We start from the raw sequence: 56,180 nt of genomic DNA on the forward strand, positions 1-56,180 counted from the left end.
AACTCGTGTGGTTTAATCGATGTTCTAAAGCGAGTGTCCACACGCCTGTTTTGATCTTAACCTGCGTGTGTTCGCATGTTAGGTTTGCTTCGATGTGAAGATCTTAACGACGATACTGATGTGCCGATCGAACACACGTCGGATCGCTAGGGGGCGGGGGAACCATTAGTCTTGAGAGGATCGTGCAATGGCAATTTGCATATCGCTGGTAAGCGGTAAGGGTGGAGCGGGCAAGACAACCGCCGTAATCCTGGTCGCTGGAGAATATGCGCTTCATGGTAAGCAAGTGCTCCTGGTCGATGCGGATGGCCGGCAAAACCTGAATGAGTGGTGGTCGCGTTCCGAGGCTAAAGACAACAGGCCAGACGGCATTGAGCTTCGCACGGCGGTAACCAACGCATCACTTCAGCATATTCTGGAGAACGAAACCGCCGGGTTTGACGTCGTGCTGATCGACTCGCCCGGTCAAGACACTGTGCTACGGGACACGATCATCGCCGGCTCGCAGATCGTTATGACGCCGATCCAGCCAAACCAAGACGAGATCCTTGCTGCTGGCCAGGCAGCAATGGACGTGGCTGACACCTGCGATCGTACCGGGCGAAACATTCCACATCTCAACTTCAGAACCCGGATTACTCTCCCGGGACGTTCACTGGAAGCCTACCGCCTGATACGCCCCTTCATCGCAAACTTGCAGGAACAGGGATATGATTCATACCTCTTGGACACTGAGCTTTATGAGCGAAACCCATACCGCGACATCAGACTTGGATATGGGACGCTGCAAATGCTGGACCTAAGCGACTCAGTCAAAAAGGCCCGCAGCGAGGTCATGGCCTTGATGCAAGAAATTGAACGTTTCCTGCCGAACGAGCAGAAGAGGTCGTAAGATGGCTAAAGGGACTTCCAGCATATCTGATTTTCCCGTTGCACCGCGACGGTCCCGGGGGGATGTACCCAATCCAATGTCGCAGCCGGCTATAGTCAACGAAGCAGAAAACGCGTTCGCCAGCCATCAACCGGACGAGGTCGCTGTCGAAGAAGCTCCCGCTCAGGTACCAGCCGTTCAGGTGCCCCCAAGATCAAGTTTGATTTTGCCCTCACCGGAGGCTCGCCGGGAGAGAGCGACGAACAAGTCGTTGGAGCGTGAGGCGTCCAGAATACGACTGCAGGAGCTCAAGCAGAACAAGGCGCGCGAGAGCAAGCACTTCGTCAATTGCCCTCTTGATTACGACACCAAGAAACGCTTGGAGCGCGCTGCCTCTGAAAACGACTTAAAAATGACGGTAATCGTCAAGGCCGCAATCGACCAGTTCCTGAAGGATAATGGTTATTGATCCTCGACCTTCGATTTCTGGCCGGGGTGGCCGTCGGCACCACCCTTGGCTTCTTGATCAACCCTGAAGCAGCGGAGAAGGCAGGGATCGACATTCAGTCCATAAAGAGGACTATGCCTGTTATTGGTTCTTCTCCAGCCGAGCCGGTCAAACAAGCTGATTGGCCAACCAACGAACACGCGAAACGGGAGCTGTTCCGGTTTGCGATGTGGGACTTTGAGACATTTGGGCCGAAGTCTGAGATTTTGATCACAAGGTGCATCAGCATCGACCAGCTTTCATTGGCATGCGAAATGCGCGTGAAGCTGAGCTGGATCTCCGAAGAAAGAACGGTCGAAGGCGATTTTCAATCCAGCGCCCGCAGCTGGAACCTGATCGCTGCGAAAGCCGTGAACAGGAATGCTCCCACTGGATCTTGAGGTGATGGACAACGCGCCCTGAGTTGCGGATTTTATATCGAGGAGATCAGCATCCTGGCATTCATTCCCCCCACTTTTGTTAGGGCTTTGTAACTGGCGCGCAGGATGACAGTGCCTTAATGGCACGTTATGGTGCGTGATATCTGCCACAGGCGGATTTGGGGACTGAGGGAATACCGACTGTGCGGAATCTATCCGACTATATCAAATCAAGGGAACTGGTTGAGACTACAGATCCAGATTTCCAGAGACCCTTGTACCGCAAGGAGGGATTCGACGGCATAGTCAGCTTCGGCGAGATCGACGCAAAACTTTCCGCATTCCTACTCGACGAACGCGCGAAAACTGGTCTGACCCAGAGTGATTTCGCGACCCTGGCTGGTCTCGCTCGAGTGGTCTACAGCCGCTACGAACTGAACATTTCGCGACTGACTGTCTCTCGAATGATTCACCTTTCCGAGCTCCTTGGGTTCCTGCCGATGCAGATGATTCATGCCGCAGCACCTCATCTCTACGGTAAAAATCCTGAAGAGGCCGATGATCGTGTTGAACTCTTCAGACTCATTCACGACCTCCCGCATGACACCATACGCAGTTTGATCGGTATAGTTGGCCAACTGACGCCTAAGGATGTTCTTGAAGCTCGGCAAAAAGCGGAAGCGGAGGCCGAAGCAAAAGCTGAGGCCGAACGCCAACGACTGACTAGAAAAGCGGCGAGAGTCAGCAGGAAAGGCCGTCCCCCTGGCCGGCCACCAGGTCGAAAATCATCCAAGGTCGATACCCCGACAGACGATTGAAGAACGAAAAGGGCCGTCAAGTGATGGCCATTTAGGAACGCGTCGTCCCTCACCCCGTTTTCCGATCGCTGTTCGCATTTGCACGCATCAGCGACATCAGCATCGGTCCCAGTCCGAACTCCCCTCCCCTCGCCCGGCGCGTGAGATCGCGGAGATATCCACCTGCCGAGTTTATATGCCCTGCCCTCTCCAAGATTGCAGCCATCGCAACTGCGGCGTTCTCCGGCCCCATCACCTCGCAAGCCTCCTGGTAAGCCGACGGGCTAACACCAAGCATTGATCGTACCACCACCGCGGCGCCCATCAGCTCGCGCCAATGGGAGATCGTGCCGCCGGGCCCGTAGTCCGAAATCTGCGGGCAGGCTTTCAGGACCATCGACAGCGGGAACGCCTTCATCTGTTCCGGCTTTGCCAACGGCTGAGCAACCGCTTTGGGTGCTACTTCCAGCTCGACGGCTCCGCCCTGCTCTTTTCCAGAGCTAGGTTCAAGTTCATAGATGGATTCGGGTTTTGAATTCTGTATGTGGCAGCCATTTTGAACAGCATTGCCGTCCATATTTTGAGAATCTAACTGATTTTCCAGAAGGTTGAGGATTTCGGTGCGCAAAAGCTGCATCTCGTCGAGGATTGCCTCCACCTGGCGACGGTCAGGATTGCGGGGAAGTCGGCTGATAATGCCGACATACATGTCTTCGATGGCTTCCCAGTCGCCGTCAGCCCCCTCCTCCATCGCGGCGGAAATTAGCTTGCGTACATCACGCCGGCAGATAGTCAGCGCCTCTTTAGTTCGTCTGAACTGCAGGCGCTCAGCAGCGACTTCCTGTGCCAGTGCTGCAAGTTCCGCAGCGCGAGCCAAAAGTGGAGAAAGATCGAATCCAAAGGCCTGCTCGATATCGCCACCCTTGTCACGGTGAGCGTAGCGCTTGCCGTTCGGACTATCCTTGCGCTGGATGAGCCCGGCTTCGACCAAGGCAGCCAAATGCCGCCGCAAGGTCGTTCCGGTAATGCCGTGCGCTCTGACAGACAGCTGGGCATTGGATGGAAAGACCACCAATCCACTATCGCAGTTGAGCTCGCTCTCTGGATAAAACGTCAGCAATGCGTCCAGCACAGTCAGCGCCCTGTCCTGGAGGCCAAGGCGTTCACGGGCCTCACAGGCGTCGCGAAACACTTTCCATTTTTCGACCGGGCGGTTTGGTTTCGTCTCGGACGTCTGGAGCTGCCTCTTTACAAGAGCAAGCACAGCCGGCCGCCGCCCAAAGGGCGTCGTCACATTTCCCGTCTGCATATTCCTTCACCTTTCTTCAGGCAAAAGAAATCCGCTCACCAAAACGATGCCAAAGACTCTTGACTGGGATTCATGGAAATGCGATTCTCGATCTTGCTAGGAATTGAGAGAGGCTTCCATGACGGAAACGTTTTGGGGGCCTTTTTCTTTTGTCGCGGTCTCTCCTCTTGACCAATTAACGAGTGTCTCGATCACACCTCTTGGTGAGTTGGATCGGAATGATTGTTGTATTCGTTTAGAAGATCAGGCATTCGGTCCGCCAGCCAGCGCGCGAAAGCGCGTTCCTGCTTCGGGATTGAGACCGTAGTTCCAGCCGAATTACTCTTCATGCGGCCAAAAACTCGGTCACCCACGGCGAAGTCAACAATCTCTTGAGTTGGTTCCGCAGTCACTTTGTCGGCTGCAGCACTTGCAGCTCGTATCGCTTGAGCAATACGGCTGGAGCTGTCAGCGCCTCGAAACTCGACCGTGTTGATTATCTTGCGAACACGTGCTGCGCTGCTCGGATCTTTCAGCAACTCGGCAAATGCGGTCCATTTCGGTCGACCAACTCCTTTTGCTCTACCGATCGCAAGAATGATGTCTTCGGGAACCGCCTCCGTCACTCGAAACAGATGCGATATTGCCGCTTCTGAAGTTCCCAAGATTGGGCACATGGCGCGATGGGAAAGGCCAGCACTTTTGAGCTGTACTGCCCACATTGCCTGCTCGATCCAGGTCAGGTTTTCCCGAACACCATTCTCAAGCGATTGCTCTTCAATCAATTGCCGATCGGAAAGCTCTCGAACATACGCTCGAATCTTTATGGTCTCCGGTCGATCCGCTTCTGTCATTATGGCCTTGATCGCCGCCCATCGACGGTACCCGTAGGCAAGCTGATAGTGATCCGGTTTCGCCGGATGCGGCCGAACGAGAACCGGAATTTTTTGGCCTTCGCTTGCGATAGAAACCTTAAGCGCCTCGAGCTCTTTGGCCGCATCTTCGTCGTTGCCAAAGCGATCTCTATAGGGGGAGCGGTCGATACGGTCAGGATCGAGTGAAATGACACTATCTTCGGTGAGCTGTGTCAGTGCTCGACCCACATTGGAAATGACAGGTGAAGAGTGCCGCCGCGCCAGCGAGTGCTTGTCAGACGCGTCCGACACCACAGTAGATTCTGTCCGGTTTTCGGCGGCCGCCATTCGCTGAAGGATGCTTTTCTTCATGTGCTACGCCCCCAAACTTTGTGAACGAGGTCGAGGATTTCGGAGTTAACTCGATCAGCGCTCTCAATTGCACGCTTCAACGCTTCACGACCGACCTCGCCCGACTCAAGCTCGTATAGGGTCTTCTTCGCTACCGCTGCACCGGCGATTGCCGTCGATTCGAGCGCCTCCGCAACGAGTACATCATCACCAAACAACCGGCGCATGACTCCAGACATGTACTTCTGGGGCCCGTCATTCGGGTTCACGCGAGTGAGCAGGAAACGGAAAAAGTCATGCTCAAATTTAGCTCCAAACTGCCCCAGAACTTCCGATAGATCGGAGATCATGATCAGGAACTGATTGCACGATGCAACGTCGAGCATCGCCGGATGAACGGTAATGATTAAGGACGTGGCTGCGTAAAGAGCGGCGAGCGTCGAGTATCCAAGGGACGGTGGGGTGTCGATGATCACGATATCGTATCGATCATCGACACGGGCCAGGGCGCTGCTTAACCGCTCGAAAAACAAACCCAAGTCATCTCTGGTTTTCGAGGTCAGATAGGATGGGGTATCAAACTCAAAATCCATTAGCTCCAGATTTCCAGGAACTAGATCGACACCCGGGAAATAGGTTGGCCGGATCACTTCAGCGAGCGGCCGCCTCTCATTGTCATATCGAATGGCTGCATAGGCTGTCTGGTTCTCGCCGAGATCGAACTCGGGCTGAATACCAAATAGCGCAGTCATCGATGCTTGCGGATCAAGATCCAGACACAGGACCCGATAACCCTGAAGCCCTAGAAAATGTGCGAGATGGATAGAAGTGGTTGTCTTGGAACTACCACCTTTAAAATTGGCCGTAGCAATTACCTGAAGCTTTTCCCCTTTGCGACGATGCGGGAGCAGCTCGCCAGCTTCGTCCGGACGAAGTTCGGCCAAGAATGCCCTCAGTTCCTTGACCTGTTCTATCGTGTAGGTTCGCCTATTGTTTTCTGCACGCTCGGGCAAAGGCCCCTTCCCTTCCAGCGTCAACTGGCGAAGAGTACTTTCCGGAACCTTGAGTAACCGCACCAGGTCCAGGGTTGAGAATGTCCGGCCAAATGTTTTCTGCGCAGAGGGTGGATAGACAGCCTCACGCATATCGTTCAGCTCCGCAGAGAGTTTCGAGGTGTAGACCCCGATCTTCGACGCAGTGTCTCTGACGCTCTGAGAAGCTGGCTGCAACATTCAATCCTCTTGACGGTTCTGACCACTTTACGAGATCATTTCCGTCAGAGATGCCAGACTGACTCCGATTCTTCAAGGCGTTTTTCGTTAACAAGAAGTTAACGCATCGAGGTGCCCGACTTTACAGTTGTAAAGTTTTTGGTCGATACGCATCAAGGATGCCCGAGTTTACAATTGTAAAGTTTTGGGTCGATGCGCATGAGGCCCGACAGTTATGCCAGGGGCCCTACCCTGTAGAAGAGCTGAACTGTCGCAGATAGTCAGCGACTGCCTGAGCCTTTGCGGCGGCAGTGATTACTGCACGTGAATCCTGCTTGAGCACCTTGAGCCAGTTTTCAACGTAAGTCGCGGTGTTGTCTCGCGGATCATGCTCGATACCAAGATCGGCGCAGACGAACGCGGCTGAGATCTCGGCAACAAGCTCCTCCATGGCGTAGGCCTCACTGCCGAACCGCCCACTCAGGTCACGGCCCAAACGTGCCTTTGCACCACTCCAATGAGAAATTTCATGAAGAACAGTGCTGTAAAGGTGAATCTCGCTGAGGAACCGCCCCCGATCCGGAATCAGAATGTCATCGAGACCAGGGCGATAACAAGCCTGCTTGCCGCCGTAGGTGATCTTCGCGCCAGTGCGATCTATGAAGGATTCGACGTTTTCGAGGACTGGAACGGCATCCATTGGCACATCATCGGCCGGGCTCTTGAAGCGGTCAGGCAGGTTATCGATCTGCTCGACGTTGAAGACAGCGTAGCCCTTGAGATAGGGGACTGCGCGATCGTCCGCCTCCTGATCCTTCGGCGTGAAGGTGCCGTACTTGACGACGAGGGTTCCTTGTTCGCCCTTGCGGACCTGAGCGCCAAGCTCCTGAGCCTGCCGGTAAGTCATCCATGTGTTTTCGTCGTAGCCGGCGAGTTGCCCGGAGAGCCAAAGCATGACCACGTTGATGCCGCGATAGGCTTCGCCGGAGGCACGCAGCGGCGTAGCCGACCTGCGAACATTTCCGCGCCATGGCCGGATCCAAGGCTTGGTGCCGGCCTCGAGCTGCTGGATGATGGTGTCGGTGATCCGCTGGTAGGTGTCCTTTACGCTCTGCATTGCCGTCTCCTGTTCTTTGGTTGACGGCAAAGATCCGAAGATAGCGAAACGAGCCCATGCACCCGTAGGGCCGCAACGGAGTGTAGGACCGCGCAAGCGGTTGAATGGGTGAGGGGCTATCGTAGTTTGTCCGTCAAACCATCCAACGGACAGGAGAGGGCGCTGAGCGTAGGCACCCCGGCCGACGATACGGGCCCTCACTGCAGCGACAGGGCCGCAGATCAGCGCTCTCGGTCGTCTTGGTCGCGGTTTCGCTGGCGATCGGCAAGCTGCTGCGCTTCGATAGCCTTAAGCTCGGCATTGATGTGCTGCGACTGAGGCTCTTGGGCCTTTTGCTGACCTGGCTGCGAATGGGCATCTTGGACCTGTTCCGGCCGACCCAGAGTCTTGAAATCAGATCGAGCGGTGAACTTAACTTCCTCGTCGTCAGGAGGCATCCGCTCGGGGAGATCAGCACGGTCTACGACCACAATCCCCTTTTCGGTCACGAGGCTCGCTACTCGATTGTCATGGCCGAGAACCTGCCCTTCGATCACTTCGCCCGGGCGGGCCGTGCGGATATTGAGCTCGAACGGTTTCTCGCCAGCCTGCTCAAGATCGGACATGGCACTGCGGATCGCCTCGCGGCGGTTAGGATCCATTGCATCCTGGATGAGGTGCTTCATCGCAGGACTGGACGGATCATTCGTGGTCTCAATGGATGCCTCGACCATGCGAGGTTTGGTGATGACGGTCAGATCGATGTCATGCCCATAGGTGCGGCCCAATGAGACCACCAGAGCTTCGTTTGCTCTTCCATTGCCTTCGCGAAAGGCATGAACATAGTTCAACTCAGATAGGACGTGAGCGGCCTTCTCGGCGAACTGCTCAGGTGTGGCGGCTCGCAAGCCCTGAACGTCTCTAGCAGGCCTCAGCGCCTCGTTGAGACCCATTTCGATGCGCGAGCCGGGGAGGAAAGTCGTATCGCCCTTCGAAAGCCCGCCTACCGGCTCTACCCGATGCCCATCGACGACAGGACTTTCATTGCGCGTGTGTCCTGCCCATTCATAGATATCTTGAAAGATGTAGCCGTGCAGAGCCTTCAGATGCGCTGCGTCGTGATTACCGGTAGGGCCTTTTCCCTCGGCCAGCTCCGTGATCCTTGAGTCCGTAATCGCGTACTCGGCTTCGCGCAATTCTGAATAGCTCCTGATATTGAGCTTGTTCTTCAGAACATCCTTGTAATCCTCATCCTCTGACGTGTTGGGATAGGTGTAGGAGCCTTTGGCTTCATCATCGCGGGCCAAGCGAAACCTCATGCAAAAAGGCCGCCTGAGTTCACAGGCGGCCGCTATAAATGTCTAGGTGATGATCAAGGCCGCTTGAATCGGGCCAGCATCTCTTGGCGCATTTCCTCGGAAGTGATGTCCCCAGCGACGTAGCGGGCCTTCGCTTCTTCCAATACCGGGTCACCGGTGTAACCCTGCCGCATATTCGCAGCGCGTGCCTGATCTGAAGCCTTCTTCCGTGCTGCAACAGCTTCCGGAGAGCGATCGGGGCGAGGGGCATGAACGTTCATTGGCAGAGCCTCCAGTTACTGTTCAACTTAGCACAAAAAGAGCCGAATATCCAGCGAATGCGGGGTAATCGGCTCTTTTATCGTGGGAGCCCGATCAGAGATCGGGCCTCCCAGAGCGATCAATCGCGGGGTTCCCATTCGATAATAGCCTGCAGCGCCAGGTCATCTTGGCCGGGGTAGCGGCCCAAGTTGGCGTTGAAGCCGAGGCGCTTGATGGAGAGGGTGTAGTACGGCTTCCCTTCTCCGCTGGTCTTCTTCCAGATGCCGCCAACTTCGATGTCGTGGCCGCGAGGTGACTTGGCATAGACGCGATGCGTCGGAGCCTTTTCGTTGGTGGAGTCGAAAGGTGTAACCTTGATGTCCAGGTCCCGGTCGATGGTGGAGATGAGGCCGGTTCCTTTGGCATTGTCGATGTCGTTTTTGTCGAACTGGATGAAGTTGGTCATGCTCATGTTAATCACTCCTCTATGGTGGTTGCGATGATCGTTCATAAGGCACGGCGAAAAGCGGTGCGCACTGTAGGCCGGAGCGCAGCGAAGGAGGCTGGACGGGGACAAATTTTGTTTCGCGAGGAAGCCGAAGGCGGGGAAAACTTGGAGACGAACGGCTTTGCGCCAACCGCGTCGCCGTGCGAACGGGCATCAAGAGCAACCACTTTGGAGGTGTGGGGCCTGAGCGCTTGCAGCAATACGTCACCTCGACAAATGGGACATCGGCACAGGTCAAGGGCGGGATTGTGCTGAATGCAGCCGAACCAGCAGCCTGAAACAAGAGGCTGGGGTAACCAAGAGTTCCACCAAAACATGAGATCTCGCCATCTGTTGCCCATATGAGCGCCGCCAGTCGTTCAGTTGCCGGAATGGCTGCGGCGATAGGAGGAGGGTGATTCAACCTGAGCGCCCCACAAGCCCTGGCCTCGCTGTCGGGCACTTGCCTCGGCGCGGCGATACTGGTCCAGATCGATCGGGTGGGATCTTGGCAGATACCGCAACAGGAGGCTGGCTTGGCCCGCCTTCACCATTTCAAGGCCAATATCCGAGTTGTCGATGAAGCACTGGCCGACAAGGCGTTTGTACTGGTCTCGATCGACTTCAATGCAGCGGACATGCTTGCCATCGATCATGCGGGCGAGGAAGCGACGTGCCTCAATCCCGCAATTCCATATCACACCGTTTTTGGTGCCGGTCTGATCCCGCTCACAGGCGTCAATGGCCGCGATACGGATCCTCTGTTGGCGAACGCTGAAGGTGTCACCGTCGATCACTCGCGCTCGGCCTGAATAGTCGGCCGCTGCAGAAGACGCGGTGAACAGAAGCACGGCCAGCGCGGCTCCAACCAAGCGAGTTTCTATCACGAGTGTGCCTCCATTGAGTTGCGGGCTGCCAGCCCAAATACGGAGCGGTTCAGATGAAGGTCTCCGCTCGCGGCGCGGTCGGTCATGGCCCGCAAATACCCGCCCGGCGAGCTGATCTCGGCCCGCGTGTATTTCTCAAACGTCAGAGCGATCGCAACAGCTGCCGCCTGCTGCCCCATTCGCTCCACGGCCCGCTGGCGCGCATCCTCGGACACTCCAGCGATGCGGCAAAGTTTGGGAGCGATCCGGTCCAGGTCCGCCCAACTACGCGGGGGCTGGTAGCCATATTCGGCAAGGCTTGGCGTAGCCCGCCACACATCCTTCAGCGCCACAAGTGAAGGCCGCACTTGCAGTTGCCTATTGCTTTGGCGCGAACGGCTCCCCAGGCTTTCTTCAAAAGCCCTCTTGCTGGCGGAGCCAGCCCCTAGCGAACTGAATTGTTCGGCGGTAGCCGAACGCCGTTCATCATTACGAGCTTCAAAAGGTTTCGGGCTTGTAATCTGTATGTGCATGTCGTTTTCGACATCCGTGCATGTTATATTTGCATCTATGTCGGAAGCTTGCGGGGTCCGATTCACGTTGCGCAGTCGGTCGGCAAGCCACTCCAAAAGCATTGTGGCCTTCCGAAGGGCGTGAGCCGGCGCGTGCCTGACTGATCCGATGAAGGCCGCGATCTTCTCAACACGGGACCCGATCCGCCCGAGAATGACTTCGCTTCGTCCGGTTGAGGACACGAGAGCATACCTCGCGGCACGCAGAGCGTCCCGGAAGCGACGCGCTGCGTTGTCGCGAACTCGAATCTCTTCCCGCTTCTGGCGCACCAGCTGATCAAGTTCATGGTACCGAGCGATCAGGACGCGCAGATCAATGCCGCAGGCGTCGGCAATATCTCCTTCGCCGTCCCGGATCGGGTAGCGCTTGAAATTCGCGCTGTCCTGCATGGTGACGAGGCCGAGGTCGTACAAGCGCGAGAGAATACGGCTTATGCGTCCCGGTGACTTGTTGATGTCATAGCCAAGCTGCCTGTTCGACTTGTAGACGATCGGGCGCCCTCCTTTATCGAAGGCGTCAGCCTTGGCGGTCGTTATGATGGCTTCCAGCAACGCGTATTCTGCAGTCGTGATCATCCCGATTGTCATCAGGTTCTTGGCAAGCACCGCCAGCTGCCCACGCGTCACCGTTCCGACTTCCGTTGACTGCGCCAGTCGCCGGAAGTCGGCTCGCTCCTTCGTCATTCTGCGACCTGTCGGCCGCTTTTGTTGTGTGGGTTCCCCCATCGTCCGTCTCCTGTCAGAGGCCAGACAAAGCTCCGCCGTTCACCGAAAAGGTGTTTTGATTATTGACATAGGAGGGGAGGTCTGCGAGAACGATCTTGCTTATATTTTCGAACTGCAGACCGCTTCCGGATCTTTCGGGAGCGGTTTTTCTTTTCTGGGCCGGGTGCGATCTCCAAAAAACTGTTAAAATGCGCGAGTCGGAATCGGTTTAGGTTCCGCCCGATTGCGATTAGTAACCTGAGATACCGAATTGATGCAAGTTGTCACATTTCCGCGTTGCTTTGCCGATTCAGCTGACATCTGAAATAGCGCTTAAATTTCAATTTTTTAGCGCACTTATCCGCGCCTTCCCTCTCTTCGCGCCTAAAACTGGAACGTTTTCAGAGTATGAATTATCCCCCTTTATTGTTGGGGAAATTCAACAGGGTGGGGAGGAGAGTTTGAGAGGAGGGGGCGAGGGCCTCCTCTCAACAAGCGGCCTGATCTGCCACCCCCGGATACGTTTCTGCCTCCCAGGCACCTGCGAAAGCGCCCGCATTGGCTCGATGCCAAGGCGAGCGCTAAAGTGCGATCTTGAAGCAGGCTCAGCCGCGCTGAGCAGCATCCTCAAGATAGGTGGGCGGTAGATCGAAGGCCTTTAGCGCTGCATCGAGTGCTTTTTGCACATCATCCCAATCAACATGCTCCGGCTCGCTCAGGTAGGCGTTGATTAGCTGACAGCAGCTTTCGGCGGCAAGGGTCGGATCAGGTTCGGAATCGAGCATGGCTTATCCTCTGGAATAGGGGAGCCGGTCACGCTGGAGGACGTGACCGGGGACAAGCAGCGGCGGGATTATTCCGCTGCCATCGGGAACGAGTGTTCGTTCTTTTCCTCAGAGGTTTCAGCCTCACCCTCTGCGTTGGGGTCTGACCCGATCCGAACGTGAGGCGGAAGCCAACCGCTGTCCTTGATGGACTTGGCGGCATACTCCGCAGCCTCGCCCTTCTTCATGTTGCAGACACCGGCGGCGAAATCCGCGCCACGCACCTCGGCAACAACGGCTTGAATGGTCGGTCTGTTGACATGGCTGAAATAGCTTTCCGCCGTAGTCTCAAACCAGTCACGCATGTCCACGTTCAATGCGCGGCCCATCTGGTCGGCATGTGCCAGCGCTTGGCTGCGACTGCTGAACTTCTTCTCGACCGCATTGACGGAATGGGCGGCGGCATAGGCCAGAAGCTGCAACAATTCGCTTTGCGATTGATCCATCAGCCATTCCCAAAGGTCAGCAGGATCGCCGGGAAGCCGGTGCCCATAGTTTTCCTCAAGGCTTCCCCACGCCTCAAGGGCCTTGTTTTCGGCGGGACGCTTCATCGAACCGTCCAGCACTTCACGAGTGACAGAGATTTCAAGCGCGCTCTGGTGGCCGGGAATGCCCCATGCCGTGCGATACTGCACTTTGAGCAACATCGCGTGGACGACCGCCACAAGCGCAACATCGGGATTGTTCGCCAGCTCGACACGAAGCGCCACCGTCTTCTGAGCGGTCAGGTCTTCAATCAAAGCCGCTGAATGGGTCAGCCCCGTAGATTTCGAAGCGCCGTCAGCTTCCTCGTTCGCCCCGCCTTGCTTCCCTTCCGTGGCCTCGGCCTTCTTCTTGTCCTCGTCGCGGACAAGACCTCTCAGCACCGACAACTTGCCCCAATGGTCGATTGTGACGATTGCCCCTGCCATTGCGAGGTCTTCGCTGCGATAGGCTTCTTCGCGCTTCTGCAGGACGGCGATTTCCTGCTCGACGGCGGACAAGGCGGCCTCTGCACCTTCATCCTCCTGATCCGCATCGATCTGCTCCGCCAGTTCGTCATAACGCTCGGTCAGTGCGTCAATCTTGGCTTGATCATCGTCGTTGAGGTCTATGCGCTGCGGGTAAACCCGGGCCATCTGGTAGATGTTATCCGGCTGCTGAGGGCACCACTCCACCCATTTCCAGCCTTCGGCCTTCACGGTTTCTGCCTCGGCCTCCAACTTCTCGGCAACCAGCTTTTCCAGCAAGCCGCTATCGCACGCAAACCCGCCTCCCTGCTCGGCGAACAGATCGCGGCGCACAAGACCGCCGGCCGCCTCATAGGCTTCTAGACCTCCGATCAGCGCCAACCGTTTGTCGCTTGCGGGGACTTCATCTGCTGCTAGACGGCGCCTGATCGTGTGGGCGCTACGATCCCATGAGGGGAGGGCATTCCAAACCTCTTCCTGTCGAGCGTGATCGTCGGTGATGGTGAAGGCGGCAAGCTGCTCAAAGGTCATGTCCTCGGCGCGGAACGCGGCGAACAGGACCGGGGAAACCTTCGCCAGCGCGAGGCGGCGGTTGACGATGATTTCGGTTGTCCCAAAACGGGCGGCGATGTCCTTGATGGACTTGCCCTCATCGAACAACGCTTTGAAGGCCTCGAACTGGTCGGCAGGGTGCATGGCCTCCCGCATGACGTTCTCGGTCAGGCTCAATTCCGTTGCCTCACCCGCCTCCCGGACAATGACATTCACAGCGTAGTCAGCCGTGATCTCGCCCCGTTCGGCCAGAAGATTGAGAGCAGCTAGGCGGCGACCGCCAGCCGTCACAAGGTATCTCCCCTTGGATGCCTTGCGCACCACAAGGTTTTGAATGACGCCATTGGCGAGGATCGACGCCGACAGGCTCTCGATGCTCTCCTTGGTGTAAGTCTTGCGGACGTTCTTCGGGTCTGCGTCCAGCTTGTTCAGTGCTATCGAGATGATGTCGCTCATGGTTCCTTGCTCCAGTTTTTCCCGTTTCCCTTGGGAGCAAGCCCCGCTAGTGGGCGAAGCCTCTGCCTTCGTTCTCGAAGGATGTGCCCCCACATCCGGCGGAACGAAGGGAGAGGGCATGAGCCCGCTCCCGTTAGGACGCCGATCGGGTCATGGGGCGGGAGGAAGGAAAAAAGGAAGGTTTGCCGGCCTGACGGCGAAAGCCGTTTTTCCTGACGAGCGACAGCGCTTGCGCGCTTGCCCATTGGCGCGATCGGCGACCTATCGTAAGAGCGGTACAGGGCAGGGTAGATGGGCGGCCGATCCCGGCCGTTCCTTACGGATGCGAACCGGCGACGTCGGTTCTCCGTCTTCTGATCCAGGTTATAACACGATGGATCTGCCCGCTGCGCTCCGAGTGATGGGCGCTCCGCTCCTCGGGCAGCTCTCCATTTCAACTAGATTCAACGTGTCGATAGCGACGGCTGGCCGCTCGGCTCGGATCGATCGGCGCCAGTCCGAGATCCGAGGCACACAATGAAGAACATCGGAGCTTTCAGCATAGCGCCGCCCCTCCTTCAGGGGCGGGAAAGCGGGAATTTTCGACACGGTTTTGACGGAAATACGGAAGCCGCAGGAGGCTTAGCATAGCGCCGCGAAGCGGAAGCCGGGACCGACTTCCCCCGCCAAAACCGTTCCTTGCCTCTACAGCCTGGGCGTTGCATCCATGATGTAGTGGGCAATCTGAAACAGCTGCTCAACAGTCGCAGCCAGGTCAGCAGAGGCTTGCTGAATCTCTGGCGGTTGGGACGGATCGCCGGCGAGAGCGCCAGCCTTGGCGATTATATCCTCGCAAGGATCTGCGATCCTGTGAATGAGCTTCAACAGCTCCTGGGCGGTTGCCTGAGCCACCAGTGCCTGTCCTACGTCGTTTCCGTGCATCTAAACCCTATGGAGCAAGCTGACTGAGGTCCAGAGGCTTCCTAAGCGGGTTCGGGATCACGACGGAGAGGCTGCACCCTGCATGGCAGGATGCAGCCGTACCTCACTGAGGCTTGTTGTCGTTTCCGGCCTTACCATTGAGCTCGAATTGATAGCTGAATTCTACCTTGGCAATGAGCGGAAGCATCACGGCGATGGAGAACCGAAGTTGACCCTTGTGGGACAACTTCGCGATTTGCCTGTTGATGAACTGGCGAAGGCGACGCCCGGTTTTCTGGCAGAAGGTTACGAGCGTTTTCATCAGAGGTTCCTCCTTAGTGGTTGTGCGTAATCGCGAAGCTCGAATACGGCTGGAACCGCCGAGTGCATCGCACAGCGATCGCAACGGAGCGAAGCGGAGAGGAGAACCCTTTAGGGTTGCACGCCAAGGCGGGGCCTGACGTATCGTGCGCAGCATTAGTTTACGTACGGCCACTAAGGAGCGGCCTGAAAACGCGGCCTTCGTAGCCCCGGCCGGCGCCTTTGCCTTCAACCGGCAAATCGTTATCCGGCCGCCAGGTCGGATCTCCATCGCCGTGATGCTGCAGCGGTGGTTGAGCTCGCGTCGACGCTACGACCACAGGCCTCAGTGAGCCGTCCCGCTTGCGGGGCGCGCCCGTCGTGAGGGGGAAGGGGAGTTTGAGGGGAGGGGCCGAAGGGGGTTCCCTCATTGCGGTTGGGTGCCGCTCGATGCGGCGCTCAAGCGCTCCTAAGCCTGGGCGGCCTCGCGCTTGCGCAACAGAAACCGCATCAGGCTCCATCCGGCTCTCAAGATGTAGGGTGGCCGCCCAAGAGAGTAGTGCCCGCAATTCAGCCGCAGCACGCTCAATCTGACACCGACACTTTCCAGCCGTTGTAGCAAGCGCTTTGACAGGTCCGGCAAAACAACCGTGTCCCTCGATGCCAGTATGACATGAAGCTCGAGGCCTGGCCGCGCCAGCCTGTCTGCATGGTTTTCGAGATTAAGTGGTGCCCAAGCTCTTTGCAGCTGGGCAAGCGTAAGATGCGGCTCCAGGCTCTTCCGGATCGATCGGGTTGCGCGCCCGGTCCATACCATTTCAGCAAGGCTTCCTGCCGTGAGGAAGAGAGACGCCCGCACAACAGCGGGCTCATGCGCCGCTACCAGTCCGGCAACCCACGATCCAAGGCTCATGCCGAGAACGGAAACATCCTGATAGCCCTCACACTTCAGCCAGCGGATAAGCTTCCGCCCATCCCATACCGCCTGCCTGAGAGCCTGGACTGTTCGGCCGAGATTGGCGCTGATCATGTAGTCGGCGTAGAGCGAGCCGGGCCGGCTCCGCTCGAAGTGATAGGGCATCGCTATCTCGATGACCGTAATCCCTCTGCTCGAAAGAAAACCAGCGATTTGGCGGTTCCGTCTTGTGGCGTTCCAGTGATGGAAGATCACCAATGCCCGATCGCGTTTTCCGCTCGCGGTGATCTTGGCCCACACGATGTTGTTTTCAGCAACATCGGTTGCAACGTCTGAAGGGAATGTCAGCCAGCCATCCCGCAGCTCGAAGCTATGATCGCTCGCATCAGGCGGCTCAAAAAAGCTCGGATCAACGGCGGACTTTTCCGCGAGAACGCAAAACCCCTCTAGCGTTTCAGCCGCCTCCACGCCGGGAAATACACGGTCGGCGTCCAGAATGAGGTCCGTGGTCTTCTTGGCCTCTTCGCCGCGTTGGGCTCGGCCCTCGTCCCAACGATCCAGCCAATTATGAAACATGGCTGTCGCCTCTTATCTCACGGGCACGCCAAGCAGACTCAAACGCCGGATCGAATAGACCATAGGTCGAAATGAGCGCGGTAACGATCAGCAAAACAGAGAAACCATCGAACGCGTCGATCAACATGTATGAGACGAAAAGCAAACCGATCACCGCAGACATCTTCCACAGGGGGGAACGAAGCCGCCGATCATCCCCCAAGCGGATTACTCCATACACAAAGACGCTGCAGGTCGAAAGCACGACGAGCAAGCTGCTGTAGTGTGTGGGCATGATGTAATCGAAGGTCCTATCACCATCGTCGTAATCTGCCAGCGCAGCCCAGACATCGCGGACCAGCCATGTCACGAAATCCGGGCCCTGTGATGCAAGATAGGCACTTTGTACCTTCATGCAGATGGCGGCAAGGACGACGAGCACGGAACATCTGAAGACCCCGCGCATGATCCGAAGACCTATTTCACTAGTGTCCGGCCAGGCTCTCTGCTCGCCAAGGAGTTCAGTTCCGCGTTTAAGCTTCCATAGATCATGAATGATCGTATGCAGCAGGATCAGGCCAGCGAACAGCAGGTAGAAGCTTGTGGACATGTAGAGATAGGCAAGGGCGGTAAATACGATTGCCGCCGGCGTCGATAGGATATCCGGCCTGATGATACCGATCGTCCCCCAGCTTGGGGCAAAATCCTGCGCTTGCTCAAGCAGAGGGATAAGCTGCACGCCGATCCATTGCACCACGCCCGCGAATAATATGCAGATCAGGAAAACTGCCCAATAGGTCTGTGAGTTGGCCTGCAAATGAAGCGTCCAGGCGTCGCCGCTTCTTACACGATCAGCCTCCGCCAGTAGCCTGAGCCGGCCATCATGCTTCCAGAAACCCAGAAGCTCGATGACGACGGCGAAAAACAGTGGCAACAGCACCATGAACAGGAAGGTCCAGTTCGGTGCCCAAAGGAAGCCAACCTGCTGCTCGATACCATCCGCGCGCACATAGGTGATGCTGTGGATCCCCAAAATGTAAGAGAGGAATCCGAGGGCGGACGAACCGGCGAAGATCCAGGCCGGCAAGTTCAGATGTGATCCGTGCGAGAAAATCGCCTCGGTCTTGATTGCCAAACCCCTTGGCCGCTTCGCTGGCATGGTTCGAAGGTCCACCGAGACGACGGGCGTTAGCGGAACCTGGGTTTTTTCTGGCGCTGACGTGTCCGGCACACGCAGGACAGTCGCAGTCGAGCTACCGGTCTTCTTTTGATCCCGCCGCCTGGCGGTCAGGCGCGCTTGGGCCGAGCTGAGCTCATTCAGCCAATCATTCGTCGCCTCGCGATCGTCGCAACCGAAGATGCGTGCCAGCCAGCGAATGTTGGCCGGGCTGATGCCTTTATCATTCTCCTGAAACCAAAGCTGGACGGTGCGAAGATCCACGCCGACACGGTTGGCGTCGATCTTTGAGATCGCATCCGCCAGCAGCTCCGGCGTCCACGGGCCTTGGGGAAAACCGTCTTCACCTAACAGGCGTCCGGCACCCGCAGCAGCCATTTTCTTGAACAGTTCCTTGAAATCGCTTCCATCCGCCGGCGGTGGAACAAAAATCTTACCGTTTTTTTCCAATGACTTACAGCCCAAGATTTCGTCTTGTTTCGTATCCTATCGTGCGTTGTGGACGATTTGATGGTCTGAGACGATCCCCAATGCAACTAGATCGTTGAGGCATCCGCCATGCTACTGTCGTCATCCAGTTCGCGTTCGTCCCGTGAAGCGATTGCCGCTCGATGCACCAAAACGGCTCCGGCATTGTCCACGTCTAGGAAAGTGGGCACGGAGATCGCAGCCAGTGCGACAGGAGAAGAACCCTCGCTTCGTGAGCTGATCGATCAGCATTCAGCGGCAGTTCAAGGGGGGAAAAAGGCGAAGGCGAGCCGCCAGGCAATCATCAATTATGAGCCAAAAGGCGACGGAGAAGCATATCTGAAGCTTACCTATCTGGCCGGCTATCTGATCGCGACCAGGAGCGCTTTGTCTATCCAAGAGCTGAAGTCGATTTCTGAGAACTCTGGCGCTCGCAGACGCCCCTGATGTTCCGATCCCGGCCCCTCTTTTGCGGCAGCAATCGGGCGGGAGGGGAGCCGAGGGGAGGGGCATGAGCTCCCTTCGGGCGAACCGCAGCTCGCTCGATGCGGCCAGGTTCGCAACGGCCAAAACGGTGAGGGGGCCGGCTCTTCCGAACCAACCCCGCAACAAACCGTCAGACCATTGTCAGCGCAATAGGCCCCATCGCTCGCCAAGGCTAGGCGGCGTTGGCGTGCCCGCCTCCTTCGTCATGGCGATGATAGCATTCTGTGAGAGCCCCTCGATCTCATAGCCAAAACCCTTGCGATGGATGGCTGCCTCTCCGACCTCACTCGCCTCCTTCTGGTTCGAGAAATAGGCTTTCACCAGCTGGCGGCGCTGCGCGTCGGCGGCACTCATGAAAGCGTTTGAGCCGTCTTCTTGGGTGTATAGATCCAGTCGGCGGCACTGCCGCCGAACATGGCGTCGCCTCGGCCGGAAAACTCCATGGCTGTAAAAATCTGCTCACTCATGTGGGGATCCTCTTTTCCCGGGCTGATCAAGCGGCGCTGTCGCCGCTGATCGATTTCAAGACACACTTGGCCGCATAGCGCCCAGCCTCGTTCAAGTTGCGCTGCCACGCCCCTTGCGACGGAGACCAGCGGAACCCGTGAGATTTCAGGGTGCGTCGCGTCTGCTCGTCCGGCTTGCCGGGAAAGAGCAACTGAATGCGGGCCATGTCAGTGTTTTCCTTGACCATGACGGCTCCTGCCTCCGTCTCGACGTCCTCCGCGCGGTCGCCGCGCTTCTTCATCGCAGCAAGCGAAGCGAGGCGGGATTGCATACGGCGCAGCTCGGCGCGGGTGTTGGTGGTGGAAAAGCCCCGTCGGTTCTGCCAAGGGGCAAGGGTAACGCCACGCGATGCCCTCTCCTCGTCCATTCCGGTTTCTGCTACCACGCGGGCGAGAATGTCGGCTTCGCTCGCCTGATCCTTCTCCATCCGGCGAATGATGACATTCGCCCGTTTCATCCGGTCAATGGACAGGGCCAGGTCTTCAATCCGCGAGGTAATGCGCTGCATGGCGGTCGGATCACTGGCTCGGATCGGCTCGTCATCGGCCCCATTGGGAAACGCCTTGCGCTTCACTGCCTTTTTCGCAGTCGCGATATGGGCCGAGACGTCAGCACGGCGGGCGTCTGAAACTCGCATCCGCTTTTCATTGCGGGCGACGGGAAAGCGGGCAGGTCCGGTGATAAACCAGTTCATGCAACGGCCTTCCGCTGCCCAATACTTGGCGGTGATCTCGACATGACGACGGGCAAACGCCTCTAGTTCAGCGTCCGGCAGGGGCAGTTTTGCTTGCTCCCACAGTTCCACCATGAAGGCGGCAAAACCGTTCAGGCGCTCTGCCAGCCCCTCCAGTTCGGACAGGGTGCGCCGCTCCGGAAAATGCGTGAGAGCATGGAAGCTATGTTCGATGTCCTTCGCCGCGATGGTCGCGGCATAGGTTCCGGCGAGAATGGACAGGGTGCGGTCCTCGACAACAGCGATGATCATCGGACTACCCCCGCCATGACGGTTGGGTGAGTGCGGGTGATGCGGGTCTGGAACCCGATCAAAGCGCCGCCCAGAATGACCCCATTGGGGGAATGCTCGTCTGCCTTGGCAAAGACCGGATCAAGAACCGGCTTGCAGACGTTCAGGCGGGCCGCTGCTTCTTCAATGCTGATCTGCGGCGGCAGGACATGCGAGCCGTCCAGACTGGCAAGAACAATTTTTCCGGTCAACGGCTGCGGGTAGCCGTCAAAGACGGTGAAGGCGGTCAAGCCGTCCCGCAAACCCTCCTCATCGACGATCAGAACGTGGTTCGTGTCGAATGGCACCACCTCGACAAGCTGGCATCCAATCAGCCCGTAGGTCTGAGAGAACGCGCTAGGTGCTGCGACCTCGGCGGCTTGAATGGTCCCGACTTCCGGGTCCAGCAGGTAAACGGTTGCGGTTGTGGTCATAGTTCTCACCCTTTCTCCAACTCCGCGAAGCGGTCTTCTCGTGCCCCTCGTGGGCAGGAGCCCCGCTCCTGTTCCCGAGTTCGCGCGGAGCAGCGGGGGAGAGGGTGGCAAGGGGATAAAAACGGAGGGGGTTCGCCCGCCCGAGGCAAAGCCGAAGGGGCGGCGCGTCAGCGGCGATCCTGCACGAAAGCGCGGCCTTAAGGCTGCGCGAAGGAAGGACGGGGAGACCGTTTTTTCCCCTTGTGAGGGAGAGGGGGCGGCGCTCCTCTTTCCCTCATCGAGAAGACAGACAGGACGCCTCCGGCGTCACTGCTTCATCGTGACGTAAACCGGACAAATCATCCTGATGCTGATGACTGTGAAGAGCTTTGGGAGAGTGGAGAGGCCGCCCCGATCAGGCGGGACGGCCTCCGCAGGCATGACAGATAAGGGCTAGAGATCTGCCATGACCTGACCTGATCAGCCGGCAATATGGGTCGATCGCGCGAGGCTGTAAATGTTCCGAACCAATTTATGCCCAAGATGCATGTGATGGAAGGCAAAGCCGCAGCGCAACCGATCGTCACCCGAATGGGCGGAGACAGTGCCTGCTGGCTCCGTGCCGAAGGCATAGAGCGGGGTCGCAAAGCGATGCGCCAAAGCAGCGATCCAGGGTAGACTTTCGAGGCACCATCTTTAATTGTCCCAGAGGAATAACGATTATTTTCCAGTGTGGTTGGTGGCAATGGCAGGTTTCGGACTCGAGCAGTGGGTAGACTATCTCGGACTTGAACGCGTTGACGATCCAAACAAAGATCATCCGGTTTATCGCAAACGGCTCGACGGAAAGATCATCGATCTCAGGCAACTGGATCGGCTTGTCGCGCAAAGGCTGCGTGACCTGCGAACCGATCGACAACTTGCGCAAGCCAAAGTCGCTATGCTGCTAGGGGTGAAGGAGGCTACCTACGCCCGCTACGAAAACGCCTCCTCCTTGATGACAGTCGGACGCCTGCTCCACGTTTTCGAAGTCCTGAATATCACCCCGGAAGAGTTCTTCGATCCTCTCGTCAACGAACAGCCCTCTCACTCCAAAGCCGAGTCACGCGAAGCCCTGAGAGACCAGCTGATGGAGGAAACGGTCGACCACCTGAAAAAGCTCGACGATACGACCTTGAAGATGGTGCATGACCTGGTGATCGCCATGGAGCCCCGGACGATCGGAAGGCAGTAAACGAATGGCGCGGCGAAAGCCGCGCCACAATACTAAGCGGGTTGGCTTTGGTTTCCGCCGCGCGCCGGCCGCCTTTGGCGAACAGCTGGCGCTTATGCGGCGTCCTTCTCCGGCCCTTCTGGCGAAGACACCGCTCGGATCGATCGGCGCCAGTCCGAGATCCGAGGAAGACAATGAAGAACATCGGAGCTTTCAGCATAGCGCCGACCCTCCTTAAGGGGCGGGAAAGCGGGAATTCTCGACACGGTTTTGATGGAAATAGGGAAGCCGCAGGAGGCTTAGCATAGCGCCGCGAAGCGGAAGCCGGGACCGACTTCCCCCGCCAAAACCGTTCCGTTAGATTCGACAGTGAGAGGAAAGGTGATCACATGACCAATGCTTTTGACCAGGCGCTGCAAAAGGCAACCGGCGGCTACCCAGTCGATACGCTGATCATAACCAGAAACGAGGATGTCGAACCCGAAGTGTCGATGTTCGTCCTCGATGCCGACAATCAGCTGCTTCAGGTCGCATATGACCCGGAGGGCGGTATCATATTCAAAACCGCTCAACAGGACGACTTGCTTTTCTCACGCCATCTCCTTGAGCGGATCGCGAAGATGCAGGTTTCGGCGGACCGAAGATGGAAAGAGCTTCAGCGTCATTGGGTGGACGACAAGGCGACCTGGGAGGGCTTTGAACATCTTCTCGATACACCAAATATTCAGTGAAGCGAGCGCGTCGGCTCCGGCAGCAGCTTTACCATCTGCTTCACGACCGTTCGCAATTTTCTCCAGTCTCGTAGGTCGCCTTCGTTTACGCGCTCCTGGATAGCCGTTAGGACCCATCCCACGCAGGCGATATCGTCTGCAGCGCGGTACTCGTCCGAGCGATGGAAGCAAGCGACGATGCCAGGCCGCGCGCCTTCCTCGGTCTTCGGAATCTGCGAAACGAGATCCTGCGCTTCTCGATAGGCATTTGCCACACGTTTGAGGTCGTCTGGCCCGGCTTGAGTAATCATGCCGACGGTCCACATCAGCGTATTTGACAGGTGTTCCACTTCGTCGGTCATGGCGATCCTTATTCCTCTCCATTGTGACAACGCATCAAAAAGCTAACACCCCGCAGACACTCGCGTCAGGTGCAAATCTGCAGATTAGGCTCGCGTCATGTTCCATCTTGACTTTCAGCGGTCCATGCGTTCCCTGTTTGTTCATTTCATTCCGTATCACGAAAGGAACAGTTTGAAATGCTTGCCGGCCTGAAAATCGAGGCAGAAGTCTATGTGCCTCTCATGCTCCACGGGTTATGCGCCGGCTTTCCGTCACCCGCAGATGACTACATCGAAGAATCGATTGACCTCACAAAGCTCCTGATTCGGAACCCGCCGGCGACGTTCTTGTGGAAGGTCGACGGCAACTCGATGCGCGACGCGGGAATCTTCCACGGGGATTTGATCGTGGTCGACCGCAGCCTGAGCCCGGTCGACGGCGATATTGTCGTAGCGACCGTACATGGCGAGCGGTCGTTGAAGCGGCTGCGCATGACGGGTGGTCGCCCGCGGCTGATGTTCGAGAATTCGGACATGCCGCTGTTCGACCTTCCGGAGATCGCAGAAGTCGAGATCTGGGGCGTGGCACTCTGCAACGTTCATTGGCTGCGACCGAGGAGAAAGGGATGACCTCCTTCGCGCTGATTGACGGCAACTCATTCTATTGCTCCTGCGAGCGCGTCTTCGACCCGTCGATAGCCAAGCGCCCTGTGATTGTCCTATCCAACAATGACGGTTGTGCAGTTGCCAGGACGGCGGAGGCCAAGGCGCTCGGCATTGGCATGGGAGAACCCTATTTCAAGATCCGTGACCTCTGTCGCGACAACGGCGTGGCGGTCTACTCCAGCAATTACACACTGTATGGCGACATGAGCGCCAGGCTGAACGCGATCTATCGGCAATGGTCTCCGGATGTTGAGGTCTACTCGATTGACGAGAGCTTCCTGAATATGACCGATATCCGGCCAGCCGATCGAGGAACCTTTGGCCGCGATCTGCGCTCCACAGTCCAACAATGGACGGGGATCCCGACTTGTGTCGGAATCGGCCCGACTAAGACGCTGGCGAAGTTCGCAAACCACATTGCCAAGAAGAACCCTGAACTTGGAGGCGTCTGCGATCTGACGGACGCAGCCATTCGGCATAGCTGGCTCGATCGCATCGAAGTTGGAGAGGTGTGGGGTGTTGGTGCCGCATCACAACGCAAGCTGTTCGGCCTCGGCATCGAGACGGCCGGCGATTTGTGTCGCATAGATGCACGCCTTGCACGCAGCCTCTTGAGCGTTGTTGGTGAGAGGACGGTCCTGGAGCTGCAGGGCATTTCGTGCCTGCCGCTTGAAGACGTGCCGCCACAACGGAAGGGCTGCGCCGTAACCCGATCCTTTGGAGCGCCAGTCACGGATCTTGCCGGAATGCTCGAGGCAGTCGCGGCCTATGCGATGAGGGCAGGGGAGAAGCTGCGCCGGCATGGCCTCGAGGCGACACATATGGCGGTCTTCATGCACACGTCGCGCTTCAACAGACAAGACAAACCGCACTCGGCACAGACTACAGTCCACTTCCCCGACGCTTCCAACGACACTTTCGACCTCATCCGGGCCGCTCAGAGCGGGGCGCGCAAGATATTTAGGGACGGCCATCGCTACGCGAAGGCCGGTATCATCATGAATGATCTGGTGCGGGCGGCGTCACAGCCACGGCCCCTGTTCGGCGCACGGGACCGTGACCAATCGGAACGGCTGATGACGGCGCTGGATTTGGTCAATGGGAAATTTGGACGCGGATCGCTGATCCCGGCCTCGGCCGGGATTAAGCGTGACTGGCAAGCAAAGTTTGACCGCCGATCGCCGCGATACACGACCAACATCAAAGAGTTGCCAGTCGCACTGGCAAGATGAGGTCTAGGCTGTAAGTGAGAAGCCGCCCTAGTGGGGCGGCTCGTTGCTGATCAACGCTTCGAAAGCGGCTTCTTCTCCGGCAAGCTTCGCTTCGGCCGTCGCCAGCTCGGCTGCGATCTGCTGGCGCTCTGCCGGGTCGATGGATGCTGCAAGTTCGGCACGCAGCTCGTTGATGTGGTCATAAGTGGTCATCATCAGCTCCTTTGATTGAAAACAAAGGCGGCGGACCGATAAGGGAGGGCTTGGGTCAACGACCGCCGAAGGCGGCCTTCGGGGCGTGGGGGAGCCGATTTCGTTGCGCAGCCGCGAAATTGGGGGCACCGCGCATCGTTGACGCAAGCGCTGCCTTATCGGTGGAATTGGCTGATGTTGAGAGAGAATATACCTCTCCGTATCGCACTTTTTTATGTACCTTCGGAACAGACACTGCAAGCGGGCGTTGTGGCCTGGGAGGGGCTAGGGAATGACTGACAATACAGCGATATTCAGAAAGCTTGCCTGCAGCGACATGGTTCGAAACGCGCTGCAGAATAATGCGTACCATCACCCAGTTGCCAATGATGATCTCTTTGGAACCCTACTAGAGCGCTTATCTGACGCGGAAAGCACGTCGGAGGTGAGGAGTTATTCGCCTGCTCGAAACGCGGGACTTGCGGATGGCGGTGCGACAACCCATATCGAGATTGTCTGACGCGGGCGCAAGCCTCCCCAGCTTCTGCGTCAGTCGTTCCCCCTCTGGAGGTCTAACCTTCACACCCTAAGGGCCGCGACTTTCGCTGGCCCTTTTTTCTTGCGCCAATTCCAGTCGGTCAACCGCACCTCGTCTCGACAACCAGCCCAATGCGGTACCTCTCCTGATCGTCAGGCGGTCCTCACGGAAGTCCCACGCCACCATATCGCTGGCCCCGCTTCAACGCACCGTTTTGTCGCTGGTCAGCCGCATGGCCTCTTCGTCTGTGCGCTCAATCGTCCCGCCAGGCCATCGAGTGACAGCAACGTTCCAAGGAACGTCTGCGCGTGAAGTCGACGCGCGATCCGCGAAGTACCCGGCTACAGCGAACGCCAAGCCGGCGACGATCGACGAAGAAGGAATAGTACGGACTTGTGATCTTGGCTCTCCTTGAACTGAAGCATTTACAGAGAGTTCCGGATTGGCTTTCCGGGTCTCTCCCAGCCCATCCAATCTTGTCGCACTAGTCGAGTGCGGTGACACCATGACACCGCCGGGAATGAACACTCCTGTTGCTCGCGCGGCAGGTCTTAGGTTAGGCTGGTCGCTGATCTTGGATCGTGGTTGAAACCCTTGTCCCAATACAGTGCCTGCCAGCATGACGAGACTTAAATGCCAAGGGACGCGGCCGCTCGTCTGGAGGCGCAAGGGGTGGAACTCAGCGGCATGGAAGAGATCCAATGATCATCGAGCTTGGCCACTATGCCTTGGTGCTGGCACTCGCCACCTGTCTTGTCGTCTCCATTCTGCCCGTAATCGGCGCGCGACGCGGTGACGCAGCAATGATGGCGGTGGCTACCACTGGCACCTACGCAATGTTCCTCCTCGTCGCCTCCTCCTTCGCGGCCCTCACCTACGGCTACGTACTCTCAGACTTCTCGGTGCAGAACGTCTTCGAGAATTCGCACTCCCTCAAACCGATGATCTACAAGGTCTCCGGCGTCTGGGGGAACCATGAGGGTTCGATGTTGCTTTGGGTGCTGATCCTGACGCTGTTCAGCGCCATGGTCGCCTTCTTCGGCACCAATCTGCCGGACCGGCTGAAAGCGAATGTGCTGGCCGTACAGGCCTGGATCACGACGGCCTTCACGCTCTTCATTCTTCTGACGTCGAACCCCTTTATCCGCCTGTCGCCGATCCCGGCAGAGGGTCGGGATCTGAATCCGGTCCTTCAGGACATTGGTCTCGCGATCCATCCGCCGCTGCTCTATCTCGGCTATGTCGGCTTCTCGGTTTGCTTCTCGTTTGCGATCGCAGCATTGATGGACGGACGCATCGATGCCGCCTGGGCTCGCTGGGTTAGGCCTTGGACGCTGGCCGCCTGGGTGTTCCTGACGGCCGGCATCGCTATGGGCTCCTACTGGGCCTATTATGAGCTTGGCTGGGGTGGTTGGTGGTTCTGGGATCCGGTCGAGAACGCCTCCTTCATGCCCTGGCTGGCGGGCACCGCCCTTCTGCATTCGGCGCTCGTCATGGAAAAGCGCGATGCCCTGAAGATCTGGACGGTGCTGCTCGGCATCATCGCCTTTTCGCTGTCCCTGCTCGGCACCTTCCTGGTGCGCTCGGGCGTGCTGACCTCGGTGCACGCCTTTGCGAACGACCCGACGCGCGGCGTCTTCATTCTCGGCATTCTCATCATCTTCATCGGCGGGGCCTTCACCCTCTTTGCGCTGCGCGCGCCGATGCTCAAGGCCGGCGGCCTGTTCCAGCCGATCTCGCGTGAAGGTGCGCTGGTTCTCAACAACCTGATTCTCACCGTCTCCACCGCGTCTGTTCTGATCGGCACGCTTTATCCGCTGCTTTTGGAGACGCTGACGGGCGACAAGATCTCGGTCGGTCCGCCCTTCTTCAACATCACCTTTGGGTTGCTCATAATACCCCTCCTGCTCGCGATGCCCTTCGGGCCATTCCTCGCCTGGAAGCGCGGCGATCTACTTGGTGCGCTGCAGCGGCTTTACGTGGCGGCGGCGGTCTCGCTCATGCTTGGCCTTGGTTTCTGGTACGCCCAGAATGGCGGTCCCGTCATGGCGGTGGCAGGCCTTGCGCTCGCCTTTTTCGTCATGGGCGGCGCGGTATCCGATCTCTGGTATCGGGCAGGCTTTGGCAAGCATCCGCTGTCCACCGCCTGGAGTCGACTGAAAGGCCTGCCGCGGTCGGCATTCGGCACGTCACTTGCGCATTTCGGCATGGGTGTGACCGTGCTCGGCGTCGTGGCCGTCACCACCTTCGAGACGGAAACGGTGGTCGAGATGAAGCCGGGCATGACGGTGGAGGCCGGCGGTTATGTCATCACCTTCGACGGTATTCGCGCCGCGACGGGACCTAACTATAGCGAAGACCAGGGGCATTTCACCATCCGCGAAGATGGTGTCGAGGTGGCCGATGTCTGGTCGTCGAAGCGGCTCTACACGGCCCGCCAGATGCCGACGACGGAAGCCGGCATCGTCACCTTCGGCTTCAGCCAGCTCTACATCTCGCTGGGTGACCCAATGGCCGCCGGGGGCATTGTCGTACGTGTCTGGTGGAAGCCCTGGATCCTCTGTATCTGGTCCGGTGCCATCGTGATGATGGCTGGTGGCATCGTCTCGCTCTCTGATCGCCGTTTGCGAGTCGGAGCGCCTAAGCGAACCAAGGCCTCGATAAGGCCGTCGTTAGGGGTCAGCTGAGTGCACGAACAGACAGCCCCCTCCGCTTCCTGCGCGAATTAGACGAAGGCGCCATCCCGGCCCGGCACAAGGCGGCTTACATTCTTCAGGCAGCCTTGTTCGACCCAAACTTTGGTGCCAGACGAATGTAAGCCAACTGGCTCAGCAGTTCGATCAGTGTCTGCGTGACAATTATTGCCGGAAGGATCGGTACAGCACCCGGGACAGCGAAAGCCAGCGGCAGGACGACCAGAGAGTTGCGCGTGGCGGCACTGAATGCGACGGCACGGCCCGCTGGCGCATCAAGCCGGAACAACTTACTCATACCCCACCCCGCCAAGGGCGCAGCAACCGCGTATGCCACGTATATTGGCACAACACGGAAAGTGGCATCGAGTGCGGGGCCGAGTTGCGGTACGACGGCAGCAACCACGACGAAGAGTACGAACGCTGTCGCAGGAACCGGAAGCAGCCCCAAAACCGCCGACGCACGCTGCCCTGCCACACTTCGGCCGGCCGAGAACTGGATGAGGACGGCGAAGACAAGCGGGACTGCTATCAGCCAGACGAACGCGTGGAAAAATGGTCCGGCTTTGATAAGAGACCCAGCCTCGGGACCGAGGAAAACGCTCAAATAGACGGGCAACAGTAGCATTTGGACGATCAAGAGCGCGGGTGTTGCTGCCAGCAGGAGACGGGCGTCGGCGCGGCCAAGATGCGAGAACGTAACGACATAGTCGATGCATGGGGCGAGAAGGACCAGCAATACGCCAAGCCGTATCATCGGATCAGGTGGAAGAAACGGGACGAGAACTCCCACCAGCATAGGCATGACGACAAAATTCGCCAGCAGCAGGACGCCAAGGAAGCGGAATTGCGCGAGGGCCATCCGAAGTTCGGCAAGCGGAACCTGAAGGAAGGTCACAAACAACATGAACGCTAGCGACGGATTTATGCCGATCTCAAGTGCGGTTGTTCCAGAGATCGAGAGAGCCGCCAGAGCGCCAAGGATAACTGCGCCAAAATAGATCTGGACCTGATGATTTTCGAGGGTGTCACGGAGGGTCAACGGAGCGCTTTCAGTTTTCATTTCAGGCCGACGAAGCTAGCCAGGTCCGAGAACAATGGCCGCCGTTGCTATCCGGTGGTTTAGTCTTCGAACGCCTTTGGTGCCAGCTCATTGCAGACAAGAAAAGCGCTGCGGGGCTGGAGAACTGGACAGGGAGTCGGACAGAAAAGTCCGATTTCCAGCATCACCTGAAAGCTCCCCCTATATGCCGCAAGTCACTGGATTTGAGTATGTCGACCTGCGCCGTAGATCGGCGTAACAGTTTGAAAGGGCTGGGGATAGGTCGGTCCGGGTGCGTGTCAGGCTTTGCGGTATACATGCGCTGTTCTCTGCCTTTCCATGGTGACCAGGCATGAAACTGCTGATGACTTCAATTGGATTGTTCTCCAATTTTCGGGATTCGGACAGCTATCCGATTTATCCGCCACCATGCGAAGACCGACAGGAGGAGCATTGCGGCAAGTAAGACAATACTTGCAAAGCCCCAGCCGGTTTCCACCGCCTCCTCTATCTGTGCGCCGAAAACGAAGCCCGCCAAAACCAGGCAGGCGGTCCAAACTATTGCGGATGCTGCATTCAGAACTGTAAACTTTGCCCATGACATTGATCCGAGACCAACCGGAAGCGCGCCGATGGTCCGCATACCCTTGGGATATCTGTAAAGAAAGATGTAGGCCCAGCCGTACTTTGCAACTAGGATTTTCGCGGCCGCATAGGCCTTTTCGGCAAAAGGCCACCTCGTTAACCACGCATCCCCGTATCGTCTCGCGATAAAGAACCGTGCTTCGTCCCCGAGATAGCCGCCGGCAAAGGTCAACGCTAAAACAAGGGACAAGTCCAAAGCTTGTGTTTGAGCCGCATAGCCCGCGAACAATGGGAGACTACCGCTTTTCAGCATGCAGTACGCAAAAAGCAGGATGTAGATCCATGTCCCGTATTCTCGTACTAGATCAGACAAACCGTCCATATCGCTTCACCAAATCAAATCGCAGGGGACAAACAGAAACTCTTTTTGTGTACGATCTAGACGATCTATCGGATGTTTTCCTTCGCATGGCCTGCCTGGTGAGTGCACGACCATCGGACATCTGGTTCAGTTTGGCATAGCCCGCGCACGAGCTGAGGCTGCCGTTGTTTTCCGACAGCCTCTACATGACAGCGCCAGGGGAATGCGGATAACCGGAGTCAGCTCCGACATGGCACAGGCCTCGCATGCCTGACCTCACGACTTCAAGCCGCTGAACTGTCGGTGGGGAGACTTCACGGTTTTCTCCGCCTAAGCCTCAGAGAAGCGAGGCAGGCTGGTAACGACGATGGGGGTTTTGCCTGGCACTCGACCATACAAGTCGACCACGTCCTGATTGATCATCCGGACACACCCTGAGGATACCGACTTGCCGATCGTCCACCATTCCGGCGACCCATGGATGCGATAAAGCGTGTCCTCGCCATTCTGGAAAATGTAGAGCGCGCGCGCGCCCAATGGATTCTTGAGGCTAGGAGGCATACCGCCATTGGCAATGCTGTAGGGCGCAAGTTCTGGCTGTCGAGCGACCATCTCGTCAGGTGGCGTCCAGCGTGGCCACTGGCGTTTGTACTGGATGACCCCCTTGCCCGACCATTCGAACCCCTGCCGGCCGAGACCGACCCCGTATCGCATCGCCTGTCCGCCCTCATAAGTCAGGTAGAGAAAGTAATTGGCCGTATCCACGACCAATGTGCCTGGCCGCTCCCCGGTCGGATCACTCACCATCTGGCGGTAGTAGCGCTTGTCGATCTTCTGGTAGGGTATAGCAGGCAGCGGGAACTGTTCGTTTGGAATTGGTCCATAAGTGGTCTCCAGGACCGGATGTACGATGGGTACGATTTCAGATCGTGATGTCTCTAGGGTCGTTGTCGAGCAGCCAGTCAACACAGCCGCCGCTGCCCCAGTACTCCCGATAACGAAGCCTCGTCGTGTCAATTTCCCAGACTGCAATGTATTTCCTCTCGAAGGTTGAAGCTTCTGGCTTACGGGCCGGTCATGAGATTGCGGATCTTCTTCATCCGAACCTCGCGGGATTCATGCATGTCGAGCGTTCCTTTGAAGCTACCATTGGCGTCCATCATGTATACGCCAGCCGTATGGTCCATCGTGTAGCTTCCATCTTCGGTCGGAACCTTGCGTGCGTAGGCGGAGAAAGCTTTCACAGCCGTCGCTGTTTGCTCCGGCGTTCCCCGAAGGGCAAGGATTCGACGGTCGAAGGATGTCATGTATTCGTTCAGCAACTGCTGAGTATCTCTCTCTGGGTCAACGCTGATGAAAACAACGTTGAAACCGCTCGCAGCGGGCCCGAGTTCACTCATTAGGTCACTCAACTCGAACAGCGTTGTGGGGCAGATGTCAGGGCAGTGGGTAAAGCCAAAGAACGCCAAGTACGGCTTTCCTTTGAGCACGGCATTGTCGATGACTTGGCCACGGTGGGAAACCAACTCAAATGGCCGACCGACCGCAGGGGTGGAGGTCGTGTCTGACACACCCAGGCGTCTGCTAGTATCCGATTGCGACACATAGCCGATGAGCAATAGCAATGTGATGATCGCAACCACGCACCACGCCACCAGTCGAAACGCTTTGAGAGATTCCATATAATTCCCTGCCGATATTCGCCCCGGATGAACCGTCCGGAGCACTCCTAATCCCTCTAGCAGCTTGAGGTTCAAGGCGAGTTCAGAAGAAAATTGCAATTCTCCTCAGACCTACCGCTGCAGAGCCCCGGAAATTGCTGCAGACCGGAAACCGCCCTTGACCCTCAAGCTACTAGAGGTTTCATACTGACAACGCATCAATGAACGACAGGAATGGCCGAGCAGTGGTAAAATCTAACGACGGGGCATGGCTTGCGATCTTTAGCGCGTGGATGATTGCCATGAGTTCGACGCTCGGCGCATTGTTCATCGGTGAGGTCATGGGACAAATGCCATGCGATCTCTGTTGGCACCAACGAGCCTTCATGTTTCCACTGGCAGTCCTGCTCGCCGTCGCCGCCTTCCGCTCTGATGCCCGTGCCTGGATCTATGCAGTTCCGCTGGCAGCGGTGGGATGGTTGATCGCGGCATTTCACAACCTCCTCTACTTCAATATCATCCCCACGGCCATCAAGCCTTGCGGCCAAGGGCCATCCTGCTCGGGCGCGGGTATGCTCCTCTTCGGAACCCTCCCCATTCCGCTCCTGTCGCTTGGCGCGTTTACCGTCATCATCGCCCTACTTCTAATCGTGCGCCGGAGAACACCAGCATGAACAGACGCACTTTCGTCATCGCTTCGGCTTCAGCTGCGATCGCAGTTTTCGCAGGAGGTGCCGCCCTCTATAGTGGGCTCACACCAGAAGCTGAGCCAGCGCCCTCCCCAATGCCGGGGAACAATACCCTTGTCAGAATGCACTCGCCGGTCATGGGGCCGGTTTCGGCGCCTGTGACAATTGTCGAATTTTTTGATCCGTCATGTGAGGCGTGCCGGGCATTTTATCCGCTCGTAAAGCAGATGATGGCGCAGACCGGAACCGACGTGCGGCTCGTCCTGCGATACACCGTATTCCACGAGGGTTCCGACGATGCCGTGCGCATATTGGAGGCCGCGCGCAAACAGAACCTGTTTGAACCGGTCCTAGAAGCGATACTGGAACAGCAGCCGGTCTGGGCCGATCATGGCAAGCCAGATCTGGAAAAGGCATGGCAGATTGCGGCAATGGCCGGACTTGATGTCGAGCAGGGCAAGAAAGATGCGGTGTCCCCCGCGATCGACAATATTCTTGCCCAGGATATGGCGGACGTTCAGGCCAACAATGTGAAACAGACCCCGACATTTTTCGTCAACGAAAAGCCTCTGACAGAGTTCAGTCCGCAAGGTCTTTTCACACTGGTGAAGGCTGAGATCGATGCCAGCAAGGCAGGATCCTGACCTCGGAGACAGGACCGGAATTCATGAGTGGACATCACCACGATCATGGAGCGGATGCCGGAGACAAGCGTATAGGGGGAGCAATTCTCGTAAACGTGTTCCTTACCTTTGCGCAGATTGCCGGCGGCATCTTCTCCGGCAGTCTTTCCCTGATCGCGGATGCGCTCCACAACTTCAGTGACGCTGCATCACTTGTGATTGCGTATGGCGCACGCCGAATCTCGCGCCGCCCTTCCGACGAAGGGATGACGTTCGGCTATGTTCGTGCCGAAATCGTCGCATCGCTGATCAACTATACGACTTTGATCGTCGTTGGGCTCTATCTCGTGTATGAAGCGGTCATGCGGTTCATCACACCGGAGCCGATAGAAGGGTGGACGGTCGTGATCGTCGCAGGCATCGCGCTCGTCATCGATTTGATCACAGCCATGCTCACCTACACCCTTTCAAAAACCAGCATGAATATCCGCGCCGCTTTCTTGCACAATGTGTCGGACGCCCTTGGATCGGTGGGTGTTATCATTGCCGGCACGCTTGTGCTGATATACGGCTGGACATGGATTGACCCGGCGATCACCCTCATGATCGCAGGCTACATACTCTGGCAGGCCTTCACTGAGATCGGAGGATCGATCAGGATCCTGATGATGGCGGCGCCTGAGGACGTGGATGTGAACAAACTTGTTTCAGACATGCGTTCCGTCGAAGGCGTCCAGGAGGTGCACCATGTCCATGTGTGGCGGATCGATGAAGATCACAAGGCATTGCAAGCGCATCTCGTTGTGACGGAGTCATCTCTGCGCAGTGTTGCTGAAGTGAAAGGCGCAGTGCGAAAAATCCTGCGGGACAGGCACGGTATCGACCACAGCACTCTGGAGATCGAAACGCCAGAGGACGGTTGCGAAGACGGCGTACAGGTCATCGGTCATAATGTTATAGAGACCTGAGACTAGAGGCTTTGCAGGCACCGTTGACGGATATGCTCGACGATGAAAGCCGCATCGTCAGCGGCACCTGCGATCAGACCAGAGGCACGGTTCCGCTGCCAAGGTCGGCCAACATAGTAGAGACCGGCAACAGGCGAAATCCCGTTGGAGTGTATTGGGACAGCCCGAGCATCAACTGCACCCTCGACTTCAATCCAGGGGAGCTCATCGGCATAGCCTGTCGCCCAAACTATGGATCTGATGTTCTCGCTCGATCCGTCGGCGAAACTTGCCCCGCGGTCATGGATCGCAGCCAGTCTCGGCTTCAGGATTACCCCCAACCGCCTAAGTGAAGCATCGTCATTGCCACGAACAGGGAATGGATCCTCACGCCTCATCCTTCGCCCGATGATCCCCTGCGCCGATACACGTAGAAGGCCGAGCTGCCCCAGCCATACCCACAAACTGCGTCCGAGGATCTTCTCCGGTAAAAGCCTGCGCTTTCGCCCGCGTGCAAGCAGCACCTGTTGAAACCCAGCCATCGCAATTGCCACGTCCCTTCCACTCGCGCCATCTCCGACAACAAGAACAGGGCCTTTCGCCACCGAGCCCGGATTGCGGAACTCAGCTACGTGCATCTGCTGAATGTCGGCCGGGAGCAGTTTCGACAATCCAGGAATTCGCGGTGTCGAAAATGCCCCCGTGGCAACGATGACGGTATGACATGTGATTCGATCGCCGTCTTGCGTTGACGCCACGAAGAGACTGCCTACCTTCTCAAGTCGGACGACCTTCTTCGAACTGATGACCGGAAGTTTATGGAAGGAAGCATACCGCCGCAGATAGTCAGCAAACTCATCCTTTCCAGCAAAGCCATTTGCATCACCAACCAGGGGCATATCCGAGAGCGCGCTGATGCTGCGAGGGGTAAAAAGTGTGAGGTTGTCATATCTGTTGCGCCAGCTGTCTCCGATTTTTATGCCAGCATCGACAATCAAGAATGTCAGGCCCTGCTTCTTCAAGGCATACGCCGCGGCGAGCCCGGCTTGCCCCGCCCCGATAATCAAGATGTTGGTCCGCACTGCATGCCCCTCAAGCAACATCGTCTTTACCCATCAACGGCTGGGGACGTTACGATTACATTGGGTTCAGGCCTTGCCTCTCGACCAATATGCGAGAAGCTCAAGAGAAAGACCGCCACAACGAAAATCGTGAGCACTGCCAACACAATCCAGTTATTGCGCCGTATCTTCTTAATCCGATCATCGGGCTGGGCCATAATTCAGTCTCCTGTCGCACTTGCGGCGGTCACCCCGTCGCCAGACCTGGCTTTCTTCTTTTGGAATGGGTCAGCCAACGCCGCATCTGGTCTGCTGACCGGATATTTTGTGCCCGAAATGCGAGCCGCAAGTCGGTCCGGACCCTCTTTCTTAAGGAGTGCGCGGAAACTCGGATGCATTCCGCCATCCACATAGGATGACACCGTCGAGCCGCCGGCCTGTTGAAGAGCAGCCTCAAGCCTTTGGGTTTCTTCGGCCATGCGGGCCATCAGTGCGGGATCAGAAGAAGCGGCGCTTGCGGGGCAAGCCTCCAGTGGGTAACGGGGCTCTCCGCCCACGAACTCTTTGTTGAACATGTAGCGGCGGCCACACACCGAGACTTTTGGTTGCTCCCGGGTCAATTCGAAAACGTCGTATCCCTCCTTCAGCGTCCGCCAGAACGACAGGTTTTCGTTGTCTCTGTGCAGCGTCATATTTTCCGTCGTCATTCGGAAAGGATAGGCCTGGACCTGGAAACGCTCCTGTCCCGATGAAAGTGCCTTGGCGACGATCGCATATATTTCACCGACGCCCTGGTCTGTCAGCGCAAAGCAACCGGAAGAGGAGCAAGCACCGTGGACCATCAGCGCCTCGCCGGTATAGCCGAGTGCCGACTCAAGCCTGTTTGGATAACCCAGGTTGAAAGATACATAGTACTGCGATTTAGGATTCAGCATCCCTTTCGAAATGTGGTAGAACCCCTCGGGCGCCTGGCGATCACCTTCCTTGACCTTGGGGCCTAGCTTCCCGGACCACCTGCACATCGGATATGTCTTGAGCAGCGCGTAGCGCCCACTTCGGTCGATCTTCCAGACCTCGAGCTCGCTTTCCTGCTTGAAGATCCTGATGAGGACAGGACTCTCCGCTGCCATACCCTTCTTTGACATCTCTGCCAACATCTTGCTCGACAGTTCGGGTGCCCTGCTGGACAGGTCGTCCAGCCCCATGTCTGAAACACATCCGGATAGGGAGACAGCTATAAACGCTCCAATGCAGGCATTCTGCGCGATCAGAAGTGCTCGCTCAGTCAAATTCTGAAACCAATTCATTTCGTCACTCTTCGCGCTTTCAATGAAACCCTGCCAAAATCACCCGGAAGATGCCGAGCGCACCACGGCAGCCGGCAGTCCAAGAAGGGGGGACGACCGCACGACGCCGCATCGAACAAATCCTTAGCCGCCGGTATAAATATAGGACCTCAAGTAACTAGAGCTACAAGGGGTCGCCCTCGGAAAAGCTGAACGCTTCTCCCACCCAATCATCTACCCATCTTTGGGCACCGGACCAGGCACGACATCGAGCAGAGATTTATCAACCAGGGGAGTTACCTTCATCGGGCTTGCCCCGGAGGTGCGCATCCGGTCCATGTCTGCTGCAGTGAGGTAATCGAGCTTGGTGATCAGAGTTTTATAGTAGGCTTGCAGACCAGTCCGCTTGTTCATCCGCTCCACCAGATCTAACCTCAGGGTGTCAGCTGCGAATTCGGGATCGGTAAGAACCGGTGTGGACACCAGTGTCGCGATCAATTCGTCCGTCAGTTCTGCCTCCGGACTGGGACTAGCGCGGAGTGCCTCGTCATTTGCGGTCATCGTCACTTCCGCGACGACGTAACCGTCAACCTTGTTCTCCCGAATGATCGGTACGGTCACCATCGCCGACTTAACCACCTCATGTTCGGTCAGCCTAGGAGACTGCGCCTCAACCTGTTTGGGCGCCGGTGCCCACTGGAAACCAGCGTAGACAGCAACCAAACACACTACGACACACCACACCCCGGAGAATGCAATCTTCCACATTTACTGATCTCCATGAGGACCAACCGGTGCTACGCCGGGATCCTTCGACGGATCGCTGTCTTGTCATCGCATTCAGGCGTGATTGGACAGTGCTCGATCCTTTATTCGATGAGAGCCGCTTTCAAGCCGCGTGTTGGACCCAATCCAACATCTACGGAAACTCGTCGACGATCCGTGCGCTTTAATCGGGAAGGTCAGGCTCGGGGAGGAGGATCAAGGAGATCGATGCCGGCGAAGATGCGGAACCGATTTGGTGAGACTCTATAGGCAGAGCTCATTCGCTCCGAAATTGGAGCGCTTTTCTGTATGCAAGCCAGAAGCTCGTGGGAATGTTCGACCAGATGGTGGCATTTCGCATGGGTACCGCCAGACCCAGTCCCTTGATGGACGTTCATGCATATCGTCGGCCCGGAGCTGCTGTCTCGCGCGACTGAGCCACGCGGACCCATGATGACAACTGCCAAAAGCAGTGCCACACACAAAATCCGAATCGATTTTCTAAGCCGCAACATCATCACACATTACACTCAACCTGTTTGACATTGCGTGAAGCTGGTGCGCTGACCTTGCCGCAGAACGGTTCATGCAGACAATAAGAATTGATTTCCCCGTGTAAGACCGTCGCCTCTAAACTTGGGATATGATCGCGTCAATTACACAAATCTCAAAGAACCTTGGAATGATCGTTGCGTTTTCGCTGGCGGGATTTGTGTCCGTTAAGATTGCTTTTGCCGTCGTTTGCTGGGGCATAGGACATGACTCCTTCGAGGCCATCGCGGGCATGGTCGCATCCATTGGTCTTGGGGGCTGGATCGGCATAGAGGCCTATCTGTCGTTCACAAGCTGGCGATCCAATAGGAAAGTGTCTGAATTCGACACAAGCCGATAAAATTGCACTGAATATCTTTGCGTGATGGTCGTGTTCGATCCTCATAAATCGTCCAAGCACACAGGGACGACTTATGACCGCTAGATTTCTGCTCGCAATTTTCGCCATAACGATCTTTTCGACCGGCGCCGCCTGGAAACCGGAAGCGGCAACGTGGGATTCCATGCCTGTCGCCGGGGCGACGTCACAACCGATCGGCCACTTCGAATTTTGCAAACGATATCAAAAAGAATGCCAGCCTAACGCTGCAGATCGCGCACGCCTGAAGCTCACAGAGGAGATCTGGAATAGCCTCGTTGAGGTCAACCAGGTCGTCAATACAATCCCGGCCATCGAGGATATCGAGATCTATGGCGTCGAGGAATTTTGGAACTATCCTACCACCGCAGCCGACTGCGAGGACTTTGCTCTTCTGAAGCGCAAGCTTTTGATGAGACGCGGGATCGCGGTCTCCAATCTGCTGATCACAGTTGTACTCCAGCCGGACGGATCCGGGCATGCTGTTTTGACGGTGCGATCACAGATGGGCGATTTCATCCTCGACAACCTGCGTGGTGAAATCAGAAATTGGTCAGAAACTGAATATACCTACCTCAAGCGTCAGGATTCACGCAATCCGGGGAAATGGGTGAAGATCAGGGACGGTCGAGACACAACGGCAGTCAGCGGCATTCACTAACCCGACTAACCAGGTAGACCGGCCGACCCTGCGGCAGTCAGCCGGGGATGCCTGACGAGGCGAAACCTCGCAGTAACTGGTGACCCAGCTCGGATGATGAGCTCCGGCCGCCACTACACGTTTCCTTGATGCAATAGCTGGCGCCCAAGTTTACGCTTGAAGCTCTAGTTCCTGGAGGTCGTATGGCAAGAACCCTGTGAGCATGAAATCTCGCTCGCGGCCAATCTTGCAAATCTTCGCGCATGTCAGAGCGTGCTCAGCCTGGAACTGAAAATGTTATTCTCGAATAAAGGCCTGTTCAGGCTTACCCTTATCGTCCTCGGGGTTGTCGTAATCTGCGGTATCGATCTGTCCGTCAAATCCGTCATGGCCGAGCTTCTGGAAGCCCCAACGGGGGCCATTGAGTTGACCCCCTTTTTCAACCTGACGCTCACCTACAACACGGGTGTCAGCTTCGGACTATTTTCCGACACCATCGTGTCAGCACCCCGGATGTTCGCCACAGTTCAAGGGGGCATCGTTGTCGGACTAGTGATCTGGGCAGTATTCGCCAACAGTGTGCTGGAAGGAATGGCCATCACGGCAATGGCTGGGGGTGCGAGCGGAAATGTCGTCGATCGTTTGATGAACTTGAGAGTTACCGACTATCTAGATTTTCACGCGTTCGGGTGGTCATGGCCTGCCTTCAATATTGCGGATGTGTTCATCGTCTGCGGTGCCATTGTCCTTGTGGCGGCCTCGGTAGTTCAGACCAAAGACGAACATTCGTCGAAGAATTCCTGACGACGTGCGGCGCGAGGACAAAGCAAAGCACCAACTTCCAGTTTTTGGTGGCTTTCATTCGCGATTTGGTTCTCCATGGTGATGATTGGTTTCCGCAGAATCTGGAGCAATAATCTCAAGCGGGACAGCACGCGAGGTTCCGTCATCAAATTTCAGCGTCATTGTTGCTGCTTTGGGAGGACCCGAGTTACGCACCAGTGAAATGAAAACCGAGTCCGGTCCCATGTCCAGTTCCGCCTTTCGGGGTATCACGACATAGGTGTCCGACAGCGGCACTTGTTCGAAGCCCTTGGATTTCGCCATTGGGCTCACGAGTGTGGCAGTCGTGTACCCTGCGACCTTGACAGAGACAATCGCCATGTCATCGGGCGTACCATTGTAGACGGTGACATATGCTTTATCCGTTGCCCCGTCCGGCGTCAGAGCCAATTCGGCGTGTTCGATGGTCAAGGCATCGTAGCTGATTTGATGAAGACCATTTGTCACTTCAGCCAATACGCCACTTTGACCGGCGATAAAAAATGCGCCGGCTGCCACACGCCAACGTTTCGCTTGATTTGCCATATGTAAATCCTCACATGTGCCGAACCATTGCTTACATACCTCTCGGTTGCCCGAGGGTTCAGGTTCGCGTGATGGGCTAATTTGTCGCGGCCTGCACCTGCCGCGTCTGGAGAGGGAGGAAGCATGCTCACGATCGGAGATCTGTCCAGGACCACCGGCGTCAAGGTACCAACAATTAGATATTACGAACAGATGGGACTGCTCTCACCGCCGGAACGTTCTGAGGGCAATCAGCGACGATACTCGAAGAGCGAGCAGGAACGCCTCTCATTCATTCGGCACGCCCGCGATCTTGGACTGACGATCGAAGCTATTCGCGAGCTTATAGAGCTCAGCCAGCATCCCGAAAAGCCGTGTGCGGAGGCCGACAAGATAGCTGCCGAACAGCTCGTCACAATCCGACAGAAGATCGAGAGGTTGAAGAAGCTGGAAGCCGAACTCGAACGGATCTCAACACACTGCCATTCGAATCAAGTACGCGATTGCTATGTGATCAGGGCTTTGGCGAACCACGATATGTGCGCCACCGAGCACGACTGACGCTCACTTTCGAACGCCTAACACTGAGTACGCGGTCATTCCAGTTGATGCCGATCTGTTTTGTCGGTGCGATGCGTGGCGCGCACAAAGTCGCACACATCGTTTAGGCTTATAGAATGGATCAGTGGCACAGGCACTAAATCTCGTAAGGGTTACATCAAGGTGCCCGCTACTTCTCGGAGTGGTTCGAAGTACTCCGGAAAAGATGGGTCTATCGTGGCTACTGCATCACGAAACGAAGTCGACCAAAAGCTTCAGGTTCAGCAAAGCGATCACGATGGCGATGATCCAGGCGAAAGCTGAGAGCCATAGGGGTGTTTTCATCTCTCCCATTTTAGCAGCGTCGGCGGTAAACATGACCAGTGGGAAAACCGCAAAGGAAAGTTGGAGACTAAGCACAACCTGGGTCAATATCAGAAGTTGGGCAGTGCCGCTGTCCCCGAAGGCTATCGTGACCCCTGCGGCGGGTATGATGGCGATCCCCCGGGTGATCAGACGGCGAAGCCAAGGTGCAAGCTGGATCTTCAGGAATCCCTCCATCACGATCTGACCCGCAAGCGTCGCCGTCACCGTTGAATTGATGCCGCAGCACAACAGGGCGATTCCGAACAATGTCGGTGCAACGGCCAAACCTAGCAAGGGGGCCAGCAGACTATGAGCCTCACCCAGCTCTGCGACTGAAGTCAGCCCCTTTTCGTGGAACGTTGCGGCAGCTAGGATGAGGATAGAGGCGTTGACAAGCAAAGCGAACATCAAGGCGACCGTAGAGTCGATCGTCGCAAATTTAAGAGCCTCGCGCTTTTCAGGCAGCGTATCACCAAAGTCCCGCGTCTGCACGATGCCAGAGTGGAGGTAGAGATTGTGCGGCATGACGGTCGCACCGAGTATCCCGAGCGCCAAATAGAGCATGTCTGGATTGGTGACGATCTCTGTCGTTGGAGCGAAGCCGAGGATCACTTGACCCCAGTCCGGATCAGCAAGAGCGATCTGAACCGCGAAGCAGACGGCGATAACGCCGAGCAAAGTTATGACAAGCGCTTCGACCCAACGGAAGCCAAGCTTTTGCAGGTAGAGGATCAAGAATACGTCCAGAGCAGTGATGACCACTCCCAGCTCGAGCGGAATTCCGAAAATGAGGTTTAGGCCGATTGCAGTGCCGATCACCTCGGCGATGTCAGTCGCAATAATCGCAATTTCGGCGAGCAGCCACAGCACCATGGCGACCGGTTTGGGGTAAGCATCACGACAGGCCTGCGCAAGATCGCGCCCCGAAGCGATGGCAAGGCGCGCGCATAGCGACTGAAGGACGATCGCCATGATGTTTGAAACCAGGGCCACCGTGAGCAGCGCATAGCCGAAGCGCGATCCCCCGGCCAGAGATGTCGCCCAATTGCCTGGATCCATGTACCCGACTGCGACAAGATAGCCGGGGCCGAAGAACGCCATCGCCCCTCGGAAAGTGCCAGCTCCTGACGCGACCTTTATCGACCGGTGCACATCCGAAAGGGATGCCTCGCCAACCGTTCGCTGCCATCCCCTCACCGGTCCGTCCATCGTCTCACCGTGCTTTCAAAGCCCGCCCCTATTTGCAATTGCAAATCATTCTCATAAAGGGGCTATACACGCAAGCGGGATCGTTCAGATCCTCACCAATTGGGATCTATTAGGGCTTTGTTGACCATAATCGGATTTACTAATGGCGATCCGTGGGTGGCAGCAATGTTCGCCAGACCCGTACTCAGAGAGCCGTCAAGTGTGGAGTAACCAGTGAGCGAGTTGCCAGCTTGCGTCAGACCCTGTCCAGCCGCAGCCTTCCTATCTGGGTTCATGCGGTGCGTGGGGACGGCTACAATCGCAGTGATGCTCGCAGTGGTACTGCTGGTGGGTTCGTCGTCACTTGCGACAGCCGCGGCCGACAGATCGCTGAAGCTGTTTTTCACTCACACTGGGGAACGTGCGACAATTACATTCAAGCGGGGCGGGAAGTTCGATGCCCGTGGCCTTGGTCAGATCAACCGTTTCCTGCGTGACTGGCGCAAGAACGAGCCAGCGAATATCGATCCCCGTCTACTCGATCTTGTGTGGGAAGTTTACCAGCGCAGCGGATCAAACGACTATATCCATATAGTCTCTGCCTATCGCTCCCCGGGGACAAACAAGATGCTCCGAGGACGATCGAGGGATAGTGGGGTCGCAAAAAACAGTCAACACACCCTCGGCAAGGCGATGGATTTTTATATTCCGGGCGTCAAACTGGCCAAGCTGCGATCACTTGCAATGCAGATGCAAGTTGGTGGAGTGGGCTATTATCCGGCATCGGGATCTCCGTTTGTCCATCTTGATGTCGGCAATGTCCGTGCATGGCCCCGCATGACGCGCAAAGAGCTGGCTCGGATCTTTCCCGATGGAAAAACAATGCACCTTCCCTCTGATGGCCGCCCTCTCCCCGGCTACGATTTGGCAGTCGCCGATTATCGTCGGCGCGTCGGCGCAAAATCGATCGAGATCGCTTCCAGTGCTGGAGATGACGACAGTAATTTCACTTCCGCTTCGTCAAACAGCAGCCTGGTCACCGCAATGCTACCGACTGGACGGAGCCGAGCGGAGGACGCGCTCGATCTTCAAACAAGCCGGCAGACCATGGTCGGCGAGGCTAGGTCCGAGTTCACCGATTTAAGCGCTTTGGCCATTCCTGTACCAGTTGCACGCCCTACTTCCGAAATGGAGACACCTGAGGTCGAGGTTGCCTCACTTGGCCCGATCACTGATCGCACACAGATTGAGAGTTTCCGCCCTTCCGCCATCCTTGATCTGCCGGAGCCGGCAGCTTTGATCGCGCTATTTCCGATTCCTGCAGCAGACAGAGATGCTGAGGAGGAGGCTGATGGTCAGGAAACGCTCATGACATGGGCGCTATCGGCTCCAGGCGCCACAACGGGATTGAAAGCGCCCCTCATGTCTGCACGACTGTTTGCAATCAGGACTACCCAGATCGCCCCCTAAATCAAGGGTCGGAGCCGTTGTGCCAGGCTGCAACAAACGTCTCGCACGTCGATGCTCGAATCTTCGGCTGTGCTTCAGCTTTTAGCAGGGGCCGGCATTTCCAAATCGTTTGAACAGCCTGTCGCGTCATCAATGCCGGCGGCGATTGCTGCCAGATCTTCCGGTTTGGCATTGAAGCGTAGACCGTGAAACTCGCCGTCTGACCCAGCTCCACCTTCTATAGAAAACCCGGAGAATTCGCCTTTTTGCTTTTCTGCGTCACTAACTGGACTGGGAATGAGGATCACCTGGGCGCCGATTGCCCGACCGCGCATTCCGGAGACCGTGGTTGGCCCTTTGCTGTCCAGAACGGAAATCTGGATGAGATGACCCGCCTCGACCTTGCGAAGAGATTCGGCAACACGCAGGGCGGTCCGAAGACGGACCTGTTCATCCACTGGCTCTGTGACGATGAACTGCCGGATCCAGATGCCGTCGCGATCCCTCGCCTTGGCTGTGGCGACGGTCTGACACTCGGCACCGCTCTTCTCAGCCGATAAACCCAAAAGCTCTTCTGGACCATAATAGACTGCAGCCGCACCACCGGCAACGCCGACGCAAAGTGCTCCGAATAAAACCGCCAAGCTGATCCTTAAGATGCGCCGTCTTCGTTCCTGCATGGAGAAAACCTTCGGTGGGAGCCTATGCCCAGATCTAACCACCGAAGTCTTGAAACCGAATGAAGCAAAAAGGTTAATCGAGGTTCCCCGCAGAGCACCCGCCTGCAGCCAACACGCGTTCACTGAGGATCACGGGGTGTGCCCGGCGTGGTCATCCGAGTTTGCTGTTGCACCTTTTTGGACGACAAACTCCACTTCCACGGCCCCTGCCTTCTGGAACTGCAGCGTTGCCTTGAACTTCTCACCCTCCGCCGGACGCTGCGTCGGTTTTTCAAACATGATGTGTGCGGCGCCCGGCTCCAGCTTCACAGTGGAGCCGGCGCTTATTGTGATGCCTTCCTTGACGGGTCGCATACGCGCCACTCCGTCGACGACAGATGATACGTGGATTTCAAACCGCTCAGCGACCGGACTGCTTCCTCCAAGAAGGCGATCATCCGTCGTGCCCGTGTTGACGATCGTCAGATAACCGCCAAGAACCGGAGCAACCACAGGAGCCTTTAAGGACCACGGATGCTTTATCTCCAGGCTCCCTACCGTAAAATCATGAGACAATGCAGGACCGAAAGTCGCAGTCACGCACGTCAAGGCAACGAGCCCAAAAGCCAGTGTTTTTTGAAATTGCACGTAATTTCTCCGCATAGTTAGTGGGATACATCAGATCCGAAACCGTCATCTCTTGAGAGGTCTGAACAGGTTGGCATGACGACAAGTTGAAAGAGACCTGGAACGCCGGTGGCGCCGCGTTCAGCGAATGGGACGTAACAACCGCAACGCATTCATGGTTACAAGGACTGTCGCACCTGTATCGGCAAGAATTGCAGGCCACAGGCCCGTGATGCCCAGGATAGTCGTCACCAAAAATACCACCTTCAAACTCAAAGCGATGGTAATGTTCTGGAAAATGTTGCGCATAGTACGTTTCGAGAGATCGATCATAAGGGCGACATCAGCCACCCTGCCGTGGAGAACCGCGGCGTCTGCCGTCTCCAGCGCCACGTCCGTTCCACCACCCATAGCAATCCCGACATCAGCTGCCGCTAGCGCTGGCGCGTCGTTGATCCCATCGCCGATCTTGCCGACAACATAGCCCTCTTTCTTCAATTCGCCCACGATCCGCTGCTTGTCTTCAGGCATCAGCTCCGCACGGACCTCGATGCCGAGTTGCGCACCGATGGCGGTGGCAGTCCGCTTGTTGTCGCCTGTCAGCATGATCGTCTTTATGCCTGCATCCGTCAGGGCCTTGAGACCCGCAACAGCATCGGCTCTAGGCTCGTCGCGCATGGCAATGGCACCAGCGAGAACATCGCCAATGACCAGTACAGACACGGTCTTTCCTTCATCGTTGAGAGACGTGATCTTCTCCAAGTGAGCAACTGGAACCGGAACTCGCTCTGCTGCAGCCCTGGGCGAGCCAAAAAAGACCTCAACGCCGTCCACGATGGCGGAAACACCCTTGCCGCCGAGAGCCTTCGCATCGGTCCCCGTGGGCGGTACGATGCCTTCCTCCTTGGCTTTGCTTAAGATCGCAAGGGCGAGAGGATGGCTGGATCCCACTTCAAGCGCTGCGGCAAACCGAAGGACGTCCTCACTTTCCCGGCCGAACGCGACCACATCAGTCACCTGCGGTTTGCCTTCGGTGAGCGTGCCAGTCTTGTCGAAAGCAATCGCCGTAAGCTCGCCAAGACCTTCTAGAACGGCGCCGCCTTTGAGGAGCAGGCCGCGGCGCGCGCCCGACGACAGTGATGCAGCGATCGCAGCCGGGGTCGAAATGACAAGTGCGCATGGGCAGCCGATCAGCAGCACGGCAAGCCCCTTGTAAACCCACTCACTCCATATTCCACCCGCAAACAGCGGAGGAATGACTGCCACCAAAGCGGCAACGACAACCACGCCAGGAGTGTAGTATTTGGAGAAACGGTCAATAAAGCGCTCAGTCGGAGCCTTGGATTCCTGCGCTTCCTCGACGAGACGAACGACACGGGCGATCGTATTGTCTGCGGCTGCGGCCGTGACCCTGACACGCAGAACCGCATCACCATTTACGGTGCCCGCAAAAACAATGTCGTCGACGGCCTTGAGAACAGGCACACTTTCCCCGGTCACGGGCGCCTCGTCGATCGAACTTTCGCCTGCAACGATGACACCATCGGCGGAGATCCGATCACCAGGGCGGACCAGTATGATTGAACCAACCGCAAGAGTTTCGGCTGGCACCTCGCGGGTCTCGCCGCCTTCCTCCAATAACGCCGTCTTGGGAACGAGCGCCGTAAGGGACTTGATGCTGTCGCGCGCCTTTCCGGCGGCAACGCCTTCAAGCAGTTCGCCAACCAGAAAAAGGAAGACGACCGCAGCGGCCTCTTCGGTTGCGTTAATGACCAGTGCGCCAGCAGCGGCGATCGTCATCAGCATCTCGATGGAGAATGGCGTGCCAGCCAGCGCGGCCATGATAGCCCTTCGGGCGATCGGCACGAGGCCGACAAGCATTGCAATCGTGTAGGCATATGTTTCGATCGCTGGGAACATGTACCCAATGCCATAAGCGACAGCTAGCGATCCACCCGCGAAGATCGTCAGACGCCCCTTCTTGCTCGCCCACCAAGGACCTTCGGAAGAACCGTGATCGTGACCGTGGAGTCCCTCAACTTTGTCCAGCGCCGCGCTTTTCGATCCATGGTCGTGTCCAGCGTGGGCGTTGTCAGAACCCTCTTGGGTCGTGGACGATGTGCGCCTGTCCGTTCCTGGCATGGGAACGATCGTGTAACCGAGACTGGAGACCCGTTTTTCTATCGCTTTGATATCCGCTGACTGCCGATGTTTGACCGTCATGGTTCCGGCCGTGACCGACACGGAGACGTCATCGACAGCGTCCATCCGTCTGATGGCCGTGTCAATCTTGGAAGCACATGACGCGCAATCCATTCCGCCGATACGGAAACGTGCCTGCAGGATAGGGGGTGCCACATCATCTGAAGGCGCGACGCGATCGGGCTCATGATCATGCCCAGTGCAATGGGCGCCATGATCCGAACGATCATCATGACTGGACTGTCCGTGCGGCTCTGCATGTAGGTGATCGCGCATGCAATCCGGTCCGTGTTTATGGACGGGTTTCCCAACGGTTTTGGAAATTGTTGAGATCAGGAAGGCCTGATAGCCTAGGCCCGACAGCTTGTTGCGAATCGTGTCCAGAACGCTGATCTCATCGTGCTCGACTGTCATTGTGCCGGCGGTGACAGATACAGACACCTCTTGAATGCCCGGAATACGTTTTACGGCGGTGTCGATCTTGTTTGCACACGAGGCGCAATCCATTCCGGTTACCCGGAAACGAGTGTGTAACGAGTTGCTCACGGGAAATCCTCACAATGTGAAAAATCAACCGTACGACCTCTAGCTACTAGAGATACAAGAAAAATCTCTCAATCGAGAGACGGATCAATTCAGCCGGCAAGCTCAAACTGCCTTGTAGCCTGAAGAGATTCGAACCTTCTGCCCATCAACCAGACCTGCGGGTAGGGTCACACCGATCGTGGCCACTAACCACCGCGATGACTTCGATGGCAGACGCACCCAAAAGCGCTGCTACCTGAAACGTCATCCCATCCTACGGTTAGATCTTAGGCCTCACCGCTTGGTAGAGGGTACGAATGCCGTCCCTTCCAACGGACATGACGTCGTACGAAGCGCTGGGGCTGTCTCCCATGCCCAACGAACCGACAGGCATGCCCGGAACAGACAGACCTGCCAAGTCCGGTTTTTCGGCCAACAACCTCGTCACCGCCTGTAGTGGCACATGTCCCTCCAGGTAGTAGCCTGCGACTACGGCGGTGTGGCAGCCACGCAGGTCGGCCGGAACGTTGTAACGGTCTTTGACCACGTCGATGTCGGCCACGTCTTCGGTCTTCACCGAAAACCCCGCTTCTGCCAATGCGTCGGCCCAGGCATGGCAGCAGCCGCAGTTGGGGTCTTTGTAGACGACCATGCTTTCGCCTGCCGCCAGCGCCGTTCCGGTGACGGACAACGCTGCGACGGCGACCATGGTGCAGAGGAATTCTCTTCTTTTCATTTTCGTTCTCCTTCTCAAACAGGTTCTGCCGCCAAGGAAGCCGGAAACTGGCTCTCCTCGCGTGCTCGCTTCAACCCGTAGCCCTTGACCACGCCGTAGACGGCGGGGATCACGATCAGCGTCAGCAGTGTCGATGATACCATGCCGCCGATCATCGGCACGGCGATCCGCTGCATGATTTCCGACCCCGCTCCCGTGCTCCAGAGGATAGGCACGAGACCCGCCATGATCGCCACGACGGTCATCATCTTCGGTCTAACACGCTCGACCGCCCCGATCATGATCGCCCTGTCGAGGTCTTCCTTTTCGAATGCCCTGCCCTCGGCCTTGGATTTGGCCTTCTCGTCCTTCAGGGCGTGGTCGAGATAGATCAGCATGATCACCCCGGTCTCGGCGGCGACGCCTGCAAGCGCGATGAACCCGACCGCGACGGCGACGGAAGCGTTGAAGCCCAGCCACCACATCATCCAGATGCCGCCGACCAAAGCGAACGGCAGAGACAGCATGACGATCAGTGTTTCGGTCAATGCCTTAAAGTTCAGGTAGAGCAACAGGAAGATCAGCGCCAGCGTCAGCGGGACGACGATCATTAGCCGGTCCTTTGCCCGTTCCAGATATTCGAATTGCCCGCTCCATGCGACGGAATAGCCCGCGGGCATCTCGACGCTCGCCGCGACGGCTTCTTGGGCTTCGGCAACGTAGCCCCCAAGGTCGCGGTTGGCGATGTCTACGAAGATGTAGACGGCGAGCTGGCCGTTCTCCGTCCTTATGGTCGTGGCACCGCGCGTGAGCTTGACTTCGGCGACCTCGCCCAACGGAACCGTGCCGCCACCGGGCAATGATACCTGGACGTCCCTCGCGATGGACTGGGGATCGCTTCGGAAAGCCCTTGGGTAACGGATGGCGACGCCATACCGCTCTCTGCCCTCCACCGTCGAGGTCACGACCTCGGACCCCAGGGCCATTCCGATGACATCCTGGACATCGTCGATCGAAAGCCCATAGCGCCCGAGCGCCATGCGATCAGGGATGATATCGAGATAGTATCCACCGATGACGCGCTCGGCGTAAGCACTCGACGTTCCCGGCACCGCCTTGAGAACGGTCTCTATATCGCGAGCGACCTTCTCCATCTCGTTCAGGTTCGTCCCGTAGACCTTGACGCCGACGGGCGTGCGTATTCCGGTCGAAAGCATGTCGATGCGGGCGCGGATGGGCATCGTCCAGGCGTTGGAGACACCGGGAAACTGAAGTGCCGCGTCCATCTCCTGTTTCAGACTGTCAGACGTGACGCCCGGCCGCCATTCGGACTTGGGTTTCAGGGTGATGATGGTCTCAAACATTTCCGTCGGAGCCGGATCGGTTGCCGTCAACGCCCTACCCGCCTTGCCGAACACCGACTCGACCTCGGGGAAAGATTTGATGATGCGATCCTGCGTTTGCATGAGCTCCGCCGCTTTTGTCACCGAGAGGCCGGGTAGCGTTGTCGGCATGTACATCAGCGTGCCCTCGTCGAGATCAGGCATGAACTCACTCCCGATATGCTGCACGGGCCAGACGGTCACCCCGAGGATCACGATGGCTACCAGGATTGTCAGGCTCTTGGCCTTAAGGACGCCCGCGATGACCGGACGGTATATCCAGATCAGCAGTCTGTTCAGCGGATTCTTGTGTTCTGGGACAATGCGGCCGCGGACGAACAGGATCATCAGTGCCGGAACAAGTGTGATGGACAGCAGCGCTGCCGCCGCCATCGCGAAGGTCTTGGTGAAGGCGAGCGGTCCGAACAGACGGCCCTCTTGCGATTCGAGCGTAAAAATCGGCAGGAACGACACCGTGATGATCAGCAGGCTGAAGAAAAGCGCCGGGCCGACCTCGCTTGCCGCCTCGATCAGCACTTCGGCTCGAGGCTTGTCAGGAGGCGCGCGTTCCAGATGCTTGTGGGCGTTCTCGATCATGACGATGGCCGCATCGATCATCGCACCGATGGCAATGGCAATGCCGCCGAGGCTCATGATGTTCGACCCGAGGCCCAGCGCCCGCATCGCCATGAACGCCATCAGGATGCCGATCGGCAACATGATGATCGCCACAAGCGCGCTGCGGACATGTAGAAGGAAGGCGATGGTCACCAGTGCGACCACGATCGATTCCTCGATCAGTGTCGCCTTTAGGGTCTCGATTGCCGCTTCGATGAGTTTCGAACGATCATAGACGGGCAGGATTTCGGTACCAGCCGGAAGACTGCTCTGCACCGCCGCCAAGCTTTCCTTCGCATTTTCGATGACGGTCAGCGCATTCGCGCCGTCGCGCTGGAGAACGATGCCGCTGGCGACCTCGCCTTCACCGTTCAACTCGGTGATGCCGCGCCGCTCGTCCGGCACCAGCTCGACCCTTGCGACGTCCGAGAGACGCAGCGGGACGCCGGCATTCGATTTCAGGACAATGTTCTCGATGTCATTGATGCCCTGCAGGTAGCCCTTGCCGCGCACCATGAATTCGAACTCGGATAGTTCGATTGTGCGACCGCCGACGTCGCGGTTGCTGGAACGCACCGCGTCGGCGATATCCGACAGCGACACGTTCTGAGCCTTCAGGCGGGCGGGATCGACGACGATGGAATACTGCTTAACGAAGCCGCCGACGCTGGCCACCTCGGCGACGCCTTCGGATTTTGAGACGGCGAACCGCACCACCCAGTCCTGAAGTGACCGAAGTTCGGCCAGCGACAGTTCCTTGGCGATGACGGCGTATTGGTAAACCCAGCCCACACCCGTCGCATCGGGACCGAGGCTCGGTGACACCCCGTCCGGCAGGCGGCTCGCGGCGGCGTTCAGATATTCGAGCACTCGGCTGCGCGCCCAGTAGGGGTCGGTTCCGTCCTCGAAAATCACGTAGACGAACGAAACGCCGAAGAACGAAAACCCACGGACGACCTTAGACTTCGGCACGGTCAGCATCGAGGTCGTCAGCGGATAGGTGACCTGATCCTCGACTACCTGCGGAGCCTGGCCGGGATAGTCGGTGAACACGATGACCTGGACGTCTGAGAGGTCGGGGATGGCATCGAGCGGAAGCGTGCGCAACGCATAGACGCCGCCCGCGATGGAAAGAGCAGCGCCGACGAAGATGAGGACGAGGTTGCGGGCCGACCATGCGATGACGTTGGCAATCATGGATTTGCCTCGTCCTGCGTGAGGGCACTCAGTGCCGCGTTGAGGTTGCTTTCGGCGTCCAGTAGGAAGTTAGCGGAAACAACGACGCGGTCGCCTGCTGCGATGCCTTTGGTGACCTCAGTCATGTCTTCGCCTCGGACACCCAGCGCGACGTCCATCGGTTCGAACCTGCCCTCGCCCTTGTCGAGAAAGACAATCTGGCGGTCGCCCGTGTCGATGATCGAACTGTTGGGAACGGCGACGACCGGGTTTCCCGCTCCCGCTTCAATCTCCACCTCCGCATACATGTTGGCTATCAGCTGTCCCTCGGGATTAGGAAGCTCAATCCGGATCTTTGCCGTGCGGGTCTGCATCTGCACCTCGGGATAGATGAGGTCGACCGTTCCCCGGAAGATCATGCCGGATACGTTTCGGACGCTGACGGAAACGTTGGCACCCATACGAACGGAGCCCAGTTCGTATTCGGGGACGTCGGCAATCACCCAGACCTTCGATACGTCAGCGATGCGGAAGAGAATGTCTCCAGCCTCGGCCATCATGCCGCTGACCGCCATGCGCTCCAACACGACGCCGTCCCTTGGCGAGGTGTAGGCAATGCTTTGTGGGACCTTTCGCTCAGTCGCAATGCTGGCGATCGTCGCCGAGGGCACCCCAAGGTTCTTCAGGCGGAGCGCAGAGCCAGATTCCGGCCCGGGCTTGCCGCCATTGCGCATCTCCGTCGCATATTCGGCCCCGGCGGTGGCGATCTCCTTCGAATAGAAGTGAAAGAGATTCTCGCCCTTTGTGATCCTGTCTCCTGTCGTGACGTCCGCGACGTCTTCGACAAAGGCGTCGGCCCGCATGGAAACGATGCTGACCATGCGCTCGTCGAGTGCGACGGTTCCGGGTACTCGGATTTTCCGGCTGACGTTCATCCTTTCAGCGAGCGCGGTCTTCACCCCCGTCCGCTGGAGTTTGCCCAGCGTCACTTTGACGGTGGAACTGTCGCTGACTTCGCCGTCATAGACAGGGAGATAGTCCATCCCCATCGAATCCTTCTTCGGCACCTTGGACGTGTCGGGAAGGCCCATGGGGTTGCGGTAGTACAGGACCTTCCGTTCCGGTGTGACTGATGACGTGTCGGCCGCAGGCAGGACCGCCCCGCTCGCGCCGAGGCTGATGTCCTCGCTTGCCCGGACAGGTGTGAATGGCCGCCCGTCATCCGTGTTCGTCGGTTTGGCAGAGTATTCGGCCATACCGTCCGGGTGACGGTAGTAGATCACCGCTCCCGTTCCTTCGTGTCGCGGTTCAGCCTCGGTGGCCATCCCGGTGCCTTCAACGTATCGCCGCAGGTACGCACCGACATCGTTCTTTCCCGCCCAATAGCCTCCCCCGCCGACGATCGCGGCGAGGGAGAGCGTGACAATGATGCGCGAGGTGCTCACGGGACAGCCTTGAAGACGACTTCGCCTTTGACCGTCTCAGGCTCGCCCTGAACCTTGGCGGCGACCTGGAACCGCCATCCGCCTTCCATGGAAAGGTTTGTCGTGAAGGCGTAGACGCCCGGCTCGGTGGAGGGTGAGGGTTCCACGGTGGTGGTCATCATCTCCATGCCGTCGGGAGCCATGTCCATCCGCGTTGTGAAGATGACGGCGTCGGGGACTGCCTTGCCCGTCCGCTTGTCGATCAGCCGTACCGACACGGTCGAGCCTCGTCCCTGTTTGATGTCCGTGTTCACGGCTTGGAATTCGTAGTCCTGCGCTCCGGCGAAGGAAGCGGTGGCGGTGCTGAACAGCATCGCGCCAGCGAGGAGCGCGGTCCTCGCGTTGAAGGTGGTATTTTCCATGATTCAATGTCTCATCCGGACGGGTCCGTGACCGCGTCCTCAGTCAAAATGGATCGCCGTCGGTACCGCACGGACGCAAGACCTGCGACCGCGCCGATCGACGACGTGTTCACTGACGTGGGATCAGACTCGCGGAGGACGTACTGGCGGATCGACCAGTGAGGAGGCAAGCTCCGCATGAAGGGCAATGAGGAACCGATGGGCGACCCAACCGAGATTCAACGACCAGGAATGCGGGTTAGCCACCTGGCCGACGATCACCGTCGTACACACCAAGGCCAGAGGACATGACTTGCCGCTGCAGTCGGGCTTGGCCGGCATTTCGTCAGGGCAACACGGCATGTCGCCTGACATCTCCATGCCGGACATGCCGTGCATCGCGGGTCCGGAGGCCGCCATTACGCTGTCCGCCGCCCCGATGCTCAAGGGACCGACCACAATCCCCAGCAGGGCGGTCACGAACAGCAGTCGATGGATGACCTTCATGAACCTCACCCGCATAGTCTGGCACGAAGACATCGGGGTTGGAAGAGGTCTCACGGAAAAGTGCGTTATCGACAGCGACGCACTTCGCGCCTGCTCCGGTTACGTGTCGATCTGCAGCCATGTAAGTTCACGAGACAGTCGGGATTCGGCAGGTTGCAACTTTCTCGCCTGGTTTGGATTTCACAGCTGTTATGGAGGATTGGCGTGCGTGACCAACATTTGCAGATTATCGAGGCGCTCGGAGTAGCGAAGGAATTCGACGCGTCCGCGGAAGCCGAGCGCAGAACGGCCTTCCTCGCGGATTACATGCAAGCCTCGTCGTGCGGAGCGCTCGTCCTTGGCATCAGCGGGGGAGTGGATTCGCTCACCGCGGGACTGCTTGCCCAGACTGCGGTGAACCGCCTCCGGGGCAGAGGGCATAAGGCGGAGTTCATCGCGGTCAGACTGCCTTATGGCACGCAGGCCGACGAGGCCGACGCTCAGAGAGGGCTCGCGTCCATCGGCCCCGACCGCGTAGTCACCATCGACATAAAGCCCGCAGCCGACGCGATGATGGCCGAGGTCTGCGGGGACGCAGGCGACCTGTTCGAAACCGTTCGGCTGGACTTCCACCTTGGCAACATCAAGGCGCGCCAGCGGATGATCGCCCAGTACGCGCTCGCCGGCGCGGTTCGTGGCCTGGTGATCGGGACTGACCATGCGGCGGAGGCATTGATGGGCTTCTTCACGAAATTCGGCGACGGCGCTGCGGACGTCCTGCCGCTTTCCGGACTGACCAAGCGGCGCGTGCGGGCGCTCGCCGAATATCTCGGAGCGCCGAGGGACCTGGTGTTCAAGGTGCCGACCGCCGATCTGGAGTCCGACGCTCCGCTGCGGCCCGATGAAGACGTCTACGGGGTCACGTATGATGACATCGACGACTTCCTGGAAGGAAAGCCGATCGGAGAACCCGCGTTTCAGCGCATCCTCGCGACGCACGTCGCGACGGCCCACAAGCGCGCCCTGCCACTCTCGCCGCAATGACAGGAATGGCCCTTAGGCCCCGTTACCGTGCTGACGTACCGTCGCCCACCTCGGCGGTTCCGCTTTGCGTGGTCTGCAGGACCAACAGAAGGGCCACGCCTGAAGAAATCCAGACATCGGCCGGATTGAACACGAACGGCTCCCATTCACCAAAGCGGAGGCTCAGGAAGTCAGTCACGGCGCCCCTCATGCTGCGGTCGATCAGGTTTCCGAGCGCGCCAGCCAGGATCATCGACAGGGCTGCCCGTTGCCAGCCGCGCGAACGATACGCCCATATAGCGATGACAAGTGTTATAATGCCCGTAACCCCGATCAGGACTGCTTTGCCGATTTCGCCGTCGACAGCGAACATGCTGAACGACACGCCTTTGTTGAAGGTCAGTCGCAACGGTACCAAAGGCAGAAAGTCCGTGGGGGGGCCGTAAGGTTCAAGGCTCGCCCGCGCCCACGCCTTCGCTCCCAGGTCAAGTGCCGCGCCGACCAGGACCACGGCAATTGAAGCAACCGCCCTCATCTGTCCCTCGCCGCAGAGAGGTCCTGTCTTGCGTCCCGGATGATCGACCACGCCGATTGAAGGAAGAGGCCTGCAACTGCGAACGCGACCACGAGGTCAGGCCATTGTGTTCCCGTCCACCAGACCAAGCCCGCGGCGGCCACGACCGCGAGATTGCCGATCGCGTCGTTTCGCGAAAACAACCACACCGCGCGCATGTTGGCGTCGCCCTTACGGTGCGGGATGAGCACCACGGCCGCCAGCACGTTGACGACGAAGGCGACAAGCGCGAAGCCGCCCATTAGCACGGATTCGGGCTGATGCTCGATGAACACCCTGTAGATGGTCGACGCGACGACGCCGAGTCCGAGCA

General features: G+C 57.6%; 59 protein-coding genes (1 of these 59 running past the window's edge). 19 read left to right on the top strand and 40 right to left on the bottom strand.

From position 1 onward, the window contains the following. Window positions 1-187: 187 nt before the first annotated feature. From LQ231_RS25760 to LQ231_RS25775, 4 genes are all read left to right on the top strand, one after another. Window positions 188-892, top strand: coding sequence for a ParA family protein (locus LQ231_RS25760; protein ID WP_230175098.1), 705 nt, complete (start codon window positions 188-190; stop codon window positions 890-892). A 76-nt stretch (window positions 893-968) separates the two neighbouring features. Beyond that, window positions 969-1,340 carry a hypothetical protein gene (locus tag LQ231_RS25765; RefSeq protein ID WP_230175099.1) on the top strand — a complete coding sequence of 124 codons (372 nt, stop codon included), beginning with the start codon at window positions 969-971 and terminating at the stop codon, window positions 1,338-1,340. Further along, window positions 1,337-1,759: a hypothetical protein gene (locus tag LQ231_RS25770; protein WP_230175100.1), complete on the top strand. Its 423-nt coding sequence runs from the start codon at window positions 1,337-1,339 to the stop codon at window positions 1,757-1,759. Before LQ231_RS25765 ends, LQ231_RS25770 begins: the two co-directional genes overlap by 4 nt. A gap of 182 nt (window positions 1,760-1,941) precedes the next feature. Continuing rightward, entirely contained in the window at window positions 1,942-2,556 is a 615-nt protein-coding gene (locus LQ231_RS25775; protein ID WP_230175101.1) for a helix-turn-helix transcriptional regulator, read from the top strand. Between the two features lie 49 nt (window positions 2,557-2,605). Here LQ231_RS25775 and repC (LQ231_RS25780) read toward each other — a convergent pair whose 3' ends face one another. The 15 genes from repC (LQ231_RS25780) to LQ231_RS25850 all read right to left on the bottom strand — a co-directional run bounded on the left by repC (LQ231_RS25780) (window position 2,606) and on the right by LQ231_RS25850 (window position 18,604). Continuing rightward, window positions 2,606-3,844 carry a plasmid replication protein RepC gene (gene repC, locus LQ231_RS25780; protein ID WP_230175102.1) on the bottom strand — a complete coding sequence of 413 codons (1,239 nt, stop codon included), beginning with the start codon at window positions 3,842-3,844 and terminating at the stop codon, window positions 2,606-2,608. Between the two features lie 191 nt (window positions 3,845-4,035). Continuing rightward, window positions 4,036-5,049 (bottom strand): plasmid partitioning protein RepB, encoded by a 1,014-nt coding sequence (repB, locus tag LQ231_RS25785; RefSeq protein ID WP_230175103.1) that lies wholly within the window; start codon window positions 5,047-5,049, stop codon window positions 4,036-4,038. Continuing rightward, complete coding sequence (repA, locus tag LQ231_RS25790; protein ID WP_102022175.1) at window positions 5,046-6,260, bottom strand: plasmid partitioning protein RepA; 1,215 nt, start codon at window positions 6,258-6,260, stop codon at window positions 5,046-5,048. The genes repB and repA overlap by 4 nt, the downstream gene beginning before the upstream one ends. A 226-nt stretch (window positions 6,261-6,486) precedes the next feature. Continuing rightward, window positions 6,487-7,356, bottom strand: a complete 870-nt coding sequence (locus LQ231_RS25795) for a zincin-like metallopeptidase domain-containing protein (protein WP_230175104.1) — start codon at window positions 7,354-7,356, stop codon at window positions 6,487-6,489. 221 nt (window positions 7,357-7,577) lie between these two features. Next, the gene (locus LQ231_RS25800) at window positions 7,578-8,642 is read right to left on the bottom strand and encodes a Fic family protein (RefSeq protein ID WP_230175105.1); all 1,065 of its coding nucleotides are present in this window, start codon (window positions 8,640-8,642) and stop codon (window positions 7,578-7,580) included. Window positions 8,643-8,707: 65 nt separating this feature from the next. Continuing rightward, a complete protein-coding gene (locus tag LQ231_RS25805; RefSeq protein ID WP_102022172.1) occupies window positions 8,708-8,914 on the bottom strand; it encodes an antitoxin VbhA family protein in 207 nt (68 codons plus the stop codon). 119 nt (window positions 8,915-9,033) lie between these two features. Beyond that, a complete protein-coding gene (locus LQ231_RS25810; protein ID WP_230175107.1) occupies window positions 9,034-9,366 on the bottom strand; it encodes a DUF736 family protein in 333 nt (110 codons plus the stop codon). Between the two features lie 395 nt (window positions 9,367-9,761). Beyond that, on the bottom strand, window positions 9,762-10,268 hold the full coding sequence (locus LQ231_RS25815) for a thermonuclease family protein (RefSeq protein ID WP_356637656.1): 507 nt from the start codon (window positions 10,266-10,268) through the stop codon (window positions 9,762-9,764). After that, window positions 10,265-11,545, bottom strand: coding sequence for a plasmid replication protein RepC (repC, locus tag LQ231_RS25820; protein ID WP_230175109.1), 1,281 nt, complete (start codon window positions 11,543-11,545; stop codon window positions 10,265-10,267). Before repC (LQ231_RS25820) ends, LQ231_RS25815 begins: the two co-directional genes overlap by 4 nt. A gap of 584 nt (window positions 11,546-12,129) precedes the next feature. Further along, the gene (locus tag LQ231_RS25825; RefSeq protein ID WP_230175111.1) at window positions 12,130-12,309 is read right to left on the bottom strand and encodes a hypothetical protein; all 180 of its coding nucleotides are present in this window, start codon (window positions 12,307-12,309) and stop codon (window positions 12,130-12,132) included. 68 nt (window positions 12,310-12,377) lie between these two features. Beyond that, complete coding sequence (locus LQ231_RS25830) at window positions 12,378-14,306, bottom strand: ParB/RepB/Spo0J family partition protein (RefSeq protein ID WP_230175113.1); 1,929 nt, start codon at window positions 14,304-14,306, stop codon at window positions 12,378-12,380. Between the two features lie 684 nt (window positions 14,307-14,990). After that, window positions 14,991-15,197: a hypothetical protein gene (locus LQ231_RS25835; RefSeq protein ID WP_230175115.1), complete on the bottom strand. Its 207-nt coding sequence runs from the start codon at window positions 15,195-15,197 to the stop codon at window positions 14,991-14,993. A 133-nt stretch (window positions 15,198-15,330) separates the two neighbouring features. Then, on the bottom strand, window positions 15,331-15,528 hold the full coding sequence (locus LQ231_RS25840; protein WP_230175117.1) for a hypothetical protein: 198 nt from the start codon (window positions 15,526-15,528) through the stop codon (window positions 15,331-15,333). Between the two features lie 447 nt (window positions 15,529-15,975). Then, window positions 15,976-16,998 (bottom strand): dienelactone hydrolase-related enzyme, encoded by a 1,023-nt coding sequence (locus tag LQ231_RS25845; RefSeq protein ID WP_230175120.1) that lies wholly within the window; start codon window positions 16,996-16,998, stop codon window positions 15,976-15,978. After that, window positions 16,988-18,604 carry a hypothetical protein gene (locus LQ231_RS25850; protein ID WP_230175122.1) on the bottom strand — a complete coding sequence of 539 codons (1,617 nt, stop codon included), beginning with the start codon at window positions 18,602-18,604 and terminating at the stop codon, window positions 16,988-16,990. Before LQ231_RS25850 ends, LQ231_RS25845 begins: the two co-directional genes overlap by 11 nt. 201 nt (window positions 18,605-18,805) lie before the next feature. Between LQ231_RS25850 and LQ231_RS25855 the strand changes: the two genes are divergently transcribed. Beyond that, window positions 18,806-19,069 carry a hypothetical protein gene (locus LQ231_RS25855; protein ID WP_230175124.1) on the top strand — a complete coding sequence of 88 codons (264 nt, stop codon included), beginning with the start codon at window positions 18,806-18,808 and terminating at the stop codon, window positions 19,067-19,069. Between the two features lie 180 nt (window positions 19,070-19,249). Here the strand turns inward: LQ231_RS25855 and LQ231_RS25860 are convergent, their stop codons facing one another. From LQ231_RS25860 to LQ231_RS25870, 3 genes are all read right to left on the bottom strand, one after another. Continuing rightward, on the bottom strand, window positions 19,250-19,462 hold the full coding sequence (locus LQ231_RS25860; RefSeq protein WP_230175126.1) for a hypothetical protein: 213 nt from the start codon (window positions 19,460-19,462) through the stop codon (window positions 19,250-19,252). Between the two features lie 139 nt (window positions 19,463-19,601). Continuing rightward, a complete protein-coding gene (locus LQ231_RS25865; RefSeq protein WP_230175127.1) occupies window positions 19,602-20,600 on the bottom strand; it encodes a hypothetical protein in 999 nt (332 codons plus the stop codon). Next, complete coding sequence (locus tag LQ231_RS25870) at window positions 20,597-21,052, bottom strand: DUF3846 domain-containing protein (RefSeq protein ID WP_230175128.1); 456 nt, start codon at window positions 21,050-21,052, stop codon at window positions 20,597-20,599. Before LQ231_RS25870 ends, LQ231_RS25865 begins: the two co-directional genes overlap by 4 nt. A 724-nt stretch (window positions 21,053-21,776) precedes the next feature. On the opposite strand from LQ231_RS25870, the gene LQ231_RS25875 reads away from it, so the two are divergent. Next, complete coding sequence (locus LQ231_RS25875; protein WP_230175129.1) at window positions 21,777-22,265, top strand: helix-turn-helix transcriptional regulator; 489 nt, start codon at window positions 21,777-21,779, stop codon at window positions 22,263-22,265. A 368-nt stretch (window positions 22,266-22,633) separates the two neighbouring features. After that, window positions 22,634-22,975 carry a hypothetical protein gene (locus tag LQ231_RS25880; RefSeq protein ID WP_148169290.1) on the top strand — a complete coding sequence of 114 codons (342 nt, stop codon included), beginning with the start codon at window positions 22,634-22,636 and terminating at the stop codon, window positions 22,973-22,975. Here LQ231_RS25880 and LQ231_RS25885 read toward each other — a convergent pair. Continuing rightward, window positions 22,969-23,316 carry a hypothetical protein gene (locus LQ231_RS25885; protein ID WP_148169289.1) on the bottom strand — a complete coding sequence of 116 codons (348 nt, stop codon included), beginning with the start codon at window positions 23,314-23,316 and terminating at the stop codon, window positions 22,969-22,971. The two genes, LQ231_RS25880 and LQ231_RS25885, sit on opposite strands and share 7 nt — an antisense overlap. A 177-nt stretch (window positions 23,317-23,493) precedes the next feature. On the opposite strand from LQ231_RS25885, the gene umuD reads away from it, so the two are divergent. Together umuD and LQ231_RS25895 are read left to right on the top strand one after the other, a co-directional pair. Next, the gene (gene umuD, locus LQ231_RS25890) at window positions 23,494-23,925 is read left to right on the top strand and encodes a translesion error-prone DNA polymerase V autoproteolytic subunit (protein ID WP_230175130.1); all 432 of its coding nucleotides are present in this window, start codon (window positions 23,494-23,496) and stop codon (window positions 23,923-23,925) included. After that, the gene (locus LQ231_RS25895) at window positions 23,922-25,193 is read left to right on the top strand and encodes a Y-family DNA polymerase (protein ID WP_148169288.1); all 1,272 of its coding nucleotides are present in this window, start codon (window positions 23,922-23,924) and stop codon (window positions 25,191-25,193) included. The genes umuD and LQ231_RS25895 overlap by 4 nt, the downstream gene beginning before the upstream one ends. 27 nt (window positions 25,194-25,220) lie before the next feature. On the opposite strand, the gene LQ231_RS25900 is transcribed toward LQ231_RS25895, so the two are convergent. Continuing rightward, on the bottom strand, window positions 25,221-25,388 hold the full coding sequence (locus tag LQ231_RS25900) for a hypothetical protein (protein ID WP_230175223.1): 168 nt from the start codon (window positions 25,386-25,388) through the stop codon (window positions 25,221-25,223). Window positions 25,389-25,656: 268 nt separating this feature from the next. On the opposite strand from LQ231_RS25900, the gene LQ231_RS25905 reads away from it, so the two are divergent. Continuing rightward, the gene (locus LQ231_RS25905) at window positions 25,657-25,884 is read left to right on the top strand and encodes a hypothetical protein (RefSeq protein ID WP_230175131.1); all 228 of its coding nucleotides are present in this window, start codon (window positions 25,657-25,659) and stop codon (window positions 25,882-25,884) included. 719 nt (window positions 25,885-26,603) lie between these two features. Next, window positions 26,604-28,589, top strand: coding sequence for a heme lyase CcmF/NrfE family subunit (locus LQ231_RS25910; protein WP_230175132.1), 1,986 nt, complete (start codon window positions 26,604-26,606; stop codon window positions 28,587-28,589). An 85-nt stretch (window positions 28,590-28,674) separates the two neighbouring features. On the opposite strand, the gene LQ231_RS25915 is transcribed toward LQ231_RS25910, so the two are convergent. From LQ231_RS25915 to LQ231_RS25930, 4 genes are all read right to left on the bottom strand, one after another. Next, window positions 28,675-29,637, bottom strand: coding sequence for an arsenic resistance protein (locus LQ231_RS25915; protein ID WP_230175133.1), 963 nt, complete (start codon window positions 29,635-29,637; stop codon window positions 28,675-28,677). Between the two features lie 370 nt (window positions 29,638-30,007). Further along, the gene (locus LQ231_RS25920) at window positions 30,008-30,604 is read right to left on the bottom strand and encodes a DedA family protein (protein WP_037094268.1); all 597 of its coding nucleotides are present in this window, start codon (window positions 30,602-30,604) and stop codon (window positions 30,008-30,010) included. A 309-nt stretch (window positions 30,605-30,913) separates the two neighbouring features. Next, window positions 30,914-31,615 (bottom strand): L,D-transpeptidase, encoded by a 702-nt coding sequence (locus LQ231_RS25925; RefSeq protein WP_162707488.1) that lies wholly within the window; start codon window positions 31,613-31,615, stop codon window positions 30,914-30,916. Window positions 31,616-31,647: 32 nt separating this feature from the next. Next, on the bottom strand, window positions 31,648-32,265 hold the full coding sequence (locus LQ231_RS25930) for an SCO family protein (protein WP_112590887.1): 618 nt from the start codon (window positions 32,263-32,265) through the stop codon (window positions 31,648-31,650). A gap of 200 nt (window positions 32,266-32,465) precedes the next feature. On the opposite strand from LQ231_RS25930, the gene LQ231_RS25935 reads away from it, so the two are divergent. The 3 genes from LQ231_RS25935 to LQ231_RS25945 all read left to right on the top strand — a co-directional run bounded on the left by LQ231_RS25935 (window position 32,466) and on the right by LQ231_RS25945 (window position 34,524). Next, window positions 32,466-32,918, top strand: a complete 453-nt coding sequence (locus LQ231_RS25935) for a disulfide bond formation protein B (RefSeq protein ID WP_112590888.1) — start codon at window positions 32,466-32,468, stop codon at window positions 32,916-32,918. 152 nt (window positions 32,919-33,070) lie between these two features. Next, window positions 33,071-33,577: a thioredoxin domain-containing protein gene (locus LQ231_RS25940; protein WP_230175218.1), complete on the top strand. Its 507-nt coding sequence runs from the start codon at window positions 33,071-33,073 to the stop codon at window positions 33,575-33,577. Between the two features lie 23 nt (window positions 33,578-33,600). Next, window positions 33,601-34,524, top strand: a complete 924-nt coding sequence (locus LQ231_RS25945; RefSeq protein WP_112590892.1) for a cation diffusion facilitator family transporter — start codon at window positions 33,601-33,603, stop codon at window positions 34,522-34,524. Window positions 34,525-34,526: 2 nt separating this feature from the next. Here LQ231_RS25945 and LQ231_RS25950 read toward each other — a convergent pair whose 3' ends face one another. The 4 genes from LQ231_RS25950 to LQ231_RS25965 all read right to left on the bottom strand — a co-directional run bounded on the left by LQ231_RS25950 (window position 34,527) and on the right by LQ231_RS25965 (window position 38,672). Further along, window positions 34,527-35,585 (bottom strand): NAD(P)/FAD-dependent oxidoreductase, encoded by a 1,059-nt coding sequence (locus LQ231_RS25950; RefSeq protein ID WP_195950099.1) that lies wholly within the window; start codon window positions 35,583-35,585, stop codon window positions 34,527-34,529. Between the two features lie 200 nt (window positions 35,586-35,785). After that, window positions 35,786-36,871, bottom strand: coding sequence for a murein L,D-transpeptidase family protein (locus LQ231_RS25955; RefSeq protein WP_230175135.1), 1,086 nt, complete (start codon window positions 36,869-36,871; stop codon window positions 35,786-35,788). 213 nt (window positions 36,872-37,084) lie between these two features. Next, window positions 37,085-37,618, bottom strand: a complete 534-nt coding sequence (locus tag LQ231_RS25960) for a hypothetical protein (RefSeq protein WP_112590898.1) — start codon at window positions 37,616-37,618, stop codon at window positions 37,085-37,087. A gap of 664 nt (window positions 37,619-38,282) precedes the next feature. Beyond that, window positions 38,283-38,672 (bottom strand): hypothetical protein, encoded by a 390-nt coding sequence (locus LQ231_RS25965; protein WP_230175136.1) that lies wholly within the window; start codon window positions 38,670-38,672, stop codon window positions 38,283-38,285. Here LQ231_RS25965 and LQ231_RS25970 point away from each other — a divergent pair. Together LQ231_RS25970 and lspA (LQ231_RS25975) are read left to right on the top strand one after the other, a co-directional pair. Continuing rightward, window positions 38,671-39,186 (top strand): transglutaminase-like cysteine peptidase, encoded by a 516-nt coding sequence (locus LQ231_RS25970; RefSeq protein ID WP_112590962.1) that lies wholly within the window; start codon window positions 38,671-38,673, stop codon window positions 39,184-39,186. The genes LQ231_RS25965 and LQ231_RS25970 overlap by 2 nt on opposite strands. Window positions 39,187-39,459: 273 nt before the next feature. After that, window positions 39,460-39,969: a signal peptidase II gene (lspA, locus tag LQ231_RS25975; RefSeq protein WP_230175137.1), complete on the top strand. Its 510-nt coding sequence runs from the start codon at window positions 39,460-39,462 to the stop codon at window positions 39,967-39,969. Window positions 39,970-40,023: 54 nt separating this feature from the next. Here the strand turns inward: lspA (LQ231_RS25975) and LQ231_RS25980 are convergent, their stop codons facing one another. Continuing rightward, a complete protein-coding gene (locus LQ231_RS25980) occupies window positions 40,024-40,533 on the bottom strand; it encodes a copper chaperone PCu(A)C (protein WP_112590903.1) in 510 nt (169 codons plus the stop codon). Between the two features lie 123 nt (window positions 40,534-40,656). Here LQ231_RS25980 and LQ231_RS25985 point away from each other — a divergent pair, with 123 nt between their 5' ends. Then, a complete protein-coding gene (locus LQ231_RS25985; RefSeq protein WP_112590905.1) occupies window positions 40,657-41,073 on the top strand; it encodes a helix-turn-helix domain-containing protein in 417 nt (138 codons plus the stop codon). 228 nt (window positions 41,074-41,301) lie between these two features. Here LQ231_RS25985 and LQ231_RS25990 read toward each other — a convergent pair whose 3' ends face one another. Further along, complete coding sequence (locus LQ231_RS25990; protein WP_113465180.1) at window positions 41,302-42,627, bottom strand: Nramp family divalent metal transporter; 1,326 nt, start codon at window positions 42,625-42,627, stop codon at window positions 41,302-41,304. Between the two features lie 306 nt (window positions 42,628-42,933). On the opposite strand from LQ231_RS25990, the gene LQ231_RS25995 reads away from it, so the two are divergent. Next, the gene (locus LQ231_RS25995; RefSeq protein ID WP_230175219.1) at window positions 42,934-44,076 is read left to right on the top strand and encodes a DUF882 domain-containing protein; all 1,143 of its coding nucleotides are present in this window, start codon (window positions 42,934-42,936) and stop codon (window positions 44,074-44,076) included. 74 nt (window positions 44,077-44,150) lie between these two features. On the opposite strand, the gene LQ231_RS26000 is transcribed toward LQ231_RS25995, so the two are convergent. From LQ231_RS26000 to LQ231_RS26035, 8 genes are all read right to left on the bottom strand, one after another. Then, window positions 44,151-44,735 (bottom strand): hypothetical protein, encoded by a 585-nt coding sequence (locus tag LQ231_RS26000; RefSeq protein ID WP_113465182.1) that lies wholly within the window; start codon window positions 44,733-44,735, stop codon window positions 44,151-44,153. A 129-nt stretch (window positions 44,736-44,864) separates the two neighbouring features. Further along, the gene (locus LQ231_RS26005) at window positions 44,865-45,362 is read right to left on the bottom strand and encodes a copper chaperone PCu(A)C (protein WP_230175138.1); all 498 of its coding nucleotides are present in this window, start codon (window positions 45,360-45,362) and stop codon (window positions 44,865-44,867) included. 120 nt (window positions 45,363-45,482) lie between these two features. Continuing rightward, complete coding sequence (locus LQ231_RS26010) at window positions 45,483-48,089, bottom strand: heavy metal translocating P-type ATPase (RefSeq protein WP_290371393.1); 2,607 nt, start codon at window positions 48,087-48,089, stop codon at window positions 45,483-45,485. Between the two features lie 259 nt (window positions 48,090-48,348). After that, window positions 48,349-48,804: a DUF411 domain-containing protein gene (locus LQ231_RS26015; RefSeq protein ID WP_113465185.1), complete on the bottom strand. Its 456-nt coding sequence runs from the start codon at window positions 48,802-48,804 to the stop codon at window positions 48,349-48,351. A gap of 14 nt (window positions 48,805-48,818) precedes the next feature. Then, a complete protein-coding gene (locus LQ231_RS26020) occupies window positions 48,819-51,980 on the bottom strand; it encodes a CusA/CzcA family heavy metal efflux RND transporter (protein WP_230175139.1) in 3,162 nt (1,053 codons plus the stop codon). Continuing rightward, window positions 51,977-53,404: an efflux RND transporter periplasmic adaptor subunit gene (locus tag LQ231_RS26025; protein WP_230175141.1), complete on the bottom strand. Its 1,428-nt coding sequence runs from the start codon at window positions 53,402-53,404 to the stop codon at window positions 51,977-51,979. Before LQ231_RS26025 ends, LQ231_RS26020 begins: the two co-directional genes overlap by 4 nt. After that, the gene (locus tag LQ231_RS26030; RefSeq protein WP_080843343.1) at window positions 53,401-53,805 is read right to left on the bottom strand and encodes a FixH family protein; all 405 of its coding nucleotides are present in this window, start codon (window positions 53,803-53,805) and stop codon (window positions 53,401-53,403) included. The genes LQ231_RS26025 and LQ231_RS26030 overlap by 4 nt, the downstream gene beginning before the upstream one ends. A gap of 123 nt (window positions 53,806-53,928) precedes the next feature. Continuing rightward, window positions 53,929-54,291, bottom strand: coding sequence for a hypothetical protein (locus LQ231_RS26035; RefSeq protein WP_225341520.1), 363 nt, complete (start codon window positions 54,289-54,291; stop codon window positions 53,929-53,931). A 204-nt stretch (window positions 54,292-54,495) separates the two neighbouring features. Between LQ231_RS26035 and nadE the strand changes: the two genes are divergently transcribed. Further along, window positions 54,496-55,314 (top strand): ammonia-dependent NAD(+) synthetase, encoded by an 819-nt coding sequence (nadE, locus tag LQ231_RS26040; RefSeq protein WP_230175143.1) that lies wholly within the window; start codon window positions 54,496-54,498, stop codon window positions 55,312-55,314. Between the two features lie 22 nt (window positions 55,315-55,336). On the opposite strand, the gene lspA (LQ231_RS26045) is transcribed toward nadE, so the two are convergent. Both lspA (LQ231_RS26045) and LQ231_RS26050 read right to left on the bottom strand, forming a co-directional pair. Beyond that, entirely contained in the window at window positions 55,337-55,828 is a 492-nt protein-coding gene (gene lspA / locus LQ231_RS26045) for a signal peptidase II (RefSeq protein ID WP_080843345.1), read from the bottom strand. Further along, window positions 55,825-56,180, bottom strand: partial view of a cation diffusion facilitator family transporter gene (locus LQ231_RS26050; RefSeq protein WP_230175145.1) — the 3' end only. Its footprint extends 511 nt past the window's final position; 356 of the gene's 867 nt are visible here — the last part of the coding sequence; its start codon lies beyond the right edge, outside the window; the stop codon is at window positions 55,825-55,827. Before LQ231_RS26050 ends, lspA (LQ231_RS26045) begins: the two co-directional genes overlap by 4 nt.

The organism is Rhizobium sp. CECT 9324, assembly GCF_918741265.1.
Taxonomy (GTDB): domain Bacteria; phylum Pseudomonadota; class Alphaproteobacteria; order Rhizobiales; family Rhizobiaceae; genus Allorhizobium.

Excerpts from the sequence above, each read along its gene's own strand:
- LQ231_RS25760 (WP_230175098.1), top strand. The coding sequence starts at position 188 with ATGGCAATTTGCATATCGCTGGTAAGCGGTAAGGGTGGAGCGGGCAAG.
- LQ231_RS25765 (WP_230175099.1), top strand. The coding sequence starts at position 969 with ATGTCGCAGCCGGCTATAGTCAACGAAGCAGAAAACGCGTTCGCCAGC.
- repC (WP_230175102.1), bottom strand. The coding sequence starts at position 3,844 with ATGCAGACGGGAAATGTGACGACGCCCTTTGGGCGGCGGCCGGCTGTG.
- repB (WP_230175103.1), bottom strand. The coding sequence starts at position 5,049 with ATGAAGAAAAGCATCCTTCAGCGAATGGCGGCCGCCGAAAACCGGACA.
- repA (WP_102022175.1), bottom strand. The coding sequence starts at position 6,260 with ATGTTGCAGCCAGCTTCTCAGAGCGTCAGAGACACTGCGTCGAAGATC.
- LQ231_RS25795 (WP_230175104.1), bottom strand. The coding sequence starts at position 7,356 with ATGCAGAGCGTAAAGGACACCTACCAGCGGATCACCGACACCATCATC.
- LQ231_RS25805 (WP_102022172.1), bottom strand. The coding sequence starts at position 8,914 with ATGAACGTTCATGCCCCTCGCCCCGATCGCTCTCCGGAAGCTGTTGCA.
- LQ231_RS25810 (WP_230175107.1), bottom strand. The coding sequence starts at position 9,366 with ATGAGCATGACCAACTTCATCCAGTTCGACAAAAACGACATCGACAAT.
- repC (WP_230175109.1), bottom strand. The coding sequence starts at position 11,545 with ATGGGGGAACCCACACAACAAAAGCGGCCGACAGGTCGCAGAATGACG.
- LQ231_RS25825 (WP_230175111.1), bottom strand. The coding sequence starts at position 12,309 with ATGCTCGATTCCGAACCTGATCCGACCCTTGCCGCCGAAAGCTGCTGT.
- LQ231_RS25830 (WP_230175113.1), bottom strand. The coding sequence starts at position 14,306 with ATGAGCGACATCATCTCGATAGCACTGAACAAGCTGGACGCAGACCCG.
- LQ231_RS25840 (WP_230175117.1), bottom strand. The coding sequence starts at position 15,528 with ATGAAAACGCTCGTAACCTTCTGCCAGAAAACCGGGCGTCGCCTTCGC.
- LQ231_RS25845 (WP_230175120.1), bottom strand. The coding sequence starts at position 16,998 with ATGTTTCATAATTGGCTGGATCGTTGGGACGAGGGCCGAGCCCAACGC.
- LQ231_RS25860 (WP_230175126.1), bottom strand. The coding sequence starts at position 19,462 with ATGAGTGCCGCCGACGCGCAGCGCCGCCAGCTGGTGAAAGCCTATTTC.
- LQ231_RS25865 (WP_230175127.1), bottom strand. The coding sequence starts at position 20,600 with ATGATCATCGCTGTTGTCGAGGACCGCACCCTGTCCATTCTCGCCGGA.
- LQ231_RS25870 (WP_230175128.1), bottom strand. The coding sequence starts at position 21,052 with ATGACCACAACCGCAACCGTTTACCTGCTGGACCCGGAAGTCGGGACC.
- LQ231_RS25875 (WP_230175129.1), top strand. The coding sequence starts at position 21,777 with ATGGCAGGTTTCGGACTCGAGCAGTGGGTAGACTATCTCGGACTTGAA.
- LQ231_RS25880 (WP_148169290.1), top strand. The coding sequence starts at position 22,634 with ATGACCAATGCTTTTGACCAGGCGCTGCAAAAGGCAACCGGCGGCTAC.
- LQ231_RS25885 (WP_148169289.1), bottom strand. The coding sequence starts at position 23,316 with ATGACCGACGAAGTGGAACACCTGTCAAATACGCTGATGTGGACCGTC.
- umuD (WP_230175130.1), top strand. The coding sequence starts at position 23,494 with ATGCTTGCCGGCCTGAAAATCGAGGCAGAAGTCTATGTGCCTCTCATG.
- LQ231_RS25895 (WP_148169288.1), top strand. The coding sequence starts at position 23,922 with ATGACCTCCTTCGCGCTGATTGACGGCAACTCATTCTATTGCTCCTGC.
- LQ231_RS25900 (WP_230175223.1), bottom strand. The coding sequence starts at position 25,388 with ATGATGACCACTTATGACCACATCAACGAGCTGCGTGCCGAACTTGCA.
- LQ231_RS25905 (WP_230175131.1), top strand. The coding sequence starts at position 25,657 with ATGACTGACAATACAGCGATATTCAGAAAGCTTGCCTGCAGCGACATG.
- LQ231_RS25910 (WP_230175132.1), top strand. The coding sequence starts at position 26,604 with ATGATCATCGAGCTTGGCCACTATGCCTTGGTGCTGGCACTCGCCACC.
- LQ231_RS25920 (WP_037094268.1), bottom strand. The coding sequence starts at position 30,604 with ATGGACGGTTTGTCTGATCTAGTACGAGAATACGGGACATGGATCTAC.
- LQ231_RS25930 (WP_112590887.1), bottom strand. The coding sequence starts at position 32,265 with ATGGAATCTCTCAAAGCGTTTCGACTGGTGGCGTGGTGCGTGGTTGCG.
- LQ231_RS25935 (WP_112590888.1), top strand. The coding sequence starts at position 32,466 with ATGAACGACAGGAATGGCCGAGCAGTGGTAAAATCTAACGACGGGGCA.
- LQ231_RS25940 (WP_230175218.1), top strand. The coding sequence starts at position 33,071 with ATGGGGCCGGTTTCGGCGCCTGTGACAATTGTCGAATTTTTTGATCCG.
- LQ231_RS25945 (WP_112590892.1), top strand. The coding sequence starts at position 33,601 with ATGAGTGGACATCACCACGATCATGGAGCGGATGCCGGAGACAAGCGT.
- LQ231_RS25955 (WP_230175135.1), bottom strand. The coding sequence starts at position 36,871 with ATGAATTGGTTTCAGAATTTGACTGAGCGAGCACTTCTGATCGCGCAG.
- LQ231_RS25960 (WP_112590898.1), bottom strand. The coding sequence starts at position 37,618 with ATGTGGAAGATTGCATTCTCCGGGGTGTGGTGTGTCGTAGTGTGTTTG.
- LQ231_RS25970 (WP_112590962.1), top strand. The coding sequence starts at position 38,671 with ATGCCTGTCGCCGGGGCGACGTCACAACCGATCGGCCACTTCGAATTT.
- LQ231_RS25965 (WP_230175136.1), bottom strand. The coding sequence starts at position 38,672 with ATGGAATCCCACGTTGCCGCTTCCGGTTTCCAGGCGGCGCCGGTCGAA.
- lspA (WP_230175137.1), top strand. The coding sequence starts at position 39,460 with ATGTTATTCTCGAATAAAGGCCTGTTCAGGCTTACCCTTATCGTCCTC.
- LQ231_RS25980 (WP_112590903.1), bottom strand. The coding sequence starts at position 40,533 with ATGGCAAATCAAGCGAAACGTTGGCGTGTGGCAGCCGGCGCATTTTTT.
- LQ231_RS25985 (WP_112590905.1), top strand. The coding sequence starts at position 40,657 with ATGCTCACGATCGGAGATCTGTCCAGGACCACCGGCGTCAAGGTACCA.
- LQ231_RS25990 (WP_113465180.1), bottom strand. The coding sequence starts at position 42,627 with ATGGACGGACCGGTGAGGGGATGGCAGCGAACGGTTGGCGAGGCATCC.
- LQ231_RS25995 (WP_230175219.1), top strand. The coding sequence starts at position 42,934 with ATGCTCGCAGTGGTACTGCTGGTGGGTTCGTCGTCACTTGCGACAGCC.
- LQ231_RS26000 (WP_113465182.1), bottom strand. The coding sequence starts at position 44,735 with ATGCAGGAACGAAGACGGCGCATCTTAAGGATCAGCTTGGCGGTTTTA.
- LQ231_RS26015 (WP_113465185.1), bottom strand. The coding sequence starts at position 48,804 with ATGAAAAGAAGAGAATTCCTCTGCACCATGGTCGCCGTCGCAGCGTTG.
- LQ231_RS26020 (WP_230175139.1), bottom strand. The coding sequence starts at position 51,980 with ATGATTGCCAACGTCATCGCATGGTCGGCCCGCAACCTCGTCCTCATC.
- LQ231_RS26030 (WP_080843343.1), bottom strand. The coding sequence starts at position 53,805 with ATGGAAAATACCACCTTCAACGCGAGGACCGCGCTCCTCGCTGGCGCG.
- LQ231_RS26035 (WP_225341520.1), bottom strand. The coding sequence starts at position 54,291 with ATGAAGGTCATCCATCGACTGCTGTTCGTGACCGCCCTGCTGGGGATT.
- lspA (WP_080843345.1), bottom strand. The coding sequence starts at position 55,828 with ATGAGGGCGGTTGCTTCAATTGCCGTGGTCCTGGTCGGCGCGGCACTT.